The sequence below is a fragment of the Bacillus stercoris genome, from assembly GCF_029772985.1.
Lineage (GTDB): Bacteria > Bacillota > Bacilli > Bacillales > Bacillaceae > Bacillus > Bacillus stercoris.
Genome location: NZ_CP121861.1, coordinates 3797657 through 3854915, shown reverse-complemented (window position 1 = coordinate 3854915; position 57259 = coordinate 3797657). Strand labels below are relative to the sequence as shown.

The 57259-nt window shown below is 40.5% G+C and carries 62 protein-coding genes, 7 tRNA genes and 4 pseudogenes (2 of these 73 cut by a window edge); 59 read left to right on the top strand and 14 right to left on the bottom strand.

Going from position 1 to position 57259, the window contains the following annotated elements:
• Positions 1 to 3, bottom strand: the 5' end (the start) of a protein-coding gene (locus tag QA442_RS19995) for a thioredoxin family protein (RefSeq protein ID WP_003234326.1). 318 nt of this gene lie to the left of the window's left edge; 3 of the gene's 321 nt are visible here — the first part of the coding sequence; its start codon is at positions 1 to 3; its stop codon lies off the left edge, out of view.
• Positions 4 to 156: 153 nt separating this feature from the next.
• Between QA442_RS19995 and QA442_RS19990 the strand changes: the two genes are divergently transcribed.
• The 5 genes from QA442_RS19990 (at position 157) to QA442_RS19970 (ending at position 6696) form a co-directional block, all read left to right on the top strand.
• Positions 157 to 1242, top strand: coding sequence for a D-alanine--D-alanine ligase (locus QA442_RS19990; RefSeq protein ID WP_095432092.1), 1086 nt, complete (start codon positions 157 to 159; stop codon positions 1240 to 1242).
• A gap of 71 nt (positions 1243 to 1313) precedes the next feature.
• Entirely contained in the window at positions 1314 to 2687 is a 1374-nt protein-coding gene (locus QA442_RS19985; protein WP_095432101.1) for a UDP-N-acetylmuramoyl-tripeptide--D-alanyl-D-alanine ligase, read from the top strand.
• Positions 2688 to 3088: 401 nt separating this feature from the next.
• A complete protein-coding gene (cshA, locus tag QA442_RS19980; protein WP_040084118.1) occupies positions 3089 to 4573 on the top strand; it encodes a degradosome RNA helicase CshA in 1485 nt (494 codons plus the stop codon).
• A 172-nt stretch (positions 4574 to 4745) separates the two neighbouring features.
• The gene (locus QA442_RS19975; protein WP_014662848.1) at positions 4746 to 5225 is read left to right on the top strand and encodes a PH domain-containing protein; all 480 of its coding nucleotides are present in this window, start codon (positions 4746 to 4748) and stop codon (positions 5223 to 5225) included.
• Complete coding sequence (locus QA442_RS19970) at positions 5215 to 6696, top strand: PH domain-containing protein (RefSeq protein ID WP_095432091.1); 1482 nt, start codon at positions 5215 to 5217, stop codon at positions 6694 to 6696. The genes QA442_RS19975 and QA442_RS19970 overlap by 11 nt, the downstream gene beginning before the upstream one ends.
• Before the next feature lie 251 nt (positions 6697 to 6947).
• On the opposite strand, the gene QA442_RS19965 is transcribed toward QA442_RS19970, so the two are convergent.
• Positions 6948 to 7547, bottom strand: coding sequence for a rhomboid family intramembrane serine protease (locus QA442_RS19965; RefSeq protein WP_095432090.1), 600 nt, complete (start codon positions 7545 to 7547; stop codon positions 6948 to 6950).
• Positions 7548 to 7641: 94 nt separating this feature from the next.
• Between QA442_RS19965 and acpS the strand changes: the two genes are divergently transcribed.
• From acpS to QA442_RS19880, 17 genes and pseudogenes are all read left to right on the top strand, one after another.
• Positions 7642 to 8007 (top strand): holo-ACP synthase, encoded by a 366-nt coding sequence (gene acpS / locus QA442_RS19960; RefSeq protein WP_069839917.1) that lies wholly within the window; start codon positions 7642 to 7644, stop codon positions 8005 to 8007.
• A gap of 165 nt (positions 8008 to 8172) precedes the next feature.
• Positions 8173 to 9189: a LolA family protein gene (locus tag QA442_RS19955; protein WP_003234282.1), complete on the top strand. Its 1017-nt coding sequence runs from the start codon at positions 8173 to 8175 to the stop codon at positions 9187 to 9189.
• A gap of 114 nt (positions 9190 to 9303) precedes the next feature.
• Positions 9304 to 10473, top strand: a complete 1170-nt coding sequence (alr, locus tag QA442_RS19950) for an alanine racemase (RefSeq protein WP_095432089.1) — start codon at positions 9304 to 9306, stop codon at positions 10471 to 10473.
• 115 nt (positions 10474 to 10588) lie between these two features.
• Entirely contained in the window at positions 10589 to 10870 is a 282-nt protein-coding gene (gene endB, locus QA442_RS19945) for a type II toxin-antitoxin system antitoxin EndoAI (RefSeq protein WP_003225183.1), read from the top strand.
• Positions 10871 to 10874: 4 nt separating this feature from the next.
• Positions 10875 to 11225 (top strand): type II toxin-antitoxin system endoribonuclease NdoA, encoded by a 351-nt coding sequence (gene ndoA, locus QA442_RS19940; RefSeq protein WP_003156187.1) that lies wholly within the window; start codon positions 10875 to 10877, stop codon positions 11223 to 11225.
• A gap of 114 nt (positions 11226 to 11339) precedes the next feature.
• Entirely contained in the window at positions 11340 to 12164 is an 825-nt protein-coding gene (gene rsbRA / locus QA442_RS19935) for an RsbT co-antagonist protein RsbRA (protein WP_095432088.1), read from the top strand.
• A 4-nt stretch (positions 12165 to 12168) separates the two neighbouring features.
• A complete protein-coding gene (gene rsbS / locus QA442_RS19930) occupies positions 12169 to 12534 on the top strand; it encodes an RsbT antagonist protein RsbS (protein WP_003225190.1) in 366 nt (121 codons plus the stop codon).
• Positions 12535 to 12537: 3 nt separating this feature from the next.
• Entirely contained in the window at positions 12538 to 12939 is a 402-nt protein-coding gene (gene rsbT / locus QA442_RS19925; protein WP_003240352.1) for a serine/threonine-protein kinase RsbT, read from the top strand.
• An 11-nt stretch (positions 12940 to 12950) separates the two neighbouring features.
• Complete coding sequence (rsbU, locus tag QA442_RS19920) at positions 12951 to 13958, top strand: phosphoserine phosphatase RsbU (RefSeq protein ID WP_095432087.1); 1008 nt, start codon at positions 12951 to 12953, stop codon at positions 13956 to 13958.
• Between the two features lie 61 nt (positions 13959 to 14019).
• Complete coding sequence (gene rsbV, locus QA442_RS19915; RefSeq protein WP_095432086.1) at positions 14020 to 14349, top strand: anti-sigma factor antagonist RsbV; 330 nt, start codon at positions 14020 to 14022, stop codon at positions 14347 to 14349.
• Complete coding sequence (gene rsbW, locus QA442_RS19910; RefSeq protein ID WP_014662856.1) at positions 14346 to 14828, top strand: anti-sigma B factor RsbW; 483 nt, start codon at positions 14346 to 14348, stop codon at positions 14826 to 14828. The genes rsbV and rsbW overlap by 4 nt, the downstream gene beginning before the upstream one ends.
• Positions 14794 to 15582, top strand: coding sequence for an RNA polymerase sigma factor SigB (sigB, locus tag QA442_RS19905; protein ID WP_014662857.1), 789 nt, complete (start codon positions 14794 to 14796; stop codon positions 15580 to 15582). The genes rsbW and sigB overlap by 35 nt, the downstream gene beginning before the upstream one ends.
• Positions 15582 to 16181, top strand: a complete 600-nt coding sequence (rsbX, locus tag QA442_RS19900) for a phosphoserine phosphatase RsbX (protein ID WP_040084112.1) — start codon at positions 15582 to 15584, stop codon at positions 16179 to 16181. Before sigB ends, rsbX begins: the two co-directional genes overlap by 1 nt.
• 301 nt (positions 16182 to 16482) lie before the next feature.
• Positions 16483 to 16718: pseudogene (locus tag QA442_RS19895) on the top strand (hypothetical protein).
• Positions 16715 to 17155 carry an EVE domain-containing protein gene (locus QA442_RS19890; protein ID WP_040084111.1) on the top strand — a complete coding sequence of 147 codons (441 nt, stop codon included), beginning with the start codon at positions 16715 to 16717 and terminating at the stop codon, positions 17153 to 17155. Before QA442_RS19895 ends, QA442_RS19890 begins: the two are co-directional and overlap by 4 nt.
• Positions 17139 to 17582, top strand: a complete 444-nt coding sequence (locus tag QA442_RS19885; RefSeq protein ID WP_071581002.1) for a MarR family winged helix-turn-helix transcriptional regulator — start codon at positions 17139 to 17141, stop codon at positions 17580 to 17582. Before QA442_RS19890 ends, QA442_RS19885 begins: the two co-directional genes overlap by 17 nt.
• Before the next feature lie 93 nt (positions 17583 to 17675).
• Positions 17676 to 19835 (top strand): Tex family protein, encoded by a 2160-nt coding sequence (locus tag QA442_RS19880; protein ID WP_071581001.1) that lies wholly within the window; start codon positions 17676 to 17678, stop codon positions 19833 to 19835.
• Between the two features lie 9 nt (positions 19836 to 19844).
• Here the strand turns inward: QA442_RS19880 and cmpA are convergent, their stop codons facing one another.
• Complete coding sequence (gene cmpA / locus QA442_RS19875; RefSeq protein ID WP_003225207.1) at positions 19845 to 19958, bottom strand: cortex morphogenetic protein CmpA; 114 nt, start codon at positions 19956 to 19958, stop codon at positions 19845 to 19847.
• A gap of 103 nt (positions 19959 to 20061) precedes the next feature.
• Between cmpA and QA442_RS19870 the strand changes: the two genes are divergently transcribed.
• The 21 genes and pseudogenes from QA442_RS19870 (at position 20062) to QA442_RS22280 (ending at position 31292) form a co-directional block, all read left to right on the top strand.
• Positions 20062 to 20514 carry a SprT family protein gene (locus QA442_RS19870; protein ID WP_095432085.1) on the top strand — a complete coding sequence of 151 codons (453 nt, stop codon included), beginning with the start codon at positions 20062 to 20064 and terminating at the stop codon, positions 20512 to 20514.
• Positions 20515 to 20636: 122 nt separating this feature from the next.
• Positions 20637 to 20711: transfer RNA gene (locus tag QA442_RS19865), tRNA-Asn, on the top strand.
• A gap of 4 nt (positions 20712 to 20715) precedes the next feature.
• Positions 20716 to 20806: transfer RNA gene (locus tag QA442_RS19860), tRNA-Ser, on the top strand.
• Between the two features lie 29 nt (positions 20807 to 20835).
• Positions 20836 to 20907, top strand: a tRNA-Glu gene (locus QA442_RS19855).
• An 11-nt stretch (positions 20908 to 20918) separates the two neighbouring features.
• Positions 20919 to 20993, top strand: a tRNA-Gln gene (locus QA442_RS19850).
• A 28-nt stretch (positions 20994 to 21021) separates the two neighbouring features.
• A tRNA-Lys gene (locus QA442_RS19845) sits at positions 21022 to 21097 on the top strand.
• A gap of 11 nt (positions 21098 to 21108) precedes the next feature.
• Positions 21109 to 21190, top strand: a tRNA-Leu gene (locus QA442_RS19840).
• A 78-nt stretch (positions 21191 to 21268) separates the two neighbouring features.
• Positions 21269 to 21352: transfer RNA gene (locus QA442_RS19835), tRNA-Leu, on the top strand.
• Between the two features lie 1024 nt (positions 21353 to 22376).
• Positions 22377 to 22901: an NAD(P)H-dependent oxidoreductase gene (locus QA442_RS19830; RefSeq protein WP_279473384.1), complete on the top strand. Its 525-nt coding sequence runs from the start codon at positions 22377 to 22379 to the stop codon at positions 22899 to 22901.
• A gap of 1000 nt (positions 22902 to 23901) precedes the next feature.
• The gene (locus tag QA442_RS19825) at positions 23902 to 24078 is read left to right on the top strand and encodes a hypothetical protein (protein WP_009966645.1); all 177 of its coding nucleotides are present in this window, start codon (positions 23902 to 23904) and stop codon (positions 24076 to 24078) included.
• 24 nt (positions 24079 to 24102) lie between these two features.
• Entirely contained in the window at positions 24103 to 24789 is a 687-nt protein-coding gene (locus QA442_RS19820) for a hypothetical protein (protein WP_136654829.1), read from the top strand.
• Between the two features lie 399 nt (positions 24790 to 25188).
• On the top strand, positions 25189 to 25374 hold the full coding sequence (locus QA442_RS19815; protein ID WP_168781302.1) for a hypothetical protein: 186 nt from the start codon (positions 25189 to 25191) through the stop codon (positions 25372 to 25374).
• 97 nt (positions 25375 to 25471) lie between these two features.
• Positions 25472 to 25555: pseudogene (locus tag QA442_RS19810) on the top strand (hypothetical protein); the annotation flags it as partial.
• 144 nt (positions 25556 to 25699) lie between these two features.
• A complete protein-coding gene (locus QA442_RS19805) occupies positions 25700 to 26320 on the top strand; it encodes a type 1 glutamine amidotransferase family protein (protein WP_279473383.1) in 621 nt (206 codons plus the stop codon).
• Between the two features lie 452 nt (positions 26321 to 26772).
• A complete protein-coding gene (locus tag QA442_RS19800) occupies positions 26773 to 27570 on the top strand; it encodes a dihydrodipicolinate synthase family protein (protein ID WP_279473382.1) in 798 nt (265 codons plus the stop codon).
• A 125-nt stretch (positions 27571 to 27695) separates the two neighbouring features.
• Positions 27696 to 28943 carry a CynX/NimT family MFS transporter gene (locus QA442_RS19795; RefSeq protein ID WP_279473381.1) on the top strand — a complete coding sequence of 416 codons (1248 nt, stop codon included), beginning with the start codon at positions 27696 to 27698 and terminating at the stop codon, positions 28941 to 28943.
• 47 nt (positions 28944 to 28990) lie between these two features.
• Positions 28991 to 29887 (top strand): LysR family transcriptional regulator, encoded by an 897-nt coding sequence (locus QA442_RS19790; protein WP_279473380.1) that lies wholly within the window; start codon positions 28991 to 28993, stop codon positions 29885 to 29887.
• 51 nt (positions 29888 to 29938) lie between these two features.
• Complete coding sequence (locus tag QA442_RS19785) at positions 29939 to 30175, top strand: hypothetical protein (RefSeq protein ID WP_279473379.1); 237 nt, start codon at positions 29939 to 29941, stop codon at positions 30173 to 30175.
• On the top strand, positions 30103 to 30570 hold the full coding sequence (locus QA442_RS19780; protein ID WP_279474526.1) for an MOSC domain-containing protein: 468 nt from the start codon (positions 30103 to 30105) through the stop codon (positions 30568 to 30570). The genes QA442_RS19785 and QA442_RS19780 overlap by 73 nt, the downstream gene beginning before the upstream one ends.
• Before the next feature lie 109 nt (positions 30571 to 30679).
• Complete coding sequence (locus QA442_RS19775; protein WP_255220411.1) at positions 30680 to 30982, top strand: LysE family translocator; 303 nt, start codon at positions 30680 to 30682, stop codon at positions 30980 to 30982.
• Positions 30972 to 31292 carry a LysE family translocator gene (locus QA442_RS22280; RefSeq protein WP_095432077.1) on the top strand — a complete coding sequence of 107 codons (321 nt, stop codon included), beginning with the start codon at positions 30972 to 30974 and terminating at the stop codon, positions 31290 to 31292. Before QA442_RS19775 ends, QA442_RS22280 begins: the two co-directional genes overlap by 11 nt.
• 186 nt (positions 31293 to 31478) lie before the next feature.
• On the opposite strand, the gene desA is transcribed toward QA442_RS22280, so the two are convergent.
• A complete protein-coding gene (gene desA, locus QA442_RS19770; protein ID WP_095432076.1) occupies positions 31479 to 32507 on the bottom strand; it encodes a Delta(5) desaturase DesA in 1029 nt (342 codons plus the stop codon).
• A 109-nt stretch (positions 32508 to 32616) separates the two neighbouring features.
• On the opposite strand from desA, the gene QA442_RS22275 reads away from it, so the two are divergent.
• Both QA442_RS22275 and cspC read left to right on the top strand, forming a co-directional pair.
• Entirely contained in the window at positions 32617 to 32778 is a 162-nt protein-coding gene (locus tag QA442_RS22275) for a molecular chaperone TorD family protein (RefSeq protein WP_139236140.1), read from the top strand.
• Between the two features lie 243 nt (positions 32779 to 33021).
• Entirely contained in the window at positions 33022 to 33222 is a 201-nt protein-coding gene (gene cspC, locus QA442_RS19765; RefSeq protein WP_013351108.1) for a cold shock protein CspC, read from the top strand.
• Positions 33223 to 33981: 759 nt separating this feature from the next.
• Here cspC and QA442_RS19760 read toward each other — a convergent pair.
• The 3 genes from QA442_RS19760 to QA442_RS19750 form a co-directional block, all read right to left on the bottom strand.
• Positions 33982 to 34443: a CarD family transcriptional regulator gene (locus QA442_RS19760; RefSeq protein ID WP_080488105.1), complete on the bottom strand. Its 462-nt coding sequence runs from the start codon at positions 34441 to 34443 to the stop codon at positions 33982 to 33984.
• 795 nt (positions 34444 to 35238) lie between these two features.
• Positions 35239 to 36123, bottom strand: a complete 885-nt coding sequence (locus tag QA442_RS19755; RefSeq protein WP_095432075.1) for a DMT family transporter — start codon at positions 36121 to 36123, stop codon at positions 35239 to 35241.
• A 241-nt stretch (positions 36124 to 36364) separates the two neighbouring features.
• Entirely contained in the window at positions 36365 to 37246 is an 882-nt protein-coding gene (locus tag QA442_RS19750) for an AraC family transcriptional regulator (protein WP_071582085.1), read from the bottom strand.
• A 113-nt stretch (positions 37247 to 37359) separates the two neighbouring features.
• Here QA442_RS19750 and QA442_RS19745 point away from each other — a divergent pair, with 113 nt between their 5' ends.
• The gene (locus QA442_RS19745; protein ID WP_095432074.1) at positions 37360 to 38286 is read left to right on the top strand and encodes a DMT family transporter; all 927 of its coding nucleotides are present in this window, start codon (positions 37360 to 37362) and stop codon (positions 38284 to 38286) included.
• Between the two features lie 172 nt (positions 38287 to 38458).
• Here the strand turns inward: QA442_RS19745 and QA442_RS19740 are convergent, their stop codons facing one another.
• The gene (locus QA442_RS19740; RefSeq protein WP_095432073.1) at positions 38459 to 39331 is read right to left on the bottom strand and encodes an AraC family transcriptional regulator; all 873 of its coding nucleotides are present in this window, start codon (positions 39329 to 39331) and stop codon (positions 38459 to 38461) included.
• A 224-nt stretch (positions 39332 to 39555) separates the two neighbouring features.
• On the opposite strand from QA442_RS19740, the gene QA442_RS19735 reads away from it, so the two are divergent.
• From QA442_RS19735 to QA442_RS19720, 4 genes are all read left to right on the top strand, one after another.
• The gene (locus QA442_RS19735) at positions 39556 to 40944 is read left to right on the top strand and encodes an aminotransferase-like domain-containing protein (RefSeq protein ID WP_141237725.1); all 1389 of its coding nucleotides are present in this window, start codon (positions 39556 to 39558) and stop codon (positions 40942 to 40944) included.
• 113 nt (positions 40945 to 41057) lie between these two features.
• Positions 41058 to 42350, top strand: coding sequence for an MFS transporter (locus QA442_RS19730; RefSeq protein ID WP_095432071.1), 1293 nt, complete (start codon positions 41058 to 41060; stop codon positions 42348 to 42350).
• 230 nt (positions 42351 to 42580) lie between these two features.
• Positions 42581 to 42949, top strand: coding sequence for a hypothetical protein (locus tag QA442_RS19725; protein ID WP_095432070.1), 369 nt, complete (start codon positions 42581 to 42583; stop codon positions 42947 to 42949).
• Between the two features lie 174 nt (positions 42950 to 43123).
• Positions 43124 to 43717 (top strand): YdeI/OmpD-associated family protein, encoded by a 594-nt coding sequence (locus QA442_RS19720; RefSeq protein ID WP_095432069.1) that lies wholly within the window; start codon positions 43124 to 43126, stop codon positions 43715 to 43717.
• A 154-nt stretch (positions 43718 to 43871) separates the two neighbouring features.
• On the opposite strand, the gene QA442_RS19715 is transcribed toward QA442_RS19720, so the two are convergent.
• Together QA442_RS19715 and QA442_RS19710 are read right to left on the bottom strand one after the other, a co-directional pair.
• The gene (locus tag QA442_RS19715) at positions 43872 to 44531 is read right to left on the bottom strand and encodes a hypothetical protein (protein WP_095432068.1); all 660 of its coding nucleotides are present in this window, start codon (positions 44529 to 44531) and stop codon (positions 43872 to 43874) included.
• Positions 44532 to 44847: 316 nt separating this feature from the next.
• The gene (locus QA442_RS19710; RefSeq protein WP_071582093.1) at positions 44848 to 45711 is read right to left on the bottom strand and encodes a DMT family transporter; all 864 of its coding nucleotides are present in this window, start codon (positions 45709 to 45711) and stop codon (positions 44848 to 44850) included.
• A gap of 154 nt (positions 45712 to 45865) precedes the next feature.
• Between QA442_RS19710 and pdxR the strand changes: the two genes are divergently transcribed.
• Positions 45866 to 47257: a MocR-like pyridoxine biosynthesis transcription factor PdxR gene (gene pdxR / locus QA442_RS19705; RefSeq protein WP_095432067.1), complete on the top strand. Its 1392-nt coding sequence runs from the start codon at positions 45866 to 45868 to the stop codon at positions 47255 to 47257.
• A gap of 175 nt (positions 47258 to 47432) precedes the next feature.
• A complete protein-coding gene (locus QA442_RS19700) occupies positions 47433 to 47858 on the top strand; it encodes a MaoC family dehydratase (RefSeq protein WP_014662923.1) in 426 nt (141 codons plus the stop codon).
• 37 nt (positions 47859 to 47895) lie between these two features.
• On the opposite strand, the gene QA442_RS19695 is transcribed toward QA442_RS19700, so the two are convergent.
• Entirely contained in the window at positions 47896 to 48468 is a 573-nt protein-coding gene (locus QA442_RS19695; protein ID WP_071582095.1) for an alpha/beta hydrolase, read from the bottom strand.
• 82 nt (positions 48469 to 48550) lie between these two features.
• Complete coding sequence (locus QA442_RS19690) at positions 48551 to 48880, bottom strand: winged helix-turn-helix transcriptional regulator (RefSeq protein WP_071582096.1); 330 nt, start codon at positions 48878 to 48880, stop codon at positions 48551 to 48553.
• A 246-nt stretch (positions 48881 to 49126) separates the two neighbouring features.
• Between QA442_RS19690 and QA442_RS19685 the strand changes: the two genes are divergently transcribed.
• A complete protein-coding gene (locus QA442_RS19685; protein ID WP_014662926.1) occupies positions 49127 to 49999 on the top strand; it encodes a YitT family protein in 873 nt (290 codons plus the stop codon).
• 159 nt (positions 50000 to 50158) lie between these two features.
• Here QA442_RS19685 and QA442_RS19680 read toward each other — a convergent pair whose 3' ends face one another.
• Positions 50159 to 51346, bottom strand: coding sequence for an MFS transporter (locus QA442_RS19680; protein WP_071582097.1), 1188 nt, complete (start codon positions 51344 to 51346; stop codon positions 50159 to 50161).
• 202 nt (positions 51347 to 51548) lie between these two features.
• Here QA442_RS19680 and QA442_RS19675 point away from each other — a divergent pair, with 202 nt between their 5' ends.
• The 5 genes and pseudogenes from QA442_RS19675 (at position 51549) to QA442_RS19655 (ending at position 55588) form a co-directional block, all read left to right on the top strand.
• A complete protein-coding gene (locus QA442_RS19675; protein ID WP_080488103.1) occupies positions 51549 to 52127 on the top strand; it encodes a TetR/AcrR family transcriptional regulator in 579 nt (192 codons plus the stop codon).
• Between the two features lie 524 nt (positions 52128 to 52651).
• Positions 52652 to 52972, top strand: a pseudogene (locus QA442_RS19670) (ArsR/SmtB family transcription factor).
• A gap of 12 nt (positions 52973 to 52984) precedes the next feature.
• Positions 52985 to 54292, top strand: coding sequence for an arsenic transporter (locus QA442_RS19665; RefSeq protein ID WP_279473378.1), 1308 nt, complete (start codon positions 52985 to 52987; stop codon positions 54290 to 54292).
• 12 nt (positions 54293 to 54304) lie between these two features.
• Positions 54305 to 54681, top strand: a pseudogene (locus QA442_RS22270) (arsenate reductase/protein-tyrosine-phosphatase family protein).
• A 97-nt stretch (positions 54682 to 54778) separates the two neighbouring features.
• Entirely contained in the window at positions 54779 to 55588 is an 810-nt protein-coding gene (locus QA442_RS19655; RefSeq protein WP_095432065.1) for a GNAT family N-acetyltransferase, read from the top strand.
• Between the two features lie 54 nt (positions 55589 to 55642).
• On the opposite strand, the gene QA442_RS19650 is transcribed toward QA442_RS19655, so the two are convergent.
• Positions 55643 to 56563 (bottom strand): DMT family transporter, encoded by a 921-nt coding sequence (locus tag QA442_RS19650; RefSeq protein ID WP_279473377.1) that lies wholly within the window; start codon positions 56561 to 56563, stop codon positions 55643 to 55645.
• 132 nt (positions 56564 to 56695) lie between these two features.
• On the opposite strand from QA442_RS19650, the gene QA442_RS19645 reads away from it, so the two are divergent.
• Positions 56696 to 57259 carry the start of an aminotransferase-like domain-containing protein gene (locus QA442_RS19645; RefSeq protein WP_095432063.1) on the top strand. 885 nt of this gene lie beyond the right edge of the window, so 564 of the gene's 1449 nt are visible here — the first part of the coding sequence; it begins with the start codon at positions 56696 to 56698; its stop codon lies off the right edge, out of view.

Here is a 57259-nt window from a genome sequence, read left to right as displayed (position 1 = left end):
CATATGTCACATCTCCTTTTCAATGCCATTTTAATATAAAATAAAAAGGAATTACATACAAATGCATTCAACATCAGCATGCCCAAAAATAATTAGATCATTTTCTTGTGAAAGTGATAAGATAGTAAAGATGAATTGTAGTGGGGGGAGTATCCATTGAAAACAAGTCTAGGATTAGTGTACGGAGGAAAGTCGGCAGAACATAATGTTTCCCTGCAGACAGCTCTGGCTGTAATCAAAGCGCTAAATACTGAGAAGTTTGATATACATCCGATTTATATAACAGAAAAAGGCGAATGGGTAAGAGGCGCCCGTTTAACTGAGCCTGTTTCAAATGTGAAAATGCTTCAATTTGAGCAAGGAGGCAGTGCTTTTTCTCCAGCTGCCCTGAACCAGGAGATGTTTCCGCAGGAAGCGTCACAGCAAAATGAAGCAATCGACGTCGTATTCCCGCTCCTCCACGGACCGAACGGAGAAGACGGTACGATCCAAGGAATGCTCGAGCTTTTGAACATTCCTTATGTCGGCAACGGAGTGCTTGCTTCCTCAGCTGGCATGGATAAAGTCGTTATGAAACATTTATTCGCGCAGGCCGGCCTTGCTCAAGCTAAATACGCAGCTTTCCGTAAGAAGGATTGGACTCGTTCTCCGAAAGAATGCTGTGAGCAGGTTGAACAGGAACTAGGCTACCCTTGCTTCGTAAAACCGGCAAACCTTGGTTCAAGTGTCGGAATCAGCAAATGCCGAAACCGTGAAGAACTGCAAAAAGCGTTTGAGCTTGCTTTCCAATATGACCGCAAAGTCGTCGTCGAAGAAGGCATCAACGGCCGCGAGATCGAAATCGGCGTTCTTGGAAATGACGATCCTAAATGCTCTGTTGTGGGAGAAATCGCACCGAAGACGGATTTCTACGATTACAAAGCGAAATATGAGGATGGAGATACTGATCTGATGATTCCGGCGATTGTCACCGAAGAGGAATACGCAACAATCAGTGATATGGCGATCAAAGCGTTTAAAGCGATCGATGGTTCAGGACTCGTCAGAGCGGACTTTTTCCTGACAGCTGACGGCGAAGTTCTGATCAATGAAGTCAACACAATGCCTGGCTTTACACCTTTCAGCATGTTCCCGCTGCTCTGGAAAGAAGCCGGAGTGGAATACGCTGACCTGATTGAACAGCTTGTGGAGCTTGCAAAAGAACGCCACGCTGAAAAACAATTGATCAAGCATACATTCTAATGAAGAAGGACACTGCCGGTAAAAGGGCAGTGTTTTTTCCCGTATATACAAAAGAAAGAGAGGGACCTCACTTGATTAAGCGAACAGTAAAAAACATTGCTGAAATGGTCAATGGCACATTGACAAATCCGAAATATGAACAAACAGTCATTCATGGAGTGGCAACCGATACAAGAAAACTGGAACAACATCAGCTTTTCATTCCGCTGAAAGGGGAACGTTTTGACGGCCACGCTTTTGTGGAGCAGGCTTTTGAAGCCGGTGTAGCGGCCGTTCTTTGGGATCGGTCAGAGCCAAATCCGCCTGAGAATCACGCCGTCATTTTAGTGGATGATACCCTTACCGCACTTCAGCAGCTTGCAAAAGCCTATTTGCAGGAGCTTGGCACGCGTGTCATCGGAGTAACCGGAAGCAACGGCAAAACGACAACGAAAGATATGATTCACGCCGTCCTGGGAACCCGGTACCGTGTCCACAAAACAGGAGGAAACTTCAATAATCACATCGGTCTGCCGCTGACGGTTTTAGCGATGCCTGAAAATACGGAGATCGCCGTATTGGAGATGGGAATGAGCGCCAAAGGAGAAATTGACCTTTTGAGCCGGCTGGCAAACCCGGATGCGGCAGTGATTACGAATATCGGCGAATCGCATATGCAAGACCTTGGCTCTAGAGAGGGTATCGCGGAGGCGAAGCTTGAAATCATTAACGGGCTTAAAGAAGACGGAGTGCTGATTTATATCGGGGACGAACCGCTCCTTCAAAATGCATACAGCTGCCGGACGAAAACGTACGGAACGGGAGCACATAATGATTATCAGCTTCAGGATGTCAGCCAGAGTGAGGAAGGCACCCATTTTACAATCAAAGGGATGGAAACATCGTTTTTTATTCCGATACTCGGCAAGCACAATGTGATGAACGCCATGGCTGCAATTGCTGCTGGGGCTTATTTTGGCATCACGCCTGAGGATGCGGCGACAGGACTGAGCGGCCTAAGGGTAACCGGCATGAGACTTGAACTCATCAAAACAGACAGCGGCCTTTCGATAATCAATGACGCTTATAATGCGAGTCCGACCTCCATGAAAGCTGCGATTCAATTGACAGAAAGTCTTGAAGGCTATAGCAAAAAAATGCTCGTGCTCGGCGATATGCTTGAACTCGGCGATCTTGAAGAAACGTTCCATCAAGAGTGCGGCGCTGTAATCAGCCCTGAAAAAATTGACCGCGTTTTTACGTACGGAAAACTGGGAGCTTTTATCGCGGAAGGCGCACTGAAACACTTTGAGAAAGACCGTGTCAGCCACTACACTGAGAAAAAAGATCTCCTTCAAGCTTTGAAGGAAAACGCATCAAAAGGCGATTTGATTTTATTCAAAGCGTCCAGAGGTATGAAGCTTGAAGAAATCGTTAAAGATTTAATAGAGAGCCCGCTTTCTTAAGAAAATAATTTGCGGAAAAAATCATATTACATCATAAAATCATACGATGTGCAAACACTAATGTATGCCGGCCGGAAATTATGTATATCTGGCCGGCTGCGGCTATGATACAATATATATAGGTTATTTCGCGATACGAACATATTCGTCCGGCCTTTTCATCCGCTGACTCAAAGTTCTCCGCCGGACAAATGGGAGCGGATGGAGCAGCAGCCGGCATATTCGAGAAGCCGATCTGCTTCTCATCTTATTGAAAAACAAGTAGTGTAATGGTAAGATAAAACTTAAAGTAATTCGGGCTTTGTATACGGATGGATCCTGTCCCTTTTGTCTAAAGGGCAGTTTTATAAGTGGTAAATCACGACATTACTGAAACAGCAATTAGAAGGAGTTTGAATAATTTGACTATAACGTTTCAAGATTTTAATTTAAGTTCTGATCTCATGAAAGCAATTAATCGTATGGGATTTGAAGAAGCAACACCGATTCAGGCACAAACAATACCGCTCGGACTTTCAAATAAAGACGTCATTGGACAAGCGCAAACAGGTACAGGTAAAACAGCTGCGTTTGGTATACCCCTTGTTGAAAAAATTAACCCCGAGTCTCCTAATATTCAAGCAATCGTAATCGCGCCAACCCGTGAATTAGCCATTCAAGTATCTGAAGAATTATATAAAATCGGACAAGATAAACGTGCGAAGGTTCTTCCTATTTACGGCGGACAGGATATTGGACGACAAATCCGGGCGTTAAAGAAGAATCCGAATATTATTGTCGGAACACCTGGCCGTCTTCTTGACCACATCAACCGCCGCACAATTCGTTTAAACAATGTAAATACTGTTGTAATGGATGAAGCGGATGAAATGCTGAACATGGGATTCATTGACGACATTGAATCTATCCTATCAAACGTGCCGAGCGAGCATCAGACACTTCTGTTCTCTGCTACGATGCCTGCACCGATCAAACGCATTGCAGAGCGCTTTATGACTGAGCCGGAACACGTAAAAGTGAAAGCGAAAGAAATGACGGTTTCTAACATTCAGCAGTTCTATTTGGAAGTGCAAGAACGCAAAAAATTCGATACACTGACTCGACTTCTTGACATTCAGTCTCCTGAGCTTGCGATCGTATTCGGACGTACAAAACGCCGTGTCGATGAGCTGGCTGAAGCTCTGAACCTTCGCGGATATGCAGCTGAAGGAATTCACGGTGACTTAACGCAGGCGAAACGTATGGTTGCGCTTCGTAAATTCAAAGAAGGCGCAATCGAAGTTCTTGTCGCAACTGATGTTGCCGCTCGCGGACTTGATATTTCAGGCGTAACACACGTGTACAACTTTGATGTGCCGCAAGATCCTGAAAGCTACGTTCACCGTATCGGAAGAACGGGCCGTGCAGGAAAAACAGGTATGGCAATGACGTTTATTACACCGCGTGAGAAAAGCATGCTTCGCGCAATTGAACAAACAACAAAACGCAAAATGGACCGCATGAAGGAGCCTACACTTGATGAAGCGTTAGAAGGCCAGCAGCAGGTTACAGTTGAACGTCTTCGTACGGCAATCAGCGAAAACAACCTGAACTTCTACATGACAGCGGCAGCTGAGCTGCTTGAAGATCATGATGCAGTGACTGTGGTTGCAGCGGCTATCAAAATGTCTACAAAAGAGCCGGACAATACACCGGTTCGCTTAACAGACGAAGCGCCGATGGTCAGCAAACGCTACAAAAACCAGCGCTCTTCTAAACGCAGAGACGGCCAAGGCGGCGGCTACCGCGGCGGAAAAGGGAAAAGCAACAACCGTTCTTCCTACGACAAAAAGCGTTCAAACGATCGCCGTTCGTCAGGTGACAGACGCCAGAAAAAATCATACTAATTTGATCGATTTAGAGCCCAAAACATCATGTTTTGGGCTTTTTTATATTTACGATTTGTGATTCAGCAAACTTTCAGCTGACGGAAGCCATTTTTCTATGTATGCTTAAGAATGAAACCTTTCCGTACAAGAGACGTATAAGTAACGACGAAAAAAAGGGAGGTAGGTATTTTTGAGAGAGCAGCCAAAAAACCAAATCAGTCCAGACGGATTAAAGGTTTGGCGACTTCAAGAGATCATCATATCCGCTGTTTGCTTGCTTATCGTCATAGCAGTTGCAGTGTTAAGCTATTATTTTCATTGGCCGTACTGGATCAGCGGCGTGCTCGGCGCAGTTTGGCTGCTGGGATCGATTGTGACGGTCTTTCTCATTCCGAAGGTCCGCCATAAGGTGTGGCGATATGAAGTCCATGAACATGAAATAGATATTCAGTCAGGTATTTTTGTGGTGACACGTGTGATTGTCCCGATGGTCAGGGTTCAGCACGTTGATACGTCGCAAGGGCCATTATTGAAAAAATACAATCTCGCAACGGTGAAAATTTCCACGGCTGCGACCGTTCATTCGATCCCCGCTTTAGAGATGGAGGAAGCGGACCGACTGAGAGACTCCATTTCCCGTCTGGCAAGGGTGACTGACGATGATGTCTGAACCGAAACGCCTGCACCCGGCAGCAGTCATTTTGAATTTATGCCATACCATTATTCAAACAATAAAAAATATCATTCTGCCATTCTTTTTTGTGTATATCGTCAATTCAAACCATACTGTCCGTTTTTACGGAGCCATTGCGCTCGGTGTGCTGTTCATCTGGCTTGTAGCGGCAAGCATCATCAAATGGAGAAGGTTTACCTATCGAATTGAAGATGATGAATTTAGAATCGAAGAAGGCTTATTTGTGACGAAAAAGCGATACATATCGATTGATCGGATTCAAACGATGAATACGAGCGCGGGCCTTGTCCAGCAAATCTTTAAGCTTGTGAAGCTGCAAATTGAAACAGCAGGCGGAGGCAAGGAGGCAGAAGCCGTTCTTTCTGCTATTTCTGTGGAAGAGGCTGAACGCATCAAAGAAGCTGTCTTTAAGAAAAAAGCGCAAAGACGAGAAAATGAACTTGGTGATGAACAGCTTGAAGCTGAGGAGGAGTTAGATCCTGCCGTTGAGGTGCAAGAGCACTATCGCATGAACGCGAAAGAATTGCTCATGGCCGCTTCTACCTCCGGCGGAATCGGAGTCATTATCTCGGCTGTATTTGCGCTTATTTCCCAGCTCGATGAAGTATTGCCGATGGATTGGTTATTCGATAAATTTTCCTTTCTTCAGCACGCCAGCATCGGTATTTACGCGGTACTCATTTTTATCGGTTTATTTATCGCCTGGATTTTCAGCATTGCGGGCATGATGTTTAGATACGCGAACTTTCAAATCATAAAAAAAGAGCAGGAACTGGTGATTTCAAGAGGAATTATTGAAAAACATCAAGTCACGATTCCGTTGCGAAAAATTCAAGCAATTAAAATAAAAGAAAACATCATCCGCCAGCTTTTCGGCTTTGTAACGGTGTCCATCGTCAGTGCGGGCGGCGGCGACCGGGAAAAAGAAGAAGGTGCGTTGACCATTCTCTTTCCAATGATTCATAAAAAAAAGCTTCCGCACATGCTTCGAACATTTACGCCGGAATACACGCTGGAAGAAAACTGCCGCCGCCTGCCGCGGCGCGCGTTGAAACGCTATTTGTTCCGTTCTGTCATTTTTTCGCTCTTTTTGATCATTCCGTTATGTATTTTCTTTCAGCCCTGGGGCTACCTGTCGGTCATCCTGCTTCCGATTGAATTGTTTTTCGGCTATCTCGCGTATAAAGACGCTGCGTGGACAATCAACGGGAACCGTCTGCAGCTGACGTCTAGATTTATAGGCAGAACAACCGCCATTGTACTCAAAAAACGAATGCAGGTTTGCAAGTTCAGCCAATCCTATTTCCAAAAGAAAGGCCGCCTGTATACCATTTCTACTTCAGTGAAATCATCGAGCCACATGGAAGAATTAACGGTGAGGGATGTAGGTGAAGAGGATGCAGCCTTCATTTTAAACTGGTACTCATATGAAAAAGCGGACGGTTAATACCGCCGCTCCAGCGTGTCGACAAACCCTCGCATTCGTTGTCAGGACTGCGCATCGGTGCTCAATGCGAAGTGGATCAACGGCTAAATTCTCAGGCGTCCTGCCTAAACGCCGTCGTCATCACATCCTGTGAATGTCCGCTCCTATGCTCGTCCTTCCTAGACTTCAAGGGTTTTCAATCACGCTGAAAAGATGACAAAATCCTAAAATGAAAACCATTTTAGGATTTTGTCAACAATCTGAAGCGACGGTTAATACCGCCGCTCTTTTTTTTGCACACACAAAAACGAAAGAAGAAACCCGCCGCATAGTCCAAACAGATGAGCCATCATGTTAATATTGGAGTTGATAAACGACATGAGAACGGCAAATGCGAGCAGGGTGAGGATCATTTTGGAATGCTCCTGCCCAATTAGCTCATTGCGAAAAAGAACCATAAACAGGTACACGCCGAATAGCCCGAAAATGGCGCCTGAAGCCCCGACATGCACGTAATCAAGAGGCTCTGTAACATACGTGCCGATATTGCCGATGATGCCGGAGCCGGCGTACACAAGAAGGAAACGCGCTTTTCCCAGCATGCGTTCCAAAGCCGGGGCAAATAAAAAGATGGACATGGAATTAAACAGCAGATGTGTGAAACCGGCGTGCAGTAAAATCGGTGTAATCAGCCGCCACCATTCACCGTTAGCGACACCTAGATTATAGCCTGCGACAGTATCCCTCCATAAAACGACTGAATGGACAGGAAGTGAAAAAAACAGCCAGAGAACAGCTTGCAAAGCCAATATAAAGGTGACAACGGGATAAAGCCTGATAAACGTTTGAAAATTTTCAGTCCGTATAAACATTCCGAGCCCCTTTTCTTCATTTTGGTATATCTATAGTAACACGTTTATGAGACAAACCATTTAAATAGTACGTGCGCAAAGGAGGTTATCATACATGATTTACGGCATTGGACTGGATATTACCGAGCTTAAACGGATCGCCTCTATGGCTGGACGCCAGAAAAGGTTTGCCGAGCGGATTTTGACGCGAAGCGAGCTTGACCAGTATCGTGAGCTTTCAGAGAAAAGAAAAATCGAATTTCTCGCAGGCAGATTCGCGGCAAAAGAAGCGTTCTCGAAAGCATTTGGCACCGGTATAGGGAGGCAGCTCAGCTTTCAGGACATTGAAATTAGGAAAGACCAAAATGGCAAGCCCTACATCATTTGTACCAAACTGAGCCAGGCCGCCGTTCACGTATCAATCACTCACACAAAAGAATACGCTGCCGCGCAGGTTGTGATTGAAAGGTTGTCAAGCTAGTCTGCATATTAGGGAAACCCCACTCATATATTTGATAGTGCATTAAGGGAGACAAGTTGTTTGAGGCTTTTATGGTACGCATCTGTTCTGCCTAAACGTGTACCGAGCGTACCGTTAAAGTCAAACAAGCGATTTCTTCCTTTTACATCAATTGAGAAAAAGGGGTTGAAAAAGGTGAGAAAAAGCTTTGTTTTGCTTTTAACGGGACTGCTTGCTGTTCTTATTCTTTCTGCCTGCGGGCAAAAAACACAGCAAGATATTGTGGCCGGGTTAGATGAAAAGGCGAAAGAATACACCTCGTACAAAGCAAAAGCGAAAATGACCATCGAGACAGGGAGTGAGCCTCAAGTATACAATGTGGAAATCTGGCACAAAAAGCCGTCTCTGTACAGGGTTTATTTAGAAAATCCGAAAAAGGACCAAAACCAAGTCATTTTACGAAATGAAAACGGAGTATTCGTTCTCACGCCGTCTTTAAATAAGAGCTTCAGATTTCAAAGCGACTGGCCGAACAACAGCAGTCAGGTCTACCTGTTTGAATCGCTCGTAAAGGATGTTCAAAACGATTCGGATGCAGTTTTCACAGCGAAAGAAAAGAAATACGTATTCGAAACAAAAACAAATTATCAGCATAACAAAATGCTGCCGACGCAAGAAATCACATTTAACAAAAAGGATATGAGCCCGTCATCTGTCAAAGTGATGGATACTGACCGGAAAGTGATGGTCAAAGTAGAATTCAGCAGCTTTGAATTTAATAAACAATTTGATAAAGAATCATTTGATGAAAAGAAAAATATGACCCTTTCTCAAATGGATGTTGCCACAAGCGCGAAGCCTTCCGATACATTCGCGGTCAAAACGCCGCTGGAACTGCCGCTTGGCGTAAAGCTGCTTGAAGAAAAAGATATCTCTACTGAAGACGGGAAGCGCATCATCATGACGTACGGAGGAGAAAAATCATTTACGTTAATTCAGGAAAAAGCCCAGATTGCCAAGGCTTCCTCCTCCGTTACGCTGAACGGCGAACCGGTAAATCTCGGCTACACCATCGGCGCTTTGTCGGATGCATCATTATCATGGACATATGACGGCGTTGATTACCTTCTCTCTTCTAAAGATCTTTCTAAAGAGGAAATGGTGACAGTAGCGAAAAGCATGCAGGGACAATCATCGAAATAACCGCCAAAGGCCAAACATGATTTGGCCTTTTTTTCGTTAGACATCGTTTCCCTTTGGCCTTTAATTTTAGTATGATATGTAAATGATATTGAATAAAAGCTAGGAAGTGTCGTAATGAGCACAAAACCTTTTTACAGGGATACGTGGGCGGAAATTGACCTGTCCGCGATAAAGGAAAATGTCAGCAATATGAAAGAACATATCGGTGAACATGTCCAGCTAATGGCAGTTGTGAAAGCAAACGCCTACGGGCATGGTGATGCAGAAACAGCAAAGGCTGCTCTTGACGCAGGTGCTTCATGCTTGGCCGTAGCCATTTTGGATGAAGCGATTTCACTGCGTAAAAAGGGCTTGAAGGCGCCTATATTGGTGCTCGGCGCGGTTCCCCCGGAGTATGTGGCAATCGCTGCTGAGTATGACGTGACCTTAACGGGTTATTCTGTTGAATGGCTTCAGGAGGCAGCCCGCCACACGAAAAAAGGTCCTCTTCATTTTCATCTGAAGGTCGATACGGGGATGAACAGGCTTGGTGTCAAAACAGAGGAAGAAGTACAGAATGTGATGGCCATTCTTGACCGCAACCCCCGTTTAAAGTGCAAAGGGGTATTTACCCATTTTGCGACAGCAGATGAAAAAGAAAGAGGCTATTTCTTAAAGCAGTTTGAGCGTTTTAAAGAGCTGATTGCTCCGTTGCCGTTAAAGAATTTGATGGTCCACTGCGCGAACAGCGCCGCCGGACTTCGGCTGAAAAAAGGCTTTTTTAATGCAGTCAGATTCGGCATCGGCATGTATGGCCTTCGCCCGTCTGCTGACATTTCGGACGAGATACCGTTTCAGCTGCGTCCGGCATTCACCCTGCATTCGACGCTGTCGCATGTCAAACTGATCAGAAAAGGCGAGAGCGTCAGCTACGGAGCCGAGTACACAGCAGAAAAAGACACATGGATCGGGACGGTGCCTGTAGGCTATGCGGACGGCTGGCTCCGAAAATTGAAGGGGACCGACATCCTTGTGAAGGGAAAACGCCTAAAAATTGCCGGCCGAATTTGCATGGACCAATTTATGGTGGAGCTGGATCAGGAATATCCGCCGGGCACAAAAGTCACATTAATAGGCCGGCAGGGAGATGAATATATTTCCATGGATGAGATTGCAGGAAGGCTCGAAACCATTAACTATGAAGTGGCCTGTACAATAAGTTCCCGCGTTCCCCGTATGTTTTTGGAAAATGGGAGTATAATGGAAGTAAGAAATCCTTTGTTGCAGGTCAATATAAGCAATTAGCTTACTTATATGGCGAATTTATAAAACAGCTTTGCTTGAAGAGTGAATAATGGTATCATTATCACTGGATGGATAAAAGAGTCGTATCCGTAAGTTTGGTGGAGGTGTATGTTTTTTGTCTGAATCCAGCGCAAGAACCGAAATGAAAATCAGCTTGCCCGAAAACCTAGTAGCTGAATTGGATGGTGTAGCGATGCGGGAGAAACGAAGCAGAAACGAACTGATATCACAAGCAGTGAGAGCGTATGTCAGCGAACGAACAACTCGTCACAACCGTGATTTGATGAGACGCGGCTATATGGAAATGGCGAAAATCAACCTGAATATTTCTTCTGAGGCTCACTTTGCGGAGTGCGAGGCTGAAACGACAGTTGAGCGCTTAGTCAGCGGAGGATAATCATTTGATTGTGAAACGCGGCGATGTTTATTTTGCTGATTTATCTCCTGTTGTTGGCTCAGAGCAAGGCGGGGTGCGCCCGGTTTTAGTGATCCAAAATGACATCGGAAATCGCTTCAGCCCAACTGCTATTGTTGCAGCCATAACAGCACAAATACAGAAAGCGAAATTACCAACCCACGTCGAAATCGATGCAAAACGCTACGGTTTTGAAAGAGATTCCGTTATTTTGCTGGAGCAAATTCGGACGATTGACAAGCAAAGGTTAACGGATAAGATTACTCATCTGGATGATGAAATGATGGATAAGGTTGATGAAGCCTTGCAAATCAGTTTGGCACTCATTGATTTTTAGACATATTTGCAGGTTGCTCACAAAGAGCAACTTTTTTTGTTTTCAAAAAACATAAACGATATAATAATGAAATAACGAAAAAATATGTTGTTTTTTATTGGGAGGTAAGCGAATTTGATGTCGAACCAGACTGTATACCAGTTCATTGCCGAAAATCAAAATGAACTGCTCCAACTGTGGACTGACACACTAAAAGAATTAAGCGAGCAAGAATCCTATCAGCTGACTGACCAAGTGTATGAAAATATATCTAAAGAGTATATCGACATTGTGCTGCTGTCTGTTAAGGACGAAAACGCTGCTGAAAGCCAAATCAGTGAACTGGCGCTTCGAGCGGTCCAAATCGGAATTTCTTTGAAGTTTTTGGCTACTGCGCTTGCTGAATTCTGGAAACGTCTCTACACGAAAATGAATGATAAGAGATTGCCAGATCAAGAGAGCACGGAGTTAATCTGGCAGATTGACCGATTTTTCAGCCCGATTAACACAGAAATTTTTAATCAATACTCAATCTCATGGGAAAAAACAGTATCCCTGCAAAAGATCGCGTTGCAGGAGCTATCTGCACCGCTTATTCCGGTGTTTGAAAATATCACCGTGATGCCGCTAGTTGGAACAATTGATACAGAACGCGCGAAACGAATTATGGAAAACCTTCTTAATGGCGTTGTCAAACACCGTTCCCAAGTCGTGCTGATTGACATTACCGGTGTCCCTGTCGTCGATACGATGGTTGCCCATCATATTATTCAGGCATCAGAAGCGGTAAGGCTTGTCGGAGCAAAATGCCTGCTGGCCGGAATCCGCCCGGAAATTGCTCAAACCATCGTTAACCTGGGGATTGATTTATCCCAAGTTATAACTAAGAATACCCTGCAAAAAGGAATTCAAACAGCGTTGGAAATGACGGATCGAAAAATCGTTTCATTGGGGGAATAACATTGTGAGACATCCAAAAATCCCGATCTTGAAACTGTATAATTGCTTATTAGTGTCCATTCAATGGGAACTTGATGACCAAACTGCATTAACCTTTCAAGAAGACTTATTAAATAAAATATATGAAACAGGTGCTAACGGCGTTGTCATTGACCTGACATCTGTGGATATGATTGATTCATTTATCGCAAAAGTGCTGGGCGACGTCATAACAATGTCCAAGTTAATGGGGGCAAAAGTTGTCTTGACCGGCATTCAGCCCGCTGTGGCAGTGACGCTGATCGAACTTGGAATCGCGCTTGAGGAAATCGAAACAGCGCTCGACTTAGAGCAAGGGCTTGAGACATTGAAGCGGGAATTGGGGGAATAGCGAATGAACGACCAATCCTGTGTAAAAATCATGACAGAATGGGATATTGTAGCCGCCAGACAGCTGGGACGAAACGTTGCGAAAGAACTGGGTTTCGGCACTGTAGACCAGGCTAGAATTACAACGGCTATTTCAGAATTAGCCAGGAATATTTATTTATATGCCGGCAAAGGGCAGATTGGAATTGAACAGGTCGCAGACAGAGGAAAAAAGGGCCTGAAAATCATAGCGGAAGACCAAGGGCCGGGAATTCCTGATATCCGAAAAGTCATGGAAGACGGATTTTCAACGTCTGGAGGACTTGGTGCGGGACTTCCCGGAGTCAAAAGGCTGATGGATGAATTCAGCTTAAATTCCGTATCGGGGGAAGGAACAGAGATACAAGCCATCAAATGGCTTCGGTAGGAGGTAAGAACGTGGATTTTAGGGAGGTTATTGAGCAGCGGTATCATCAGCTGCTTAACCGATATATAGCCGAATTAACAGAAACATCTTTATATCAAGCCCAAAAATTCAGCCGAAAAACAATCGAGCACCAAATTCCTCCGGAAGAAATCATCAGTATTCATAGAAAAGTGCTGAAGGAGCTGTATCCAAGTCTCCCGGAAGATGTGTTTCATTCGCTGGATTTTTTAATAGAAGTCATGATTGGTTATGGAATGGCTTATCAGGAGCATCAAACCCTTAGAGGGATACAGCAGGAAATCAAATCAGAAATTGAAATCGCAGCTAATGTCCAGCAGACGCTGCTCGGAACAAAAATTCCGCAGGAGGACGCGCTGGATATCGGCGCCATCAGTGTTCCTGCCAAACAGATGAGCGGTGATTACTACCACTTCGTCAAAGACAAGGAATCCATTAATATCGCAATCGCGGACGTGATCGGAAAAGGCATTCCAGCTGCTCTCTGTATGTCCATGATTAAATACGCAATGGACTCTTTGCCGGAAACGGGCATACACCCTTCTCAGGTGCTGAAAAATTTAAATCGTGTTGTTGAACAAAACGTTGACGCTAGTATGTTTATTACGATGTTTTATGCCAATTACAATATGGACAAGCATCGATTTACATATGCTTCGGCGGGACATGAACCGGGATTCTATTATTCTCAAAAAGACAACGCGTTTTATGATTTAGAGGCTAAAGGACTCGTTCTCGGCATCTCGCAGGATTATGACTACAGACAATTCGATCAGCATCTGGAAAAGGGTGATATGATCGTTTTATTTTCTGACGGCGTCACAGAATGCAGAACAGAAAACGGTTTCTTGGAGCGTCCTGATTTGCAGAAGCTCATTGAGGAACATATGTGTTCCTCCGCGCAGGAAATGGTCAAAAACATTTATGACAGCCTCCTCAAATTACAGGACTTTCAGCTTCATGATGATTTTACGTTAATTGTTTTGCGGAGAAAGGTTTAACGTCTTCCAGACGAGGGTATAAAGCAACTAGTGACTTGAAGGAAAATTTGAGGTGATACGAATGAATATAAATGTTGATGTGAAGCAAAACGAGAATGATATACACGTAAACATTGCAGGAGAAATTGATGTATACTCAGCGCCGGTGCTTAGAGAGAAGCTTGTGCCCCTGGCAGAACAAGGCGCAGACTTAAGAATTTGCCTGAAAGATGTCAGCTACATGGATAGTACCGGATTGGGCGTTTTTGTAGGGATCTTTAAAACAGTGAAAAAACAAGGCGGTTCGTTAAAACTTGAAAATCTTTCTGACCGCCTGATCCGCCTGTTTGACATTACAGGCCTGAAGGACATCATTGATATTTCTGCAAAGTCAGAAGGTGGAGTGCAATGAAGAATAAAGCTGATTACATCGAAATGAAAGTGCCGGCCCAACCTGAGTATGTGGGAATTATAAGACTGACACTGTCAGGCGTCGCAAGCAGAATGGGCTATACGTATGATGAAATTGAAGATTTGAAAATCGCAGTCAGTGAAGCATGCACAAATGCGGTTCAGCATGCTTACAAAGAAGATAAAAATGGGGAAGTGTCAATACGATTCGGTGTGTTTGAAGACCGTTTAGAGGTTATTGTGGCGGATGAAGGAGACAGCTTTGACTTTGATCAAAAGCAGCAGGATCTAGGGCCGTACACACCTTCGCACACAGTTGATCAATTATCAGAAGGAGGGCTCGGTCTATATTTAATGGAAACGCTCATGGATGAAGTTAGAGTGCAAAATCACTCCGGCGTCACTGTAGCGATGACAAAGTATTTAAATGGGGAGCGAGTTGATCATGACACAACCATCAAAAACTACGAAACTAACTAAAGATGAAGTCGATCGGCTCATAAGCGATTACCAAACAAAGCAAGATGAACAGGCGCAGGAAACGCTTGTGCGGGTGTATACAAATCTGGTTGACATGCTTGCGAAAAAATATTCAAAAGGCAAAAGCTTCCACGAGGATCTCCGCCAGGTCGGCATGATCGGGCTGCTCGGCGCGATTAAGCGATACGATCCTGTTGTCGGGAAATCGTTTGAAGCTTTTGCAATTCCGACAATCATCGGTGAAATAAAACGTTTCCTCAGAGATAAAACATGGAGCGTTCACGTGCCGAGACGGATTAAAGAACTGGGGCCAAGAATCAAAATGGCGGTTGATCAGCTGACGACTGAAACACAAAGATCGCCGAAAGTTGAAGAGATTGCCGAATTCCTCGATGTTTCTGAAGAAGAGGTTCTTGAAACGATGGAAATGGGCAAAAGCTATCAAGCCTTATCCGTTGACCACAGCATTGAAGCGGATTCGGACGGAAGCACCGTCACGATCCTTGATATCGTCGGATCACAGGAGGATGGATATGAGCGAGTCAACCAGCAAATGATGCTGCAAAGCGTGCTTCATGTCCTTTCAGACCGTGAAAAACAAATCATAGACCTTACGTATATTCAAAACAAAAGCCAAAAAGAAACTGGGGACATTCTCGGTATATCTCAAATGCACGTCTCGCGTCTGCAGCGCAAAGCTGTGAAGAAGCTCAGAGAGGCCTTGATTGAAGATCCCTCGATGGAGTTAATGTAATGATCCAGGTTGAAGAAAACGAGCATATTCAAACTCTAGTATATCAACTGAATAAAGAAGGAAAATCGATTTGCGGAGACAGCTTTTTTATGAAAGCTGATGACAAGGAATTAATTTGCGCGGTTGCTGACGGACTTGGAAGCGGATCGCTTGCAAACGAATCCTCTGCAGCCATCAAAGACTTAGTGGAAAACTATGCGAATGAAGACGTACAAAGCATTATCGAACGCTGTAATCAGGCGATGAAAAACAAAAGAGGCGCCACAGCATCTATCCTGAAAATCAATTTTGAACAAAGGCAGTTTACGTACTGCTCTGTCGGCAATGTACGGTTTATTCTGCATTCCCCGTCTGGTGAAAGCTTTTATCCTCTGCCGATTTCGGGCTATTTATCAGGCAAGCCGCAAAAATACAAAACGCACACCGCCACTTATGAAAAGGGTTCAAAGTTCATTATACATACAGATGGACTCAACGTACCCGATATCCGCTCCCATTTGAAAAAGGGCCAATCGGTAGAAGACATATCGAATTCGCTGAAAATGTATACGACATCGAGAAAAGATGATCTGACCTATATTCTTGGACATCTGTCCTAGGAAACCAGAAAAAAGAAGCTGGACATCCGGCTTCTTTTTTTGCGGTTGACTATTAGTAAGTACGCTTATTATAATTAATAAGTGAACTTATCAATTTGGGGGGCTTATGGGATGTGGAATGATGAATACATTGCGATAGCTGATGCGGATATAGACAAAATCTGGAGCCGTTATCAGCAAACAGAAACATGGGATCAATGGGATGCGGGTATTTCATCAGCTTCTTTGAAGGGACCATTTCAAAAGGGAACGGAAGGAACATTGCTTCTGCAAGGACATACAGTTTCTTTTTGGCTTGAGCATGTGGAGAAACATCGGTCATTTTCTGTCATGGCCAACATGCCGCATAACAATGTAAAAATGGAATTTTCTTACGTGCTTCAAAAGCAAAAAGAAGGTTTGCGTATCACACATGGAATTGTATTAGAAGGTGCTGAAGCAAAAAAATGTGGAGAAATCATTGGTACTGAACTGTCTAAAGACATCCCGGCGGCTGTCAGCAGGCTTGTTCACCTATGCGGAGGAGTGATAAAATGAACACTAATTATTGGATCGGCGTTGTGTCAGAGCAGCATGTATTAAAAGGTGCTGCCGGTGGTTTTGCACAGCTGTGCCATGGAAAAAAAGCCCCGCTCGCCAAAATGAAAGAGGGAGATTGGCTGATTTATTATTCTCCAAGAGACGCATATCCAGATGGCAAACTGCTGCGAAGCTTTACTGCGATCGGCAAAGTGAAAAGCGGAAATATCTATCCGTATCAAATGGCTCCGAATTTTATTCCATACCGATTAGATATAGACTATTATCCATGCCATAAAATCGGTTTTTACGACATTAAATCAAAGCTTGAATTTGTTCAGGAAACCAAGCATCTTGGCTTTTTATTTCGCAGAGGACATTTTGAAATCAGCAAAAATGATTTTTTGACAATAGCACAAGCGATGGGAGTTAACATAAGTGGAATGGCACTCTAAATTTAGCGGTCCGAACACAAGCCCGGGCTTTTTATTATGGCAGGCCACGCAAAGCTGGCAGCGGAAAGTGGGAAAAGCATTGGCTGAGTTTGACCTGACACACGTTCAATTTGTTCTGCTGACCTCGTGCAAGTATATGATTGCTCACGGAGAAACCGTCACGCAAAAAAAACTTGCAAGCTTCAGCCAGACCAATATCATGATGGTTTCAGAGGTTGTGCGGACGCTTGAGAAAAAAGGATTTATCGAAAGAAGCAAAAATCCCCAGGATAAAAGAGAGGTCCTCCTGTCTCTTACAGAAACAGGAGGAGAAAAAGTAACAGCGGCTTTGCCAATTGTTGAGAAGATTGATCAATCCTTTTTTGCAGCTGCGATGAAAAAAGAGAATTTTCTGAGCGGCTTACAGGAACTATTGAAACATGAGTAAAGATACGGGCAGCGCCAGCTGTCTTTTTTTATGTGTTTTTTTCGGTTTTTGATACACTAGAGAAAGAACGACAAAATTGGAGGCTTTGGTTACATGGAAACGTCAGCCCTTTTAAAACAGCAAATTGCGAAAGAAATAGGTTTATCACAAAAACATGTTGAAAGTGTTATCCGTCTGCTTGAGGACGGCAACACAGTCCCGTTTATTGCCCGGTATCGAAAAGAGCAGACGGGTTCAATGGATGAGGTTCAGATTCAAACGATTTCTGAACGCTGGCAATACATACAAAACCTGAATCAGCGAAAAGAAGAAGTCATCAGGCTGATTGCAGAGCAGGATAAACTGACAGATGATCTAAAACGTAAAATCGAGCAATCGGTGAAGCTTCAGGAAGTGGAAGACCTTTACCGCCCTTATAAACAAAAACGCAAAACAAAGGCGACAGTCGCTAAAAGCAAAGGCCTGGAGCCGCTTGCCGACTATATCCTGACACTCCCCCAAGATGATCGTCTGGCAAAAACAGCAGACCAGTACATCAGCGAAGAAAAAGAAGTGTTCACACGAGAAGAAGCGATTGAAGGCGCCAAGCACATTATTGCGGAACAAATCTCAGACGAGCCGTCTTTCAGAAAGTGGATTCGCCAGGAAACCTTCAAAAAAGGAACCATTAAGTCTGTTGCCGGAAAGTCGGCAGACACGGATGAAAAAAATGTGTATGAAATGTATTATGAATATGAAGAGCCAATCGCAAAGGTCGTTCCGCACAGGGTGCTGGCAATGAACCGCGGCGAAAAAGAAGACATTTTAAAGGTATCGATCGAACCGCCTGCGGATCACATTAAAGCGTATTTAGAAAAACAAATCATCAAAAACCGCTCAACGACCGTAAAAGAGATTTTGCAGGAGACAATTGAGGACAGCTATAAAAGACTGATCCAGCCGGCAATCGAGCGTGAAATCAGGAAAGAGCTCTCAGAAAAAGCCGATGAACAGGCGATTCATATTTTCTCAGAAAACTTGAGAAAGCTTCTGCTTCAGCCGCCAATGAAAGGCAAAACTGTGCTCGGTGTTGACCCAGCCTTTCGAACCGGCTGTAAGCTCGCTGTGTCAGATGAGACCGGAAAAGTCTTGAAAATTGATGTAATCTATCCGCATGCGCCAGTCAACAAAACAAAAGAAGCTCATGAAAAAGTGAAAAAGACTCTTGAGCAATATCAAGTCGAGATGGTGGCGATCGGAAACGGCACAGCATCCAGAGAAACAGAACAATTCATTGTCAATGTACTAAAGGATATGCCGCGCAAAATTTATTATGTAATTGTCAATGAAGCGGGAGCGAGTGTCTATTCGGCTTCTGAGCTTGCCCGAGAAGAATTCCCTGACCTAAAGGTTGAAGAGCGCAGTGCCGTATCTATTGCGCGAAGACTTCAAGACCCGCTCGCGGAGCTCGTTAAGATCGATCCGAAGTCTGTGGGTGTCGGACAGTATCAGCATGACGTCAGCCAAAAGCGCTTAAATGAATCTCTGCGGTTTGTCGTCGAAACGGTCGTAAACCAGGTTGGAGTAAACGTCAACACAGCATCTGCCGCGCTGCTTCAGTATGTAGCGGGATTATCGAAGTCTGTCGCAGGCAACGTTGTCAAAAAACGTGAGGAAATCGGAAAGTTTTCAAATCGAAAAGAACTGAAGGACATCCCAAGGCTCGGTGCGAAAACTTACGAGCAATGTATCGGTTTCTTAAGAGTGCAGGAAGGGACAGAGCCTTTGGATAGAACAGGCATCCATCCGGAAAGCTATAAAGAAACAAAAGCGCTATTGAAAAAACTCGGGCTTTCAACAGAACAGATTGGCACGGCGGAATTGAAGGACAAAATCAATCAGCTGGCACTTTCTGAAACGGCAAAAGAGCTGGGAATCGGCGAAATCACTCTGAAAGATATTTGTGAACAGCTGACAAGGCCAGAACGCGATCCGCGCGACGAGGTGCCAAAGCCTTTGCTGAAAACAGACGTCCTTCAGCTGGAAGATTTGAAAGAGGGAATGGAACTGCAGGGTACCGTGCGCAATGTAGTGGACTTTGGAGCGTTTGTTGATATCGGAGTCAAACAAGATGGGCTTGTGCATATCTCAAAACTCAGCAATCAATTCGTCAAGCATCCTCTTGATGTTGTCTCTGTCGGCGATATCGTGACAGTTTGGGTTGACGGCGTAGATGTACAAAAAGGCAGAGTATCGCTGTCTATGGTAAAATAAAAGCACTGCTTACGAGCAGTGTTTTTTCCTATAGAAATACCAGCATTGATTCAGCAGTTTAATTTGGTAATTATCTTTTTCAAGGAACGCTTTTTGCATCTGTTTTTTAAGCCAATTTGGCATAGGCTCATTCCTCCTCAGCTTTTATCATAAGAGGGACAGTGATTACCATATTGTATGCGAACGGTGAATTGTCCCGTTCAATGTTTTTTAAGTGAGGTGCACTATGGATAATATAGAGCTTCAAAAGCTGGCAGAGGATATTTCTGAAACGTACTTTAAAAAGCCGTTCCGCCATCAGGCGCTTTTTAATGACAGGCTTAAAACCACTGGCGGCAGGTACCTGTTAACCTCCCATAACATTGAATTGAACAGAAAATATTTGATTGAACACGGCAGGGAGGAACTGATCGGCATCATCAAGCATGAGCTCTGCCATTATCATCTTCACCTTGAAGGAAAAGGGTACAAGCACAGAGACAGAGATTTTAGAATGCTTTTGCAGCAAGTCAACGCGCCGAGGTTCTGTACACCCCTTAAGAAAAAAGCGGAAAACAAAAAAACTTATATGTATATCTGTACGGCCTGCGGCCAACAGTATATAAAGAAGCGGGCTATGAACCCTGACAGATACAGATGCGGAAAATGCCGCGGGAAAATAAAAAGAATTTTTTCGTGAAAAAGGTTGACGAATATGGCAAGCCTATGTTACATTATAAAAGTCGTCACGAGAGATAAATAAAAACATTTACCTCTTGACACTGAAAATCAAGACTGGTATAATAAGTCTTGTCTCATTATTCCACAGTAGCTCAGTGGTAGAGCTATCGGCTGTTAACCGATCGGTCGCAGGTTCGAATCCTGCCTGTGGAGCCATATTGGAGAAGTACTCAAGTGGCTGAAGAGGCGCCCCTGCTAAGGGTGTAGGTCGCGTAAGCGGCGCGAGGGTTCAAATCCCTCCTTCTCCGCCATAAGATTTCGATATAAGTTCTCAACCATCGGCCCGTTGGTCAAGCGGTTAAGACACCGCCCTTTCACGGCGGTAACACGGGTTCGAATCCCGTACGGGTCATTCCATTTCGTTGGGCTATAGCCAAGCGGTAAGGCAACGGACTTTGACTCCGTCATGCGTTGGTTCGAATCCAGCTAGCCCAGCCATTTTTATTTTTTTGAAATCGAATAGTAAGAGCCATTAGCTCAGTTGGTAGAGCATCTGACTTTTAATCAGAGGGTCGAAGGTTCGAGTCCTTCATGGCTCACCACTTATCTTTTTGCGGGTGTGGCGGAATTGGCAGACGCGCTAGACTTAGGATCTAGTGTCTTACGACGTGGGGGTTCGAGTCCCTTCACCCGCACTTTATTTACAAAGTGCACGCAAATTGGTTTTACTAGGTTAAGAGCCTAAACCAGCACAAACACAATTTTATCATCACGCGGTCGTGGCGGAATGGCAGACGCGCTAGGTTGAGGGCCTAGTGGGTGAATAACCCGTGGAGGTTCAAGTCCTCTCGGCCGCATTTCAATGATACCAAGGGTTTTGACGACCTTGGTATTTTTTTGTGTTTATTTTTAAATAATCTACTGCCCACTTAACTAAAGTAAGCCATCTAAAAAAATGTTAGATGTGTTTATGGCTGATGTTGCTGACCTGATTGTACAAAAAAAGCTAATTCATAATGAAGTGAATTAGCTTTTTTTCATACGGAGAATTCAAGAGTGTTTCTTAATAAAGTGCAGTAAAGTTTGTTTCTTCTTGAAAGAAAACATATAGCCTCAGGTTTAATTGCCTACTATCCAGTTTGTGTAGTTTTGATAGCTGTAGGTGTCTATATCTTGATTCGTACCTTGCCAATCATAGAGGCATATCCAATAATGGTGAAAAACGAAGAGTATATAAATAGTTCGGCTTTAAGCTTAGTAAGAAAGTGAGAAATAGAATGGATAATATCTAATAAAAGAGCCGAAAAAGGTTCTTTTTTTCATTATGAAAGAAAAAAGATAAAGCTCTCAGTTAATCTTAATTTGAAATAGGTTCATTATATTTTTAAATAAATTCATGTACTAGGAGTGAAAATATGAAAACACATATTACATGGGCTACAGCTTGTTTATTATTGATCTAGGTGACCGGATTTTCAAAGGATAAAAATGATAATTCTGAAAAAAAATCAAAGTATTAAACCATATATAATCAACAAGCAACCCTGAAAACAAGGTATTTTTCGAAGCGTTTTTTAATTACTCGGACATAGAAGCGATATGCATACAATCGAAAAAGGGTTTGATTATGGATTCCCTTCTCGTTCAGATAAAAAGCCAAAAAGATGGGGAATATTACTGGGATTATTCAGAGGATTATTCTGTTATATCGGATTTCTACAAAACAATGTCTTAAGTCATCATTGATTTTGGTGACCAATTAGTTGCCCTGAATTCATAAAAAGGGATAAAATAGCTGTAAATAAAGTTGCTATTTTAAAATGAGAATCAATTCATTGTCGGCAATAATAACTAATCGGCGAAGAAAGGATAATCAGTCAAATGAAAACATTAGTTATCGTTGTACACCCTAATTTGGAAACGTCTGTTGTCAACAAAACCTGGATGAATCGTTTAAAGCAAGAGAAAGACATTACGGTTCATGACCTATACGGTGAATATCCTAATTTTATCATTGATGTGGAAAAAGAGCAGCAGCTCCTGGTAGATCATGAGCGTATCGTGTTCCAGTTCCCAATGTATTGGTACAGCAGTCCCGCGTTACTCAAACAATGGGAAGATGATGTGTTAACACATGGCTGGGCTTATGGAACTGGGGGAACTAAATTGCATGGAAAAGAACTACTCTTAGCTATCTCCTTAGGCGCACAGGAATCTGATTATCAAGCAGGCGGAGAATATAATATCACGATCACCGAGCTTATCAGACCGTTTCAAGTCACTGCTAACTATATAGGAATGCGTTTTCTTCCTGCATTTACACAATATGGGACACTTTACCTTTCAAAAGAAGATGTTAAGAACAGTGCGGAGAAATTGGTTGAATATCTAAAAGCTGAGCATTGATCCGGTATTCGCGAGGGAGGCTGAAACAAATGATGTGTTGTGAAAATAAGGGTTTGTGATAGATTTTAATAAAACTTTATTTCAAAGTTACATCGAATACTGAATGCAGGGGGGGCATAGAGCGAGGGCTTAAAATTAATTACAGCAGGGCAATGAGTACATATTTCTTGATGAAATGTAGAGTTCCTTGGTCTCTAATAGGTGCCCAATTTGTGCCTAGAATTCATGAATATGATAAAAGTAGGTGTAAATAAAATAAACAGATGCTTTGAATAAAAGCTTTTGTAACTTGATATATTTTTACTATGTTGAGGGCCCAGTGGGTGAATAACCCGTAAAGGTTCAAGTTCGCTCGGCCGCACCCCTATAATACCAAGGGTTTAACCATCTTTGGTGTTATTTTTTTATGCAGAAAAACGACTATGGAAGATCGCATGCAAACCAATACTCACCAGTTATTTAAAACCACTTATTATATTTGATACTCCCCTGTATCCCCAAACCAAATAATTCAAAAAACGGTATCCTACATAGAACAGGTTTAGAGAGCATGTAATTGAACGGAAGATATAAATTTATCACTTTTATTATTGAAAGGTGTTCCTTTGGCATTAAGTTCAGTTAATTTTGGTCTAACTGTTTTCTTTTTGAACATTTTCATTACCTCTTTATATTATTAATAAATTCGAAAAGGAATTTAATGGAAATTAAATGATTGGCGTATGTATCTCTAATTCTCAAAATGAATGAATAGTCCTTTTTAAGATTTACACACAGTCATTCTCCAAGGAAAAATGACTCAATTTTTCGATTTTTTATGTAAATCAAAAAAGAATCATGTTAGAGTAGGTGTGCTGAAAATAATTTAAAAAATTATTTTGCGATATGATTAAAGTAATATTGCCAGAGAGTTCGGAATGGACAAAATTGTAAGTATTTAATACACTGGGGCTGCAATCAAATATGCACCTGGAATCAATTGCTAAACGGGGGAGTTTAAATGAACAACAAGAAAAATATATTTGATATTGTAATGTACATTATTTTCGGTGTGTTAAGTCTTTTTCTAGTTGCAAAAACTGATTATGGCACTGGAGTTTTAGTGTTTGTTGCAATTTTATACCTCGCTGTAATTGCTTATAAAATTAAGCAAGTATTTAGTAATTCAGATTCTTAAGGTGTAACACAAGGAGGATTTTAATTGAGAAAGAAAAGAGTTATTACTTGTGTTATGGCTGCATCATTGACTTTAGGCTCACTTTTACCTGCAGGTTACGCTTCTGCTAAGGAGGACTCTAAGACAACCCCTTCTTACGAAGAACTAGCACAACATTACAAAATGAAAAGTGAAAAGATTTCATCGAAGGGGAAATTAGTTGAAATTGAGTATGTGAGTGGAAATGAATCTCACAAAGTTCAGATGAACGGAAATGATCACACTGTAAAAGTCGATGGCATAGAACAAAAAGGCTTAAACTTTGAGTATGATGAAAATGTTGCTAACAGAACAAATTATGAAAACAATAATTTCAAATCTAATGAATTCACAACACAGGCTGCAAAACCTAAAAAGGGCTACCATTATGTGGGGACTTTATCTGGGCATACAAAAGCAGCTAAAAATGCGTTATCAGTTACAATGTCATTAGTCGGTATTGTCCCTGGCTTAGGGTGGGGAAGTAAGGCTGCCACAATTTTATTCTCTTATTGGGCTAAGGAACAAATCCCTGATGCGTATTATAAATATGATTTATATGAAAAAGGGGCAATGACTGATAGCTGGTATCAGTATGCTACAGTTCAATTTTTTGAAGATAAAGCTCATAAAAAGAAAATGGGCAAACCTTGGACTAGTACTCCTGCAAAAGTAGATTTACCTAATAGTTAATTTTAAAATCACTTTGTCTTTATAAAGGACAAAGTGATTTTTTATTATACAGAAGTAAAATTCCTGGTGAGGAATCTTGGATATAACATGTTTTTTCTTGCTAATTTAGTTTTTCTATGTATCGCTGCACATTCTAAAAAACAAGATATTAACCGGGCGGTTGAATGTCAAGCTCAAAAGTTTATATGGAAGTCAAAGCATAAAAAGGGTGTTACAACGTGTAGTCTTCTTTTTATTTTGCCAACGAAACAAGTGTGAAAGTAATGATTTGTAGAATGAGTTAAGAAATATTTAAGATTAGATATTGAAAAATTTTATATATTTTCAATAAAATACTGGTACTATTATAAATGTAGATAGATTGTATGGAGATGTAATTATTAAAAAGGAGTTTTTTAATTGCGTTGGAGTAAATGGTTCAATGTTTTTTGTATAGTAGCATTAGGATCAATATATGGTTATAAATTATTAACTAACCAAGAAGTCAGTACCACTCGTGTAATAATAGCTTCTGCAATTGTCTTGTGGAATATTGTTGGACTCTTTAGCAAAGATCCAATAAAACAAACACAGCAAGCAAATTAAAAGTCATAAAGTTGGGAAAGAAGGATATTACATTATGTAGTATCCTTCTTTATTATTCCTTGAAAAACGAAACAAATTGGAGATTACAGTTATATAATCAATTGAAGTCGCTGATTATTTTCATGAACAAGGAGATTTAATGCTTTTTGATGAATATTATCGTATGAGTATTGAAGTAAGATGAAACGTTACGTAAAGATTAAAGGGATGTGATAAACACTCCTCTTTATCGCACTCACCCGCCTCAAATTGTGGGAGACTGGAAGGTACGGAAATCGAAAAGGTTGGATCATAAAAAACTTATAATCTAAGGCGGTACATAGTTATGAAAAAGGCGTTATTTCTTATATTAGACAAGTATGCAGATTGGGAAGGTGCTTACTTAGCACCAGCATTAAATCAAAGAGAAGATTGGTCGGTTCATACTGTTTCTTTAGACCCTATTGTCAGTTCTATAGGTGGTTTTAAAACATCTGTCGATTACATAATTGGGTTAGAACCTGCGAATTTTCATTTACTAGTTATGATTGGCGGAGATTCTTGGAGTAATGATAATAAAAAACTTTTACATTTCGTAAAAACTGCATTTCAAAAAGACATTCCAATAGCAGCGATATGCGGTGCAGTGGATTTTTTGGCGAAGAATGGTTTGCTGAATAATCATAGCCATACAGGTAATTTAGTTTTCTTATGGAAGGATTATGAACAATATAAACCGATTAGCAGTTTTGTAGAGAAACAAGCAGTAAGAGATAAAAATTTGGTTACCGCAAATGGAACCGCCCCTATTGAATTTACTAGTTTGATTTTAGAGATAATTGATTTTGATACTCCTGAGAACATAGAGAAAATGATGTATATGAATCGTTATGGTTTTTATAATTTTTGTGATAAATATGGAAATCCATTTGTTGATTCATCTGCGGGAAATGATTTTCCTGAATAGGGGCTTTAATAAGGGAATTCCAAGACAATAGGGAGTTTCTTTATTATATTTATAAATGATTATTAAAAGGACGGCATGTGATGTCGGAAATCATGTTAGTCTTAAGCCGGTGTCTTTTGCAGTTTTTGAATGGGATCGTCTTAACTTATGAAAGAAAACACCATACGAAGAAGCCAAAGGTAATGAGAGGAGTAAACCATGTGTTTGCTCCTCTTTTTTTCTGTCTATAAAATGATGTCCTGTGAATTCAATGCGGTTTTTAACAATTTAGTCGGTTTAACTTTATTTTTTTGATTATAAACGATAGGCCATACCTATCATTTCTATATAAATAATTGAATTGTATTATAAGTTAGGCTGACCTATACTTTTATTGGAAATTGACTTTGTGAGAAACCAAGGAATAAGACAATTGTTAAATGCTAATTCCGAAAAAACCACGGAGGTATTGTATGAAAAATTTTAATGTTGCAATTCCAACTCCATTTCATAACGACGAGAGTTTATTTGTAGAAGGTTTTAATGACATTCTGGACTATTTAAAAGAAAATGGGATTGATTCTGTTCTTGTATCTGCTACTACTGGTGAACAAAATTCAATGAGCATTGAAGAACGAATCCAGATTATTCATTATTTTAATCAAAAACAATTCAAAAATGTTGAGCTTATGTTTGGTGTATCAGCAACAAGGACCAAAGATGCCATAACACTCATTAAGGAGCTTGAGGACTCTGTCTTTGACGCCATTTTGATTCAGTTCCCACCTTATATTCAACCAACTCAAAAACAGGCTATCAGCTATATGAATGAGTTGCTGCAACACACAACTAAACATGTAGTGCTTTACAATAATCCTTTTAGAACAGGATTTGAGCTAAGTGCTGAATCATTTGAAACGCTTATCAATCAAAAACATTCAAATCTTGTAGGACTTAAAGAAGAGAGCGATGCCAAACGTCATTCAAGTACAAACTTACCGGATGGCTTTGTGATGTTTGCAGGTGGTGATGTCAATCTTCCGGAAAAAATACTTAATGGCTGTAATGGGCTGTCCAGTATGGTTGGGAATGTATATCCAAAGGAGATTAAACAACTATTTCATCAATTAATGTTGAATCAACCAGTTGATCTTAGGAAATTAAACGATATCATTATTGAAGTTACAAGCGGTCAAGCAATAATGAATATAAAGAACCACTATAACTCGTTGGGAATAAAAGTAGGACCATGTCGTTCTCCGATAAATTGATTGTAAGAATCAAACCAGTGACGATTTCACTGCCGTAATTACAGATAAACACAAATGCTGTTGAAACAGTAAACATTCTGAAACTTAATGGTGTCATTGCGTGATACGGAGGGGCAATATTGATCATGGGTAATTCACAATTAACAAATTACGGAGGACAATCGCGATTGGATTTAAAGCCTAGGATAGGATGGCTTATCATAGGTATCATCCTAATTGGCGCAAATCTCAGAGCTTCACTAACATCGGTTGGTCCGCTAATAGCTGCAATTCGTGATGACTTGGGGATTTCTAATGCACTGGCAGGAGTCATAACCACAATACCTTTACTTGCTTTTGCATTTTTATCCCCTTTTGCTTCTCATTTAGCTCGGCGTTTTGGTATGGAGTTAACCCTATTGATGTCCTTAGTGATATTAACAATTGGGATTGGAATACGTTCGTTTGTTGGAAAAGAAACATTATTTATAGGAACGATTTTAATCGGATCATCAATTGCCATTGGCAATGTTTTATTACCCAGTCTTATCAAATATCATTTTATGAAACAAATAGGTATGATGACAGGACTTTATGCAGTATCTATGAATTTATTTGGAGCTGTTGGCTCTGGTATAAGTATTCCGATTTCGTCATCTTTAGGTTTGGGATGGTCAGGGGCTCTTGGATGTTGGGGGCTTTTATCTCTGCTCGCTATTTTTATTTGGCTGCCACAACTGCAATATCAACAAAAGTCTGTTCAGGTTGAAAAAACAGGAGAGGAAGTGAAATCCATCAGCTTATGGCGTTCTAGGCTAGCGTGGAATGTGACGTTATTTATGGGGTTTCAATCTTTCATTTTCTACACAGTGATTACATGGATACCTGAAATTCTTGAAGAAAAAGGGGTAAACACTCATGAAGCTGGCTGGACGTTGTCTTTAATGCAACTTGCTATGCTTCCTGTAACATTTCTCGTTTCTATTTTAGCTGGACGTTTAAAAAGCCAGCGGTTATTAGTAGCTGCAGCTGCTTCTCTGTTAATTTTTGGGTTTGTTGCTATCATGTATGGGGATACACTTCTTATGCCTTTATGGATGATCATAATTGGAATCGGAATTGGATGTGCATTTAGTTTAGCTATGATGTTCTTTAGCCTGCGTACTCAAAATGCGAACGAGGCAGCTGAACTTTCAGGTATGGCTCAATCTTTAGGTTATCTTCTGTCTGCTATCGGGCCTGTTTTATTTGGTTGGTTACATGACGTTACACATAGTTGGACGGCTCCTTTATATATGTTAGTTTTTACTTCAGTAATTGTTTTGATCTCGGGAATAAGGGCAGCGAAAAACGAATATGTGCCCATCAAAGGATCGAGTTTAAAGGCAACCTAATAGAGACAGACTATAAAGTACTATTCATTTCCTAAAGGAGGCGCGAGATGGAATTAAAACAACTTGAATATTTCTATGCAGTATGCCAAGAACTTCATTTTACAAGAGCAGCTGAAAAAGTAGGAATTTCTCAGCCTTCTTTAAGTCAACAAATTAAGCTATTAGAACATGAAATTGGCACTCCGTTATTTGATCGTATTGGTAAAAAAACAGCACTTACTGAATCAGGAAAGCTTCTCTTACAGTATACTCGCAAAATTTTTTATGAGGTAGAACAGGCTAAGACCTCAATAGATGAATTAAATGGACTTCAAAGAGGGACAATTTTGGTTGGCACTTTGCTGACAGTCGAGGATTACCTGATCACGCCTACTTTACTGAGTTTTCATCAAAAGTACCCTGGTGTGAAGGTATCCGTTTTTGGGTTGCGTACTGGGGACATTCACAAACAACTCATAGAAAATAAGTTGGATTTGGGAATTGTATTCTTACCTATGAAAGGCGATGAATTAGAATCAATTTCTTTATCCACAGAAGAAATGGCTTTTGCAGTGCCTGAAGGTCACCCGTTAGAGAATCAGGATGTGTTAGATGTAGAGGTGTTAAAGACAACACCCTCAATTTTACTCCCTCAACAGTATTTTATTAGGAATCTTATAGATGAAGCTTGTAAAGACTTAGGATTCCTTCCGAAGCCGATTTTTGAAATTACAACCATGCAGTCTTTAATCAATATGGTTATGAAAGGGGTAGGAGTAACAATCCTTCCTAAACCTTATTTAGAGTACCTTAATCACCCTCATATAAGAATCATTCCAATTTTAAAATCTAATCTTTCTCGTGAAATTGGAGTTGTGTATAGAAAAGATAAATATTTGAGTGCTGCAACCCATGCTTTTATTAGTGCGCTTAAAGAAACTGTATGTAAGCCAAATAACGAGTGAGATCTTGATTGAATACTGGACAAAATAACTCATGGCGATTGAAGGGGTATCATGAATAGACAAATCATTCATTTAGCTGTTGGAAAACCTAAGGAATATGATTGGAATCATCGAAAAGAAATGTCCGCGATAGGTAAGTCGACTGTATCATCTATTGAGCTGAAAAAAACCGGCTTGTTGGTGATGACGTTGCGAACCACAAATTTCACGGCGGCATTGATCGAGCAGTATGTTTATATCCATTTGAGCATTATTCTAATTGGGAACGAATGTTTAACAAAAAAATGACTCCGCCTATTTTTGGAGAAAATATTACTGCAACCGGCATGTTGGAAGAACAGGTTTGTATAGGTGATGTGTATAGAATAGGTGGTACCATCATTCAAGTAACACAAGGAAGAGTGCCATGTGCAACTATATCGAAATACAATGAAGAGAGAGATTTTCTGAAGAAAGTGGTCGAAACATGTCTAACCGGCTATTTTTTTCGGGTGCTACAAGAAGGGAAAATTGAGTCTAATTCAGACATAGAGCTTGTTGAAAAGGACCCATGTGACATATCTGTACTTTCTGCCACACAAGTTCTGTTTCATCAAAAAGAGGATCAAAAATCAATTGAAGAAATATTAAAAATCGATGCACTCGCAGAGGATTGGCGGAAAAGATTTTTAAAACTGTTGTGAGTTTTTAGCATGGAGTTGTGCAAAAAAGTTGGTTCATTGACATTTAGTTATTGAAATTTGACTAGATGAAATGTGGAATTTTAGGAGTTGAAATTAATGTTTGGAATTCATGATCTTTTTTTTGTTTGTATTGTCATCATTTGTTTTTATAGCTGCTCCTGGCATAGACGCTGTGTTTGTATTAAGCAGAAGCATCTCGAACGGCAGAGCTAGTGGTTTTGCTGCATCTGCTGGAATTGCTTCCGGCGCTTTTGTTCACACAATACTAGCTACTGTTGGATTATCCATTATCTTAGCGAAGTCGGTTGTTCTGTTTACTGCTATAAAAATAGGTGGGCTATATTTGATCTACATTGGAATGAAAGCACTTCTTAAGAAAAGTGACGGAATAACTTTAAAGGATACAAGCTAATGAGACGCTTAAAAAACATTATATCCAGGGGGTTATTACAAATATCGCTAACCCTAAAAACATTCTGTTCTCTTTATCGTTTTTGTCTCAGTTTGCATCAACATCAGGATCGACTGTGTCATTGTCATTTCTTATTTTAGGAAGCACCTTCGCCGTTATAGCCTTAGTGTGGTACATCTTAGTAACGTATTTTTCAACGATGGCCACAAAAACACTTAAAGACAACAAAAAATTCAATAATATTCTCAATAAAGTATCAGGAACAGTATTTATTGCTCTTGGCTGTAAGTTGATGGTTAGTCAAAAATAATTTTTAGGGGTAGTCATAAGTGTCTACTCCTTAAAGCAGCCTCCAAGTATATGTCATATCGTCTCCTTATATGAGTGTATTTGGAACTGAAAAAGTGCTGACCTCTGCACAACATCGTTGCGCGAGTCTGCACTTTTATTCTGCAAGATACACTGTCCCTTATCATCGATTATGGGGGAGTTTATTTTAATCCGTTGTTAGCCGCGCTGATACTTGGCTTTTAGAGGCTTTTTTTAAGTGGCTAAAACCGACAAATTTTTTTCCTTCTTCATCCCATAGGCGGAACTTTAACGACTTAAGACTAGTTGCCAATGTAATGGTCGGGACGTTTTGCAATGGTTCAGTGTTGTTATGCACTTTTTCAAGCTTATAATTGGGGACTCTTGGGCTTAAGTGATGAACATGATGAAAACCGATATTGCCTGTTAGCCACTGCATGACTTTTGGAAGCTTATAGAAAGAGCTTCCTTCAACTGCTGCTTTTACATATTCCCAATGCTCATCTTCTTCAAAATAAGAATCCTCAAACGTATGCTGAATATAAAACATCCAAATTCCTAGAGAGCCCGATATCATAAAAATCGGCACCTGAACCAGCAGGAAGTTCTGCCAGCCAATAGCCCAGCATAAAAGTGCTGCGAAAACGACGATCCCCAGATTCGTTACATACGTATTCATCCGCTCTTTGCGTTTTGCCCCTTTACGATTAAAACGATTGGTAATCCCGAAGACGTAAATCGGCCCAATAATAAACATAACAAATGGGTTTCTGTACAAACGGTACATTATTTTTGTCTTCGTTGAGGCTTCCTTATATTCCTCAACGGTCAGTACCCAAATATCGCCTGTACCGCGTTTGTCCAGGTTGCTGCTTGTCGCATGATGGACAGAATGGTCGTGTGCCCAATGATCAAAAGGATGCAGAGTCAGAATTCCTGTTAATGTTCCAAGGATTCGATTCGCCTTTCTGTTCTTAAAAAAGGAATAGTGGCAGCAATCATGAAAGATGATGAAGGTTCTCACTAAAAAACCCGCCGCAACGACAGAAATCGTTAATGTAAGGAAATAAGAAATCGACAAGCTTTTATATGCCAAATACCATAACAGGAAAAACGGTACCAATGTGTTAATGATTTGACAAATACTTTTGTGTAAATCGGACTTTTCATAAGGTGTAACCAGTTTTCTCAAAGTCCTTAGGTTTTGTTCTTTCATTTTTAAAAGTTTCTCCTTCCCTGGTGATCTTCTAAGTGTAGAAAACGTTTTATAGCCTTTGAAGGCCCAACGTCATACACCACATATATGATAAGTATTCTTCCCATCCATCTGTGAAATTATTGGAAATAATAAACTGATTTCCAGTTTATTATTAGCAGAGTCAGCCGGGATACAAAAAGCGTATGAAGATTATACCCAGCACTTTATCGGGTCAAACTCTCTCAATGCTCCCCTATGGGAATCGATTTATTTAGACCGTGAACATTGATTGTTTGAGGAAAGAGGTTTTGGACAATGATAATGAAGCAATGAGGGTATCCACATGTTTAACAAATAATGCTATGAGGAAAACGGAAATATTAATTTGCAGTTATTTCCGATTCCTGATATAATAAAGAAGAATTATTTTTGTTCGGTGTAAAGGATAGTATGAATATTGACTTTTCGTCTTGATGATACTTTGGGCAAGGATAGTATATACTGTGTGGTTACACACTAGGAGGCAACAAAAATGGAACAAGGTACAGTTAAATGGTTTAATGCAGAAAAAGGTTTTGGCTTTATCGAACGCGAAAATGGAGACGATGTATTCGTACACTTTTCTGCAATCCAAAGTGACGGATTCAAATCTTTAGACGAAGGTCAAAAAGTAACGTTTGACGTTGAGCAAGGTGCTCGTGGAGCTCAAGCTGCTAACGTTCAAAAAGCTTAATCTTAAATCGTTTATACAAACAGGCTCTTTATATAGAGCCTGTTTTTTTATGTCTATATCATACCCAATAAAAAACCCTACTCAATGTTCGAGTAGGGAGATGCTACAAGGTAATAGAAAAAGATTTAAAACTTCAAAGGTTTGTTTACAGTATAACATACTGGGTTGACAATATGCGGAATGTATATAAATTAATTACTTTTCTTTTCGAATACAACTGCATTTTCATTTTTCACTAACTGCCCGTAAATGTAAGTACAAGACTTCATAATCTCAAGTCCTACAAAAAACCATTTGCAGATAACCTCGATAGAAAAAGATATTTTTTTTCCTGTCCAAATGCTTAGTAGCCGTTAGTCGGGACCAATACTATTTTAGCGAGGAAGCAAAAAACCAGTGGAGATAAGAAATTCTTAAAGATAGAGTGGAAATTGATTCTTTTTTCTTCTAGAAATAATCACTTAGAGATACCCCTAAAACAATGAAAGCCCTACCTCTCTTTCATCCTTACGGCTCCTTGTCCGTGCCAGTGTGAATCAGGATTATGAAAACAAGTGACTATTTTATCAAGTTTTTTGATAAAACTTCAAAAGTTCGTAGAAGAAATTTAATATAATAAAAATGGATTAGATTGTAGAATAACAAAAGAGGTTAATACTCTAAAAGTAAGTTGAAGAAGTTGAACGTTTTGAAATGGATTTACTTTTTTAACATAATATTATTGAAAATTCAGGATATTCATGCAATACATAATTAACCTTAGCAGAAACTTTTTATTTGTTTTTCAGTGATTCCTTTAATTACTTCCAGTTCACTAATCAAAAATTCATATGCGTTTTCCAACATTTTTTTTTCGCTTGAATTAAGTGCTTTTTCTTTCTTCATGCGCATTAAATCACGTACAACTTCAGCGCCTTCTTGTATTTCACCCGTTTTTATTTTGTTCGTGTTTACTATATACCTTTGCTTCCACGGCAGTAACCTATCTGATTCTCCATGCTGAAAAATGTGTATAATGTGTTTTAATGCACGGATATCAGTAACTGGTCGTATACTTGAACTCAATATTTTACGCGTTGGAATCATAACTGTCATATTACTGATTGACATTCTTATGACATAATACTGTTGTTTTTCCTCTAAGAATTCTTTTTCTTCTATGGCTTCAATTATACCTGCTCCGTGCATTGGATAAACAATGTTATCGCCAATTTGAAACATATCATCCACCTCCATATATGGTAACCTTCTTAAGATTACCATATATGGAGGTGGAATATCAAACTTTTAATAATAACATGATCGAATTTTTGGTGTCAATAACTTTTTTCAAAAAAACAGATTAAGCAAAAACAACATCAAAACAATAGGGAGCGTGTCGGATTCCCAATAAAGGAAAGGTCAAGTGACCCGTGTATATCCTGAAACCTCGACTTATTAACATAGATCAGTTTTTCATTGAAAATGAGTTATTCAATCTCCCTTAGGAATTCATGACTTGGCTCATAAAAAAATGTTGGTATGAAATTAGACAGGCGGTTACTTTAACAGACAGGTTACCAGTGGCATGTTTGCTAATCGATATGGGCACAAATTTAATCATAAATTTCTAACAATAATTCGTGGATAGAGAGTGCAATGAAAACAAGCTTTCATAACTAGTGATATGGTTTTAAATGTTGAGGACTTAGTTGGTGAATAACCCGTGATGGTTCAAGTCTCTCGGCCCAACCAATGATATCAAGGGATGAAGACCTTGGGATTTTTTTGTGCTTATTTTTAAATGATCTACTGCCCACAAACGGCCACTTACTTCATGATGCATGTTCACTTATCTTGCGGACAGAAAAAGGTTTGCTGACAGGGAATTTGACAACCATCAAATGAGTATTGAGGCGAAAAGAAAAATAAAGAAAGGAGAGATTATAAATGAAGACCAGAAACATAAAGAAGTAAAGTGGAAAGAAACAAAGTTAATTGAAAAGCAAACTATATAAAATAGTTTGCTTTTTTTGGTTATGAATTCACTTGTTTTTCTTTCTCTTTAATCACTAATAAAACACCGCTAAGAATTAAAAACGAACCTATCCAAAATGTCCCGCCTATTTGTTCTCCCAGCAGAAGCCACCCAAGTAATGTTCCAACCAGAGGCTGAAAAAAGAAAAAGAGGCCTCCACTTGAAGCGTTTAATAATTGTAACCCGCGATTCCACAATAAAAAGGCACAAGCTGTTGAAACAATTCCCAAATACAGAAGACCACCTAGAATTTTAGGGTCAAGCAGCTGGGATGTGAAAATCGTGCTAGGTTTTACAAAAGGAGTTAGCGCCACAATGGCAACAAAAGTTGAATACGTTGTAACAAGTATAGGTGAATAACTGCTTGGAACGCGTTTGATCAGCACTGACATAAGTGCCCATGTAAGTGCTGCAACAAGCAGAGAAATACCGCCAAGCTGATGAGATGTATCAATATGTCCGTTTCCCACAATACATAATACACCTATGGTCGCTAAAATAATTGAGATTCCTTTTTTGATAGTCAATGGTTCCTTGAGTAATAGACGAGCGAATATAACCATAAACGCTGGTGTGGAAGACGTAATAATTGCTCCCATTTGTGCTGAAGACAACATCGTTCCATATTCTTGTGTAACAATTGAAATCGTGTTGCCAACAATTCCAATAGCAATTATTAACAAAAGGTCGGGTTTATGAATTTTCCAAGATTGTCTCTTTATGAAACCAATGATAAGAAGTGCAAGGATGGCGATTACGTACCTCATCCAAACCAGTTCAAAAGGCGGAATCACTGCGACAACAACCTTAACCACAACATACATGCCATCCCAGATACTAGCGGCTAAAGCTAAATATATAGAACCTAACAAGGTATTTTTCATTTTTTAGTTCCCTCCGTATTTAAAATTAGGTCATTACATGCCCTAACGGAGAGAAGTAGTCACTTTACTCCATTAAGGGCGGAGCAGTGCTACTGGAACATCATTTTCAAATAGTGGAGCTAAAAACATGTTGATATCACCTCGATTTTTAAGTTGTTTCTCATTATACAATGCCGTTTTTAAAACCGTAAACACTTTAAAGGGTACCATTAACAGGAACCCCATTTCTAAACTTGATAAATTAATGCTTCATATGAATTTTTTTGTATGTTAATGGTGTCATTTTCATCGCTTGTTGAAATTTACTTATAAAATAACTGGTACTGTTAAATCCAACTTGATAAGACACGTCTGTCACATTGGAGTCAGGGTGCTGCAGTAATAATAAGCTTTTTTGAATTCTATAATCCATTACATAACGTAATGGCGTTTGATTCAGCATTCGTTTAAAATAACGGCAGCATTCAGAACGGCTCAGTTGGCCAGCTTTTGCAATGTCCTCTAATGTGATTTTTTCAGCATAATGGAGATGAATCCAGTTTAACATTTGTTTCATTCGATGGCTTTTTATCATTTCAGATTGATCGTACTCTAATTGAAAACCATTAACGACCAGGTTTTTCCACATTAACGTTAATTGCATGGTAATGTCAATCTCATAAAGAGATGTCTTTTGTTGAATCAATTGATTTATTTTTTTTACAGCTTCTAGAATATTTTTTGCCCAATGTTGATTTCCGTCCAAATATAAATAGGATAAATTGGTTGAAAACATATAGGGCTGAACGTAGCTTGAATAAAGTTCTTGAGATAAAACGAAATGGGGTGATACATTTAAGCAAATATACGTACAATCCGAGCCATCCTTTTCTTCTGCCATGTGCAGGCAGCCACTATTGATAAATAATCCATCCCCTTCTTGAACCACTATTTTTTCTTCATTTATTTGAAAGACAGCTATCCCTTTTAGTATCAAAACAAATTGAATTTCATCATGCCAATGAAGCGGAATATAGCCATTTATATTTTGATTGATCCTTGTCTCGTAACAGGCAACCGGTAATTCTACCGTCCGGTGCTCTGTTAATTCTTTTAAATTTTGATCGATCACAAAATTCTTCATTCGGACATCCCCACCTCAATATATTTATATTTTTTTATTATATTTGAGTATTTTTTATAAAGGTATGCATTTATCATAACACTATTATTATATTTATTAGTGAGGAGTCATGTATGAATACTTCCAAAAGAGCAATAGGATTGTTCTATGTTATAACAGGGGCTACATGTTGGGGAATTGGAGGCACAGTAGCCAAAAAACTTTTTCAAGAATATCAAATTGATGTCAATTGGCTTGTAACGACACGCTTGCTTACGGCTGGAATGCTACTTTTGATGCTTCAATTGTTCAGAAAGGAACGGTCTCAGGTTATTGGGGTTTGGAAAAACAAAGCGTCAGTTGGTCAGCTTCTAATTTTTGGCTTATTGGGAATGCTTGCTGTGCAGTACACATATATGGCATCCATTCAACACGGGAATGCTGCCGTTGCTACATTATTGCAATATTTATCCCCAGTAATCGTTATTATCTACTCGCTTGTGCGAAAACAAACTGTTCTTGCCAAACAAGATATCATTACTGTTGTACTTGCTTTAGCGGGTTGCTTCTTTTTGTTAACAAATGGTTCAACGTCCCAACTTTCAGTGCCGGCAGCTGCAGTAGTATGGGGAGTTTTATCAGGATTTGCGGCAGCTTTTTATACTTTATATGCCGTTGGTTTATTACATAAATTTGATTCTCTTGTTGTAGTGGGGTGGGCGATGGTGATCGGCGGTTTTGCATTGAGCTTTATCCATCCGCCATGGCAGCTGGATTTTCAGCGTTTACCCGTTGAAGCGTATGCATATATCTTATTCGTGATATTATTTGGAACAATGACTGCGTTTTGGTTCTTCATAAAAAGCTTGGAAAGCCTTTCTCCAAAAGAAACAAGCCTGCTTGGCAGTCTAGAGCCTCTATCAGCAGTTGTAACAACTGTCGTTTGGTTAAAAGCGCCATTTGGTTCTTTTCAATGGGTCGGTGCTTTCTGTATTATTGGGATAACTTTAATATTGGCTTTAAATAAAGAGCCTTCTATGCAGAGTGAAAAGTCGATATGAAAGATTAGGAATCATGCAAATCGGGATATATAAGGGCTTGAACGGTCCAGCAATGAAAAACACTGGTGGAGTTTGAGCCCTCTCGGCTGCATCAGGGATACCAAGGGGATTGCCGCCCTTGGTATGATTTCTTCAAGAACCTTCAATGCCTCTTCCCTGATCGAAAACAGTATTACTTTTTTGCAATTGGTATCCAAATTTCACTTTTAAATGATGGTGATGTTACATCCTTATGCTCATTCCACAGTATTTCCGGGCCTTCTATTTGTTCGTAATTTGACGATGGAAACCATTCGGAATAAATGCGTCCCCACACTTCTTGCAGTGTATCCGGAAATGATCCAATGGCTTCGAATACCGCCCATGTTGAGGCAGGAACTTCTAGCTGTGAGAGGTGATTTGGACACTGCTTTGTTGTAGCTGCACCAATATAGTGATCAAGTTCTCCTTTTTCCTCTGTCCGACCTTCAGAAAAATTTGTGGATGCGCTAATGAGCCCTAATGGTGCTACATTAGAAAGCGATTTTAGTTCACTTATTGCTTCTTCATCTAAACTTTCCCACATAGCTGCAATTTCCGGATGAATCCCTTTGAAAATAATAGGAACTCTTTTTGTAATCCCAACAATGCGAAATGCCTCTTTTTCTTCAATGCGATAGTTCATTTCACTTCCTCCTTTGATTGATAATTGGAAGGTCATTTTTGGATAAGCTTTAAGAGAATGGCCATTAAGCCTGGCTTTTGATGGGTTTACGCCATGTAAGTTTTGGAATGCCCGTGTAAAAGAATCTGGTGAGTTATAACCGTACTTGATTGCGATATCAATCACTTTTGCATGGCTGTCTTTCAGTTCAAAAGCTGCAAGAGTAAGTCGTCTGCGGCGAATATATTCCGATAATGAAATACCTGCAAGGAAGGAAAACATCCTTTTAAAATGATATTCAGAGCAGAAAGCAAGCTTTGCTGCTTCTTTAAAATCAATATCATGAGTGAGGTTTTCTTCAATATACTGTAATGCCCTGTTCATACTTTTAAGCAAATCCATTTATTTGGCCTCCTTTAACCAAAGAATAACAGGAGTGAAATTTATCTATCCGACATTCTGTGCACAGTTTTGCAGGATGCTTATATGAAATAAAGTAAGTGATTCACTTGTATTTGTACAGGTTTTATTGAAGCATGCTGTTCACAAAAGGCATCAATAAAAGAAAGTTATAATTGTCTTATAAGCAGCACATTCATATAATTGAGTGAAAAAGGGTGCGAATCATGCCTATCAATTCTTTTGAAAACTATCCGATGAGCTGGAAGCCATCGATTGATAAAGCTGAAAAGCCTATTTATAAAGCAATTGCAGGGCAATTGGAACAGGATATTATAAACGGAGTATTATTACCTGGAACAAAACTTCCTCCGCAGCGAGAATTGGCCGATTATTTAGATTTAAATGTGAGTACGATTTCCAAAGCGTTTAAAGTGTGTGAGTTAAAGGGGCTGCTGAGTGCGACTGTAGGGAGCGGCACATTTGTATCGTATGATGCGTTATCGAATGCGTATTTACTTGAGGATACAAAGCCGACACATTTAATTGAAATGGGAGCAATACTTCCAGATCACGCTTCATATGAGCCCTTGTTACACCAGCTGAAAAACATGGTTCAGGAGGAGGATTATGAAAAATGGTTTAGCTACGGCCGGGCAGGTGAAAGCCTTTGGCAAAAGGATGCAGCTGTAAAGCTCATCCAAAGAGGCGGATTTGAAACAACTGTTGATCACATTTTATTTGCAAATGGGGGGCAGAATGCGATTGCTGCAACATTGGCGAGTCTTTGTAAGCCTGGAGATCGCATCGGTGTTGACCATCATACGTACCCTGGCTTAAAAACTGTTGCATCATTGCTTAGTGTGCAAATTGTACCGATAAAATCAGAAAACGATGAAATGAGTCCGGAGTCACTTGAATATGCGTGTAAAAACGAAAATATTAAAGGTTTATATTTAATCCCGGATTATCATAATCCGACGACTTCCTTTATGTCTGTTGAGAATCGAAGAATGGTTGCAGATATTGCAAAGAAATACAATCTGTTTGTTATTGAAGATGCATCGTACCATCTTCTCAACAAACATCCGCTTCCGGCACTCGCTTCATTCGCACCGCAACAGGTTATTCATATTGCAAGTTTATCAAAATCGTTAGCGCCAGGCCTGCGTTTGGCTTATGTAGCAGTGCCGAGGCAATATAAGGAGCTAATATCAAAGGCGCTTTATAATTTAAATATAACCGTTTCCCCGCTATTAGCTGAACTTACTGCTCGCACGATTGTATCAAATCAATTTGAAGTCTTAATTGAGCGTCATCGTGAACAAACCATTCGCAGAAATCAACTCGTAAACCGATATGTTGCGGGATATACATGTTTAGGCATTGAAACAGGCATTTTTCGTTGGTTGTTGTTACCGGGTAAAATGACTGGTGCCGAATTTGAAGAGTTGGCTGCGCGACATGGCGTGCAAGTGTATGCAGCTGAACGTTTTGTAGTGGGAAATAGTTGTCCTGAAAGAGCTGTAAGGGTTTCTGTCTGTGCACCGAAAACACTTGAAGAGCTTGAGCAAGGATTAATGATCTTAAAACGTTTGCTAGACGGCCTTACCTAATATTGTTTGCCATACAATTATGACATTGTATGGCTTTTTTGTGCATGTTATGATGATCCACATCTAGAGGAAGGTTTATACAAATTTAGGCTTTTAGAAAGGAAGGTCAGAATATGGCAAAGGACAGCGTAAAAGCAATAGACGTCCATACAGCTTCGTTACAAAGCTACATCAATTCCCCAGAAAAACAAAAATCGTTATACAAGCGTACATTATTCGTTGTGAGTATCTCACAAATTTTTGGCGGTGCAGGGCTGGCGGCAGGGGTGACTGTCGGTGCGCTTATTGCACAGCAAATGCTAGGCACCGATGCGTTTGCGGGTCTGCCTTCTGCTTTATTTACTTTAGGGTCAGCAGGATCCGCATTCATTGTTGGTAGGCTTTCTCAACGTTACGGCCGTCGCACAGGTCTTTCAGCTGGCTTTATGATTGGCGGACTTGGAGCAATAGGAGTGTTGATGGCAGCAATTTTAAATAGTATTTTCTTGTTATTTGCTTCATTGCTTATTTATGGTGCAGGAACAGCCACAAATTTACAAGCCCGTTATGCAGGTACAGACTTAGCAAATCATAAGCAGCGAGCGACAGCTGTTAGTATGACAATGGTTTTTACTACATTTGGTGCAGTCGCGGGTCCAAGTTTAGTGAATGTGATGGGGGATTTTGCTCTTTCTATTGGTGTTCCTTCACTTGCTGGTCCGTTCATTTTAGCCGCAGCGGCATATATGTTAGCAGGTGCAGTCCTTTTCATCATGCTTCGTCCAGATCCATTAGTTATAGCAAGAACAATAGAAGCGGCAAATGTAGAGCCTGGTAATAAAGGACATGTGGCGGCTGCTGAGCATACAGAAAACAAAAAAGGCATCATCGTTGGGGCAACGGTTATGATTCTTACTCAAATTGTAATGGTAGCTATTATGACAATGACACCGGTTCATATGAGTCATCATGGGCATAGCTTGGGTGCTGTCGGTCTTGTTATTGGTTTTCATATAGGTGCTATGTATCTCCCTTCACTGGTTACAGGTGCCCTTGTTGATAAGCTGGGACGTACTGCGATGGCGATTGCTTCTGGAACGACGCTTCTTCTGTCAGGTGTAATAGCAGCATTTGCTCCAGGTGATTCTATGGTTTTTCTTATCATTGCTCTTTCTTTACTTGGATTAGGGTGGAATTTTGGCTTGATAAGCGGGACTGCCCTTATTGTAGATTCAACTCATACTGCCACACGAGCTAAAACGCAGGGGACAGTGGATGTTCTGATTGCCTTGTCAGGAGCTGCTGGCGGAGCATTATCTGGAATGATTGTGGCAGGTTCAAGTTTCCTCGCATTATCACTTACTGGAGGGGTTTTGTCCTTATTACTCATTCCGGTGGTGGTATGGTCTAGGGCTGCTAAGGTGTAGGATTGTTTAGATTCCATTAATTTGTTATATTGTTAGATAAAGGTTTGTGAGTCGTTTAATATTCAAACCAAATATGAGTTTTTTCTTTAAATCTAGTTAAATAAGACATTTTGCTAAATATGACTTATCGATGTGACATATGAATGCATACCTTTCATTAGGTAACATAAAATGGTAATCGGCGTTAAAAAAAGGCCGGAATACTCGCTTTAGGTGAAGGAGTCATAACGTTGTTAAAAAGAATTTCTCTTGTTTTTGTTACATTAATGATGTCCATCGTTGCTGTTTTAGTGGCTGCCAAAGACTCCCCTGGAGATCACGTCATTTCATTTGATCAGCCTATTATCTTATTAATCTCAATTGGGATCGTTGTATTTTTATTTATCCCGCCATTAGCCATGTCTTTTTTCGATAACGGGGTTGTAAGAATCATATCAGGGGTATACCAATGTTTTATCGTTTTCGCTTTTCTGGGGCTCATTCCAATTGGATTTCTTATTCCCAATGGTTTTTGGACAATTATGGTTTCTATTGCAGGCACTTTAGTCAGTATAGCTAGTGTTGCAGTGACTTTATGTATTGGGAACAAAACAAGGTGAGAAGGCTATATGGGCCTTCTCTTTTTATGTTGTTGCATCATCTCCACTTTCAGCTTAATCTATTACATAATAGAGCAGGAATATATATAAGAATAAAATAAACACCGCGATGTCAAAAACACGAGGAACCAATTAGCCTTAATTAAAAATGCTTGGAAAGAGGGGAATTCCTTCATGACAAATAGCAGAACGAATCCGAAGGTTGATGATTTTTTAAATAAAGCGAAAAAGTGGAAGGAAGAATTTGAGAAGTTGAGAACCATCATTCTTGACTGTGAGCTGACTGAAGATTTTAAGTGGATGCATCCTTGTTACACATACAATAATAAAAATGTCGTTTTAATACATGGGTTTAAAGAATATTGTGCGCTTCTGTTTCACAAAGGTGCCTTATTACAGGATGCCCACGGAATTCTTATTCAACAAACGGAGAATGTACAGGCGGCGCGCCAGATTCGGTTTACCAGTGTTCAGGAAATAAATGATATGGAAACCATTTTGAAAGCCTATATTCAAGAAGCCATTGAAGTTGAAAAAGCGGGTTTGAAGGTGGAAGTTAACAACAATATTGAATTGAACATTCCTGAAGAACTTCAAAATAAATTCGATGAAATCCCTGAATTGAAAACTGCTTTTGAAGCATTGACCCCGGGACGGCAAAGAGCATACACTCTTTATTTTTCTCAAGCCAAACAATCCAAAACCCGAGAATCAAGAGTTGAAAAATATGTGCAAAAAATTCTCGATGGAAAGGGATTAAAGGATTAGGAATGATCTATTCGAACGACGATAAACAGTGCCTATATAGGCAAACGCAGCTTAATAGGATAGTTTCTATAGAAGAAAAACAAGCATAGTAAGATGCTTGTTTTTTCTTATCTGCCCATTATGAATTAGTCAGGTGCAGACAAACGTAAACTGTTTAATGAATCATCATGATAGTAATGAGCCGCTTGATTTTTTCATCATCGCCTGTATCAACGTACACTTTTTTTGTGTTTTTTATGATACTCTCAGTCACTTCCCGCATGACGCCTTTTTCGAGATTATCAGCGGAATCCCAGCGTAAAGGCACATTGTATACATGAATCGTGCCATCCCCATTACCATGATAAGTGACTGATCCATCCACTAAACGAGAACCTGCTAACTGGGTCACATCTTCTGGATAGCTGGCACTTGTATCATCATTAGGGTTAATTGGCTCACCAGCTGAAATATGCCGAACATGTAATTCATCTATCTCTTGATTGGGTCCAAGTTGAAGCCAAACTCTGGCATATTCGATTTTCTCAGAAGAGTATGCTGCCAATACATTGTCTTCTTTGAATTTCTCTTCTTCTGAAGTGGTCTCATTTGAAGCTTTGGTTGCGGGTTCTTCTGATCCTGTTGTTGGCTCTGATTCATCCTTGCGTATTTTGGTGCTGTCTTCAGTCTCAGTGTGTTTTTCGTCAGATTGTACAGCAGAAGCTTGATTTGAAGGTTGCTGTGCTTCTTCATCCTTACTGCCCGTACATCCAGCAAGTAAAATCATGAGCAGCAGGGCGGTATTGCAATAACAAATCTTTCTGTGTTTCTTCATTCTTTCATTCCTCTCCATTAACTCAAGTCAGCTTCATATATAAGTTTTATCTATCTAAATATTACCATGGAATAGATATGATGTTAAAACGGTTTAAGAAGAGGAAGCGATCTTAAATAGCATCGCCAAAACTTAAGAATTCTTAAGAAGTTTTGCCCCTTTTTCTTCAGGTTTTGAATGTAGAGTGGGATATAAATGCAAAACAAATACGATATGCCTTATCCGCCTCGACCGCATACAAAATACCAAGGGTTGCTGGCCCTTGGTATTTTTATGCCTTCATGCATTTTTGAAGTTTATGCTTAAAGGTCTGCCTTTACTTTGCAAATCGCCGAGCAGCAGCAACGCACATGATAACGGCGATATTTACTGCTACGAGTGTCCAGCCCACTTTCTCGTGCAGAATCACTGAGGCAAGCAGCAATCCAAAAAAAGGCTGGAGAAGCTGGAGCTGCCCAACCGCCGCAATTCCCCCTTGTGCAAGACCTCGATACCAGAACACGAAGCCGATCAGCATGCTGAATAAGGATACATATGCAAGACTGAGCAGCGCGGGAACGCCGATGCCCGACCAGGAATCCGGCGTAAAAAAGAACGACAATGGCAGCATAAGAGGAAGCGACAGGACGAGTGCCCATGAGATCACCTGCCAATTCCCAAGATGCCGTGAAAGCTTGGCCCCTTCTGCATAACCAAGACCGCATACAACGATGGAAGCCAGCATGTACACATCGCCTAGCGGAGATGAACCTCCCCCTTGAATCAGGGCGAAACCTGCTACCAGCAAGCTGCCGGCAGCTGAGAAAATCCAGAAGACGGGCCGAGGGCGTTCACCCCCGCGCAGTACGCCGAAAACCGCCGTTGCGAGTGGAAGGAGTCCAATGAAGACAATGGCGTGTGCGGATGTGACATGCTGAAGCGCTAAAGCTGTCAGCAACGGGAAACCAACCACTACGCCGAACGCGACCACTAACAATGAAATGAGGTCTCTTTTGGCAGGATGCTGCTGCCGGAAGATGAGAAGGAGACCTCCCGCCAGTACACCAGCTATCGCAGCACGGCAAACGGTGAGAAATAACGGATCGAAGTCTAACACAGCCATACGGGTCGCAGGCAGCGAGCCGCTGAAAATGAGTACGCCTATAAAACCATTTATCCAGCCATTTGTTGTTTTGTTCATTATAATCACTCCACATATGTTTCTTGTTCATTGTCTGTATTTTCTTAACAAAGCCGGTAGCTAAGGATTACAATGACTATAAACTGGAATTGGCCTTTTTTAAACGGCCAGTTTTCATAAAAAAATGCATACCAGTTAGGAGAACAATGTGCAAATGGATATCACGCCTTTTTTGAATAGAAATCTGGATCGTCCGCTTTATCAACAGCTTTATCGGTATTTTAAAGAAAATATGCATCAGGGCCGTATTCAAAAAGGAATGAAGCTTCCTTCAAAAAGGCTCCTGGCGAATCAGCTTTCCATCAGTCAAACGACTGTAGAACGTGCCTATGAACAGCTCGCTGCTGAGGGCTATATTGTGAGCAAGCCAAGAAGCGGGTGGTTTGCTGATTATCATAATTCTGATTTTGCCTATGGCAGAATGCCAAGCACAGCACCCATTCAACAAGAAACAGAAGAAAGCAAACAATGGATTGATTTTCACTATGGAAATGTAGATTCTTCTTACTTCCCTTTTTCCGCATGGAGAAAAAGCATGGTCAATAGTTTGGACCGATATGGACACGAGCTTTATCGGCCGGGACATGTGTTAGGGGAGTTTGAGCTGAGAACACTCATTGCAGAGTACCTGTATCAATCTCGGGGAGTTCATTGTGCCCCTGAACAAGTGATTATAGGTGCCGGGAACCCTATTCTTCTGCAAATCTTGTGCCAAGTTTTTGAGCCGAATATTTCTATAGGATATGAGGACCCTGGTTATCCAAGAGCACGCAAGATTTTTGAAGCCAATCGCATGAAGATTGTTCCAATACCAGTTGATGATGAAGGAATCTGTATACAGAAGATCAAAGAACAGCAGCCAAATCTTGTATATGTCACACCTTCCCATCAATTTACGCTGGGAACAATCATGACGATCAATAGAAGAATTCAGCTCCTCAAATGGGCGGCTGAAAATCAATCCTTTATCATAGAGGATGACTATGACGGGGAATTTAGGTACACAGGACAGCCGGTTCCTTCTCTGCAGGGGCTTGATCAGCATAACCGCGTCATTTATATGGGCACTTTTTCTAAGTCTCTTTTACCCTCGTTGCGTATCAGTTATATGATTCTTCCTTCGCCTCTTTTAAAAAAGGGCCATGAAATCACGTCCTTATATAAGCAAACGGTGTCCTGCCACAGTCAGCTAACGCTAGCTGAATTTATAAAAAATGGAGAGTGGCAAAAACACATCAACAGAATGAGAAAACTTTACCGTAAAAAAAGAGCCATTGTATTAGAGGCAGTGCAAAGGGAGTTAGGAGAGCATGTCAGGATTCGCGGAGAAAACTCTGGACTTCGTATCTTACTTGACGTTTATTTGCCATTTGGTGAAACAGAGTTAATTGAGAAGGCGAAAAAACATGGCGTAAAAGTTTATCCTGTTTCTCCTTCTTATCAACATCATCCTCCTTTAAAAAGGATCTCACTTGGATTTGCAGGGGTGTCTGAATCAGACATAAGAGAAGGCATAAAAAAACTCAAAGCCGCTTGGGAGATATGAGGGAGCTTTCAGTTTTGCGAAAAACCCAAGTGACGATTAAGTGTTGAGAGATGTTCAGTTTCCAGTCTATGATAAGCCTTGCGTCATTCCATTCTCTTAAACGAAAACCAGAGTTTTTGATTTGCTCATCACAGTGCTAAACTAAACATAGATAATAAAAAATAGAGGTGTAAGAATGAAGTTAGATGAGTTTACAATTGGCCAGATTTTCAAAACGAAATCATTAAAAGTAACAAAAGATGATATTATGCGGTTTGCGGGTGAATTTGACCCTCAGTATATGCATGTAGATGAAGAAAAAGCGAATAAAGGCAGATTTAATGGAATTATCGCTTCGGGCATACAAACACTGGCCATATCTTTTAAACTTTGGATTGAAGAAGGCTTCTATGGAGACGATATTATAGCCGGAACAGAGATGAATCATATGACATTCATAAAACCCGTATATCCGGATGATGAATTGTTTACAATTGTTGAAGTTATTGATAAGCAGCCAAAGAGAAATGAATTGGGAATACTCACTGTATTGTTATCTACTTATAATCAAAAAGAAGAAAAAGTATTTGAAGGTGAATTATCCGTATTGATAAAACGATAACTCAGAAAGCCCGCTTTCCTAAAGCAGGCGAAAGATTTTAGCAAGTTTCTTTTGAAAAATAAGAGGTTAAAACATCATAAACAATAGGCAAAGAAGTAAATCCCTCATCTTCTAGAAAATGACCTCCGTGCTGAACTTCATATAACGCAGCGTCAATTTGTTGTGCCAGATCCTTGCTGAATAAAAAAGGCACAATTTGGTCGTCCTTAGAAGCTATGACAGCACGATGCTTCGCGGACTCGATGATTTTTTGATGATCAAACGATCCCTGTGTAAATTCATCTAGCATCTGTAAAGTGGGCAACGATTTGGCAAAGCCGGAAACAAGGATGATTCCGCCAAGCTGTTTTCGTAATTGAATATGTTCTAAAAATCTCAAAATGGCGGGGCACCCTAAGCTGTGCGCAACCAAATACGTATTTTCATGTAAAGTGTGCTGATATAAAGAGAGTGTATCCAGCCAATCCTCAAGTCTTGGCTGGAGCGGATTAGGCATGTTTAAAATGTCTGCTTGGACCCCATCTGCGAGCAGACGTTTTTTCAGCCAAGGGAACCAATGATTTGTTGAGGAGGCTCTGTAGCCATGAATGATATAGACTTGTTTTGTCATTTTTTCCTCCTAAGAAATATTTTCATTCAGTATAAAATTCCTCTCATTGGGAAACAAGTACGCACTTTTTTGTAAGTAGCTTTTACGTATGAGGCATTCCTTGTGCCATTCCCCACTTACACATTTCATCTATAAGGGGATACAAAGACAGCCCTCTGTCAGATAACGAATACTCTACCTTCAGAGGTGTTTGAGAAACCTCAGACCGATGAATAAGGCCATCAGTTTGCAACTCTTTAAGCTGTGCGCTTAACATTTTATGGGTAATGGAGGGCATAGCCCTTTTCAACTCGCCGTATCTCATCGTTTTTTCACACCCTAACTCATAGAGAATTCTCATTTTCCATTTTCCCCCTATAAGAGATAAGGTGTATTCAAACGGGGCTTGTTGACTGCGGCAAAGATTATTCATTGTCATTAACCCTCCTTTTTTAAGTATCATATCAGAATCAACCAGGATTTTCGGTGTTGAGTTTTGAAGGGCCTGGCGGGTAAATCTGAGGGGGCAAGTTCTCTCGGCCGCATACATGAATGTTCTCATTCAAAGAGGGTTACCTTACTGTTAATTACTTTATTTAAAAAAACGCATGTTTTTAGCTGAAAATAACTATTATGGTATATTTAAATATAACGAAATATAAGAGAAATGAGGAATGGTATGAATACACCCAAAAAACATAAGAAATTTAAAGCGAAAATGATTTTCCAAATCATCATGGTTATCATTGGAGGAATCATAGCGGCATATGGACTAGAAACAGTACTCATCCCAAACAGTGTATCCGATGGAGGGGTAACAGGTCTGAGCATCGTTGGTTCACAGCTCTTCAACTTGCCACTGGGGATTTTGATTGCGGTTATCAATATTCCATTTGTCTGGTTAGGATATAAGCAAATTGGGAAAAGCTTTGCATTATTATCAATTATCGGAATCATATCGCTTGCCGCGGGGACAAGCTTTTTCCACCACACACCCGCTATCATAGAAGGAGATACCCTGTTAATTACCGTTGTCGGCGGGATTATCCTTGGATTCGGAATGGGGCTGGCGCTGCGTAATGGCGGCGCATTAGATGGCATTGACATGCTTGCTGTGCTGCTATCCCGAAAACTGCCGTTTGGAACGAGCGATCTCATCCTATTCTTAAACCTTTTTGTGTTTATTTTTGTTTCCACAGTATTTGGCTTACAAGGGGCGTTGCTTTCAGTCATTGCTTACTACATTGCATCCAAAGTGATTCATGTTGTTGAGGAAGGTTTAAGCGGGTCCAAAACCTTCCAAATCATTACAACAGAACCCGCATTAATGGTAGAGACAATACGTGAACAATTAGGCCGAAGCGCCACATATAAAGAAGCTTACGGGGGTTTTTCCCACGAGAAATTTAAAGAAATCACATGTGTCATCAACCGCTTAGAAGAGACCAAACTAAAGGAAATTATTAATGATATTGATAAAACTGCCTTTGTTACCGTGTATGATGTAGCTGAAGTGAAGGGCAGCAATTTTAGAAATCTCAATCATCATTAGAAAAAGAATGACCTTAACTGACATGCCGCCGATAAATATAATCAAAAACACTTTTTGAGGGCTTGAGGGTGTAACCGTAAAGGTCTGAATTATAGAAATACCAAGGGTGTCAAAACCCTTGGTGTTTTTTCTGCCAAAATAAGCCATTTTGGTGAAAGATTATTTCTCTGTGGCGAAATAAAGCGAAGCGATGACCGGAAAAGCGATACCAATCCATAATGCTGTACTCCACCCGCCTGTGGCATATGCCCATCCTCCAATAGATGACCCTATAGCACCTCCTAGAAAGAAGATTGCCATGAATAATCCGTTTAATCGACTGCGAATTTCAGGCGCCAACGAAAAAATGGCACGTTGACTGAGCACAAGGTTTGCAGATACGCCCATATCTAACAGAATAGCGGCAGCCACTAGAACTGTTATGCCGACGGGGGAGCTGCTCTGAATCAGGAGCGGCAGTAATAAAGAGACAATGACAACACCGAGAGCGATTCCAGTGGCAATCCTGGTCAAGCCGCGATCAGCCAGACGGCCGCCTATTGGTGCAGCGACTGCACCCGCAATGCCTACCAATGCGTAGAGTGCTATTGCCTTCTGAGAAAAATGAAAAGCAGGACCGGACAATAATAAAGGAACAGTCGTCCAAAACAAGCTGAAAGCTCCAAATACAAATCCATGATAGATGGCACGGCGGCGTAAGACTGGAGTCGTGCGCAGCAGCTTCCACATTGAACCGAGTAATGCCGTATAGTTTGTATTGGCTGTTGGTTTTCTGGCAGGAAGCACTTTTGATAATAAGATGGCCAGGGCAACACTTACCACGGCAGACAAAGCAAATATTGCATTCCACCCCCAAATATCAGCGACTAGACTGGATATCGGCCGAGAAAGCATAATACCGAGTAATAAGCCGCTCATGACATTGCCAACAACCCGGCCGCGTGCAGCGTCTGATGCAAGGTATGATGCAAATGGAACAAGCACCTGGGCTGCGATTGACCCCAATCCGATGAAAAATGAAGCTGCTAAAAACAGTGCTCCATGCTTCACAAATGCTGTTAGTGTCAAAGCCGCTGCGCTTAGCAGGAGCGATGCAACGACAAGTTTTTTGTTTTCGATAATATCTCCTAAAGGGACGAGAAATAGTAAGCCGGCAACGTATCCGATTTGGGTTAGTGTGACAACCAATCCAGCACTGCTTGGAGAAAGTCCAATTGCCTTACTAATTAATCCGACCAAGGGTTGTGCATAGTAAAGATTAGCAACAATGATACCGCATGCCGTTGCGAGAAGAAGGGTTAAACTGGGTGAGATCTTCTGACCTGCTTGTTTGTTTCCATTAGCCATAAGAATGAACTCCTTTTTAAGTGGTTTTTGAGTGTAATCATGACTTCTCTCATGTTAATTTCTAAACTGAACGTTTAGTTTTGTTTATTAAGGAAAATGATATACTAAACGTTCAGTTTTGTAAATAGGTTTCTGTTTTCTTTTTTTATTCCGGTTAAGTATACTGAACGTATCGTTTATATTTCGGGAAGGAATGATTTATGTGCAGAGTAAACGAGGGCGGCCGCGTGATGAAGGAACACATAAGGCGATTCTCTCTGCAGCCTATGACCTATTGCTGGAAAAAGGCTTCGATGCGGTGACAGTCGATAAAATTGCCGAGCGTGCGAAAGTGAGTAAAGCAACGATTTATAAATGGTGGTCTAACAAGGCTGCCGTTATCATGGACAGCTTTCTTTCGACCGCGACGGACAGGCTGCCTGTGCCTGATACAGGGTCGTCAGTACATGATATAGTAACTCACGCCACGAATTTAGCAAGGTTTTTGACAAGCAGGGAAGGAACGGTTATTAAGGAATTAATAGGGGCAGGGCAATTGGATGAAAAATTGGCAGAAGAATATCGCACACGATTTTTCCAGCCTCGCCGCCTCCAAGCGAAAGGCCTTCTAGAAAAGGGAATTCAAAAAGGTGAATTGAGAGAGAATCTTGATATTGAAGTAAGTATAGATCTCATATACGGACCGATTTTCTATCGTCTGCTTATAACAGGGGACGAGGTGAATGACTCCTATGTGCATGATTTGGTGATGAATGCGTTTAAGGGAGTTCAAGCTACATGAAGGATTTGGTACAGAAAGCCTTCAAAGAACAGGGAGAAATTAACGGCCATTTTGTAGATGTCATGGCAATGGAGAAAATACTTGCAGTATAAACTGGCCTCTAAAGAGGCCTGTTTTTTTATGACCGGATGCTCCGTCTATATTCAGCATTGGCTGAATGACCACTCCCTGCAACTTGAAATCGTCTCATTTTTATCATGATCTGGATCATGATTGAAAACAGCCGGTCCCATACAAATAAAATGGCATTCTTCAATGTCAAAATAATCAAATCGAATGTGTAATGAAGCAATGCAAAGGGTTTTCAGAATGAGGTTGGTGTTAAGGAATCAAAAAGCTTTGATGTTCCAAATATAAGGGATTGTTTATATAAATAATAGTTTATATAATGGCGGAGGCGCTAAAAAAACGCGGGGAGAGACTCATGCTTTCGTTTAGACAAACAGAGCGCTGTATAAAGAAACGTAAAGGGGAATGTATAGACATTTGTTGCTTATATAACGAGTTGTGAAGGACGAGTGCATATGACTATTGATGTTGCGGCGATGACTCGCTGTTTAAAAACACTTAGTGATCAAACAAGGCTTATAATGATGAAATGATTTCTTGAACAAGAATATCGTGTCTGTCAATTGGTTGATATGTTCGAAATAAGCCAGCATTTGCGAAAATTAAAAAACGCAGGGTTTGTGAATGAGGACAGAAGAGGCCAATGGCGTTATTATTCAATAAATGGTTCATGTCCTGAGTTTGATACATTGCAATTGATCTTACATCAAATCGATCAGGAGGGTGAATTGTTAAACCAAATCAAACAAAAGGAAACTCAAGCGTGTTGCCAGTAAGGAGGCATTAGATTGACATCAATGATTTTGGCGGTATTCATCTTTTTATTAACTCTAGTATTGATCATATGGCAGCCGAAAAATTTATCTATAGGGTGGTCAGCCTGTGGAGGCGCAGCTTTAGCTCTAGTAGCAGGTGTTGTCAATTTTCATGATGTGTTAACTGTGACAGGGATTGTTTGGAATGCGACATTGGCTTTTGTGGCTATCATACTGATATCGTTAATTCTTGATAATATCGGTTTCTTTGAATGGGCAGCGCTTCATATGGCTAAGGCTGCAAAAGGAAACGGTGTGCGGATGTTCGTTTATGTATCTATATTAGGAGCTATCGTCGCTGCGTTATTTGCAAATGACGGTGCCGCTCTTATATTGACACCAATTGTATTAGCAATGGTCAGAGCATTACATTTCAATGAAAAATTAGTTTTTCCTTTTATCATTGCCAGCGGATTTATTGCAGATACGACCTCGCTTCCATTAGTAGTGAGCAATTTGGTCAACATCGTTTCAGCGGATTATTTTCATATTACATTTATTGAATATGCATCCAGAATGATTGTCCCGAACTTGTTTTCGCTCCTGGCGAGCATCATTGTGCTTTACCTTTTCTTTAGAAAAAGCATACCAAAACGTTATGATCTGTCTGAGGTGAAGAAACCTATTGAAGCGATTAAAGATCAAAACATGTTCAAACTGTCATGGTATATATTAGGGCTTTTGGTAATTGGATATTTTGTAAGTGAATTTTTATCTATCCCTGTATCAATGGTAGCTGGCAGTATTGCAATCATTTTTTTAATCGCTGCGAAAAAGAGTCCGGCCGTCCATACAAAGAAAGTGGTGAAAGAAGCGCCATGGGCTATCGTATTCTTTTCAATTGGCATGTATGTTGTTGTGTATGGTGTCCGAAATGCCGGATTAACTGATGTCCTTTCAGACGTCATTCAAGCCGCAGCTGATCACGGGATGTTTGCCGGGACAATTGGAATGGGCTTTATCGCGGCCATTCTTTCTTCCATTATGAATAACTTGCCGACTGTTATGATTGACGCATTGGCTATTGCCGGTACAGATACACATGGGATGATGAGAGAAGCGCTTATTTATGCAAATGTGATCGGTTCAGATTTAGGGCCTAAAATAACGCCGATTGGTTCCTTGGCGACATTGTTATGGCTTCATGTCCTTTCACAAAAAGGTATGAAGATTTCCTGGGGCACGTATTTTAAAACAGGAATTATCCTCACGATACCCACTTTATTGATCACACTTGTCGGCCTGTATATTTGGCTGCTGATCATCCATTCTTGTTTCTAAAAGGACAAGTCAATATATCAAGGAAAACATTGCACAGGTAACTCTTGCCGCAGCCAAATAGCTGAAGGGTGGGGGGAAATACTTGGAGACAAGTGGAATGTGTACAGCGCAGCAATCGAAGCTCATGGATGACACCTAAATGCTGTCAAAGCCATGAAAGAAGCAGGGATTGATATTTCAAATCAACAACGGATATCATTGATCCGAACATTTTAAACAATGCTGATTTCGTTGTTACACTCTGCGGGGTGCAGCAGATAAATTGGGGGTTTGATGATCCGGCAAAAGCACACGGAACAGAAGAAGTTTTTCCAATCCGTGCTGAAATTAGTGACCGTTTGCTGAAATTGGGGAATAAATGTGCTGTTCAACAGGTGTCTGCGAGCTGAGTGCAGAGACCTGTTTTTTGTTTTCATTTGTCTGAGATCCGTAACAGAGAAGTTATTTAGCTTGTGACGGAGGAAAATTGATTTTGTTAACAGAATCATGAAGGAGAAGAGTTGTAAAGGGGTTGTTTGTTTGAAGGAATTAACGAAAGAAAAATATAGCAGCTTAAAAACAACGTTTGCTGACAAATATTGTCCCACATTTGTCTATTCAATATTAGACCAAGCCATTCCGGGAGCTGTTTATGTAGATGACCAAACTTGCCCTAAATCGTTTTTTATAGGAACGAAATCAGGCATTTATTTTATTGCGGGAGACCCGGAGAATCAAGTTTTTAATGATTTCATTGCTGAATATTATGAAAAACAAGCGAAATCAACAAAACGATTTACCCTGTTTTCTTCCAGTGATCGATGGGATAGCGTACTGAAAACCATATTGAAAGATGACATGAACCAAATGAGGAGAATGGCATTTTCTTTTCGGCAAAAACCCTCTAAACCGCCTTTTGAACTTCCAAAGGGGCTTGTATTGAAAAGAATAGATGAAGACATCATGTCAAACAGCACAGCTTTTAACAGCGCTTATTATGAGGAGTATTGGGATTCTGTCTCACAGTTTTCTTCAAAAGGCTTTGGATTTGCCGTATTACATGGCAATCATGTAGTAAGTGAGTGTACTTCTATATTTGTAGGGCATGGATTAGCGGAAATGGATATCTATACACTTGAAGAATACAGAGGACTGGGCTTAGCTTATTGCGTAGCAAATAGGTTTATAGCGTTTTGTATGGAAAATGGGATTGTTCCTAGCTGGGATTGTGATGTTTGCAACAAATCGTCCATTGCATTAGCAGCTAAACTAGGTTTTAAGCCGGTAACTGAATACTCTATTTACTTTTCTGGATAATCTTAAGAAAGAACCTTTAAGGAGATACCAAACGATGTTGGTATCTTTTTTGTTTTAGAGTTTTTTAATCCTTTTAGCAGAAAAATGGGTGATGAAAATTTTATTCATTTTATTTACTTTTAGGTAGGTAAAACATACCCCGCCAACTGTAACCACTCCGCCGAGCAGAGAGATCAGTGTGGGTATTTCGCCGATCCAGATCCAAGATATGATCAAGGTTAAAGCGGGTGTAACATAAAGTGAAAGGGTTGCTTCTGAAGCCCCGACGAGTGAAGTGACATATGCAAGGGCAAAGTATGGCACAACTGTTGGCAATAAACCTAAATAAACAATTGACAATGTTGCGTTCGTAGAGGCGTTTATCATCTCTCCGCCTAAGCCTGGCAGAAACATAAGCATAGGTATTGTTCCGCCCCAAATTGAAAATGTAACGAATCGGATAAATCCATATTTTTTTATATAGCGGGGTTGAAAAACGAAATAAATACTCTCCGAAAAAGCGGCCAGCAGGATGAACAAAATACCTTTCATTGAATAAGTATAGTCTCCAGACCCAAATGCAATCAATGACACACCCAATAAACTGATCATAGAGCCAATCCATTTCGCAAATCCAAAATGCTCTCTAAAAAACAGGCGGGATAGCATGGCTGAGAAGATCGGTGCTGTAGTAACGAGTAAGCTTGCAACTCCGGCACTAACTGTTTTTTCACTAATGTTCAGCAAAATGTGATAGAGTGCAAAACCTAAAAACCCTAAAAGAAAAATGGCAGGAATGTCTTTCAAGTCGGGTAGGCGCATCCGAGTCAAAACAGCAAAAAGCAATAATGCCATAGAGCCGATTAACAAGCGAAATAAAGCAAGGTGTTCTGGTGTGTACCCTTCTAGTCCTGCGCGAATTCCCGGAAAAGCAGATGCCCATAAACAGATCATCAGACTGTTTGAGGTGATCAATTGAACTGTTTTCTTTTGCATATTTCCCTCTCCTCTTTACAAAAACCAACCAGTTATTTAATGTGTTTTTATATTAATAAAGATTTGGTGATATGGCTTCAACCAGTTAAACGGATTTTGACCCAACCAATTTATTTTAAGGAGACCAATTCTATGAGCTTTCCAGAAGAAAAAAAGATGAAAAAGCTCCCTAAGTACAGACAAATCGTTCATTTTATTAAAGAGAAAATAGGAAATGGAGAGTGGCCGATTGGAAGCAAGATTCCAAGCCAGCGCACGCTTGCAAAAGATTTTCAGGTGAATCGGAGCACAGTGATTACAGCCTTAGAGGAATTGATGGCTGATGGGTTAATAGAAGGCACAATGGGGAAAGGCACAGTTGTTATGAACAACACATGGACACTGATGGCTAAGAATTCTGCTCCCGATTGGGATCGATATGTCACCTCTGGCATTCAGATGCCAAGCCGAAAAATCGTTCAAGAGATCAATCAATTAGAATCAAATACAGACCTTATACAGCTCAGTAAAGGTGAACTTTCAGCTGAGATTTTTCCTTTGGCTGTTATGAAAGAGATGATGGGGAAGGTATCTCAACACATGGAGGCATTCGGATATGAAGAACCAAAAGGTTACTTACCTTTGAGGGAGGCATTGAGCAACTATTTAAAAACCATTGGAATCAACGTCTCATCTTCTTCCATTCTGATTGTCTCA

Excerpts from the sequence above, each read along its gene's own strand:
- QA442_RS19970 (WP_095432091.1), top strand. The coding sequence starts at position 5,215 with ATGATGTCTGAACCGAAACGCCTGCACCCGGCAGCAGTCATTTTGAAT.
- QA442_RS19965 (WP_095432090.1), bottom strand. The coding sequence starts at position 7,547 with ATGTTTATACGGACTGAAAATTTTCAAACGTTTATCAGGCTTTATCCC.
- acpS (WP_069839917.1), top strand. The coding sequence starts at position 7,642 with ATGATTTACGGCATTGGACTGGATATTACCGAGCTTAAACGGATCGCC.
- alr (WP_095432089.1), top strand. The coding sequence starts at position 9,304 with ATGAGCACAAAACCTTTTTACAGGGATACGTGGGCGGAAATTGACCTG.
- rsbT (WP_003240352.1), top strand. The coding sequence starts at position 12,538 with ATGAACGACCAATCCTGTGTAAAAATCATGACAGAATGGGATATTGTA.
- rsbV (WP_095432086.1), top strand. The coding sequence starts at position 14,020 with ATGAATATAAATGTTGATGTGAAGCAAAACGAGAATGATATACACGTA.
- rsbW (WP_014662856.1), top strand. The coding sequence starts at position 14,346 with ATGAAGAATAAAGCTGATTACATCGAAATGAAAGTGCCGGCCCAACCT.
- sigB (WP_014662857.1), top strand. The coding sequence starts at position 14,794 with ATGACACAACCATCAAAAACTACGAAACTAACTAAAGATGAAGTCGAT.
- rsbX (WP_040084112.1), top strand. The coding sequence starts at position 15,582 with ATGATCCAGGTTGAAGAAAACGAGCATATTCAAACTCTAGTATATCAA.
- QA442_RS19890 (WP_040084111.1), top strand. The coding sequence starts at position 16,715 with ATGAACACTAATTATTGGATCGGCGTTGTGTCAGAGCAGCATGTATTA.
- QA442_RS19880 (WP_071581001.1), top strand. The coding sequence starts at position 17,676 with ATGGAAACGTCAGCCCTTTTAAAACAGCAAATTGCGAAAGAAATAGGT.
- cmpA (WP_003225207.1), bottom strand. The coding sequence starts at position 19,958 with ATGCCAAATTGGCTTAAAAAACAGATGCAAAAAGCGTTCCTTGAAAAA.
- QA442_RS19870 (WP_095432085.1), top strand. The coding sequence starts at position 20,062 with ATGGATAATATAGAGCTTCAAAAGCTGGCAGAGGATATTTCTGAAACG.
- QA442_RS19830 (WP_279473384.1), top strand. The coding sequence starts at position 22,377 with ATGAAAACATTAGTTATCGTTGTACACCCTAATTTGGAAACGTCTGTT.
- QA442_RS19825 (WP_009966645.1), top strand. The coding sequence starts at position 23,902 with ATGAACAACAAGAAAAATATATTTGATATTGTAATGTACATTATTTTC.
- QA442_RS19805 (WP_279473383.1), top strand. The coding sequence starts at position 25,700 with ATGAAAAAGGCGTTATTTCTTATATTAGACAAGTATGCAGATTGGGAA.
- QA442_RS19800 (WP_279473382.1), top strand. The coding sequence starts at position 26,773 with ATGAAAAATTTTAATGTTGCAATTCCAACTCCATTTCATAACGACGAG.
- QA442_RS19795 (WP_279473381.1), top strand. The coding sequence starts at position 27,696 with ATGGGTAATTCACAATTAACAAATTACGGAGGACAATCGCGATTGGAT.
- QA442_RS19790 (WP_279473380.1), top strand. The coding sequence starts at position 28,991 with ATGGAATTAAAACAACTTGAATATTTCTATGCAGTATGCCAAGAACTT.
- QA442_RS19785 (WP_279473379.1), top strand. The coding sequence starts at position 29,939 with ATGAATAGACAAATCATTCATTTAGCTGTTGGAAAACCTAAGGAATAT.
- QA442_RS19775 (WP_255220411.1), top strand. The coding sequence starts at position 30,680 with ATGATCTTTTTTTTGTTTGTATTGTCATCATTTGTTTTTATAGCTGCT.
- desA (WP_095432076.1), bottom strand. The coding sequence starts at position 32,507 with ATGAAAGAACAAAACCTAAGGACTTTGAGAAAACTGGTTACACCTTAT.
- cspC (WP_013351108.1), top strand. The coding sequence starts at position 33,022 with ATGGAACAAGGTACAGTTAAATGGTTTAATGCAGAAAAAGGTTTTGGC.
- QA442_RS19760 (WP_080488105.1), bottom strand. The coding sequence starts at position 34,443 with ATGTTTCAAATTGGCGATAACATTGTTTATCCAATGCACGGAGCAGGT.
- QA442_RS19755 (WP_095432075.1), bottom strand. The coding sequence starts at position 36,123 with ATGAAAAATACCTTGTTAGGTTCTATATATTTAGCTTTAGCCGCTAGT.
- QA442_RS19750 (WP_071582085.1), bottom strand. The coding sequence starts at position 37,246 with ATGAAGAATTTTGTGATCGATCAAAATTTAAAAGAATTAACAGAGCAC.
- QA442_RS19745 (WP_095432074.1), top strand. The coding sequence starts at position 37,360 with ATGAATACTTCCAAAAGAGCAATAGGATTGTTCTATGTTATAACAGGG.
- QA442_RS19740 (WP_095432073.1), bottom strand. The coding sequence starts at position 39,331 with ATGGATTTGCTTAAAAGTATGAACAGGGCATTACAGTATATTGAAGAA.
- QA442_RS19735 (WP_141237725.1), top strand. The coding sequence starts at position 39,556 with ATGCCTATCAATTCTTTTGAAAACTATCCGATGAGCTGGAAGCCATCG.
- QA442_RS19730 (WP_095432071.1), top strand. The coding sequence starts at position 41,058 with ATGGCAAAGGACAGCGTAAAAGCAATAGACGTCCATACAGCTTCGTTA.
- QA442_RS19720 (WP_095432069.1), top strand. The coding sequence starts at position 43,124 with ATGACAAATAGCAGAACGAATCCGAAGGTTGATGATTTTTTAAATAAA.
- QA442_RS19715 (WP_095432068.1), bottom strand. The coding sequence starts at position 44,531 with ATGAAGAAACACAGAAAGATTTGTTATTGCAATACCGCCCTGCTGCTC.
- QA442_RS19710 (WP_071582093.1), bottom strand. The coding sequence starts at position 45,711 with ATGAACAAAACAACAAATGGCTGGATAAATGGTTTTATAGGCGTACTC.
- pdxR (WP_095432067.1), top strand. The coding sequence starts at position 45,866 with ATGGATATCACGCCTTTTTTGAATAGAAATCTGGATCGTCCGCTTTAT.
- QA442_RS19700 (WP_014662923.1), top strand. The coding sequence starts at position 47,433 with ATGAAGTTAGATGAGTTTACAATTGGCCAGATTTTCAAAACGAAATCA.
- QA442_RS19695 (WP_071582095.1), bottom strand. The coding sequence starts at position 48,468 with ATGACAAAACAAGTCTATATCATTCATGGCTACAGAGCCTCCTCAACA.
- QA442_RS19690 (WP_071582096.1), bottom strand. The coding sequence starts at position 48,880 with ATGAATAATCTTTGCCGCAGTCAACAAGCCCCGTTTGAATACACCTTA.
- QA442_RS19685 (WP_014662926.1), top strand. The coding sequence starts at position 49,127 with ATGAATACACCCAAAAAACATAAGAAATTTAAAGCGAAAATGATTTTC.
- QA442_RS19680 (WP_071582097.1), bottom strand. The coding sequence starts at position 51,346 with ATGGCTAATGGAAACAAACAAGCAGGTCAGAAGATCTCACCCAGTTTA.
- QA442_RS19655 (WP_095432065.1), top strand. The coding sequence starts at position 54,779 with ATGAAGGAGAAGAGTTGTAAAGGGGTTGTTTGTTTGAAGGAATTAACG.
- QA442_RS19650 (WP_279473377.1), bottom strand. The coding sequence starts at position 56,563 with ATGCAAAAGAAAACAGTTCAATTGATCACCTCAAACAGTCTGATGATC.